44 protein-coding genes and 1 pseudogene are annotated in these 52,110 nt (G+C 68.0%); 25 read left to right on the top strand and 20 right to left on the bottom strand.

Annotated elements, in window-relative coordinates:
- Positions 1 to 66: 66 nt before the first annotated feature.
- Positions 67 to 1,608: a PLP-dependent aminotransferase family protein gene (locus B4E96_RS11370; RefSeq protein WP_286957627.1), complete on the bottom strand. Its 1,542-nt coding sequence runs from the start codon at positions 1,606 to 1,608 to the stop codon at positions 67 to 69.
- A 181-nt stretch (positions 1,609 to 1,789) separates the two neighbouring features.
- Positions 1,790 to 2,908, bottom strand: a complete 1,119-nt coding sequence (gene ald / locus B4E96_RS11365) for an alanine dehydrogenase (protein WP_286957626.1) — start codon at positions 2,906 to 2,908, stop codon at positions 1,790 to 1,792.
- Positions 2,909 to 3,231: 323 nt separating this feature from the next.
- Here ald and B4E96_RS11360 point away from each other — a divergent pair, with 323 nt between their 5' ends.
- The 3 genes from B4E96_RS11360 (at position 3,232) to pta (ending at position 7,744) form a co-directional block, all read left to right on the top strand.
- Positions 3,232 to 4,635: an aspartate aminotransferase family protein gene (locus B4E96_RS11360; RefSeq protein WP_286957624.1), complete on the top strand. Its 1,404-nt coding sequence runs from the start codon at positions 3,232 to 3,234 to the stop codon at positions 4,633 to 4,635.
- Between the two features lie 279 nt (positions 4,636 to 4,914).
- Complete coding sequence (locus tag B4E96_RS11355; RefSeq protein ID WP_286957623.1) at positions 4,915 to 6,522, top strand: APC family permease; 1,608 nt, start codon at positions 4,915 to 4,917, stop codon at positions 6,520 to 6,522.
- 139 nt (positions 6,523 to 6,661) lie between these two features.
- The gene (gene pta / locus B4E96_RS11350) at positions 6,662 to 7,744 is read left to right on the top strand and encodes a phosphate acetyltransferase (protein WP_349680658.1); all 1,083 of its coding nucleotides are present in this window, start codon (positions 6,662 to 6,664) and stop codon (positions 7,742 to 7,744) included.
- A gap of 4 nt (positions 7,745 to 7,748) precedes the next feature.
- Here the strand turns inward: pta and B4E96_RS11345 are convergent, their stop codons facing one another.
- Entirely contained in the window at positions 7,749 to 7,991 is a 243-nt protein-coding gene (locus B4E96_RS11345; RefSeq protein ID WP_286957622.1) for a type II toxin-antitoxin system Phd/YefM family antitoxin, read from the bottom strand.
- Between the two features lie 213 nt (positions 7,992 to 8,204).
- Between B4E96_RS11345 and B4E96_RS11340 the strand changes: the two genes are divergently transcribed.
- Positions 8,205 to 9,884 (top strand): FAD/NAD(P)-binding protein, encoded by a 1,680-nt coding sequence (locus B4E96_RS11340; RefSeq protein WP_349680660.1) that lies wholly within the window; start codon positions 8,205 to 8,207, stop codon positions 9,882 to 9,884.
- A 124-nt stretch (positions 9,885 to 10,008) separates the two neighbouring features.
- A complete protein-coding gene (gene cls / locus B4E96_RS11335) occupies positions 10,009 to 11,496 on the top strand; it encodes a cardiolipin synthase (RefSeq protein WP_286957621.1) in 1,488 nt (495 codons plus the stop codon).
- Positions 11,497 to 11,862: 366 nt separating this feature from the next.
- On the opposite strand, the gene B4E96_RS11330 is transcribed toward cls, so the two are convergent.
- Both B4E96_RS11330 and B4E96_RS11325 read right to left on the bottom strand, forming a co-directional pair.
- The gene (locus tag B4E96_RS11330; protein ID WP_170273676.1) at positions 11,863 to 12,324 is read right to left on the bottom strand and encodes a YtxH domain-containing protein; all 462 of its coding nucleotides are present in this window, start codon (positions 12,322 to 12,324) and stop codon (positions 11,863 to 11,865) included.
- A 156-nt stretch (positions 12,325 to 12,480) separates the two neighbouring features.
- Positions 12,481 to 13,503 carry a YihY/virulence factor BrkB family protein gene (locus tag B4E96_RS11325; RefSeq protein WP_286957620.1) on the bottom strand — a complete coding sequence of 341 codons (1,023 nt, stop codon included), beginning with the start codon at positions 13,501 to 13,503 and terminating at the stop codon, positions 12,481 to 12,483.
- Between the two features lie 54 nt (positions 13,504 to 13,557).
- Between B4E96_RS11325 and B4E96_RS11320 the strand changes: the two genes are divergently transcribed.
- Positions 13,558 to 14,982 (top strand): FGGY family carbohydrate kinase, encoded by a 1,425-nt coding sequence (locus tag B4E96_RS11320; protein ID WP_286957619.1) that lies wholly within the window; start codon positions 13,558 to 13,560, stop codon positions 14,980 to 14,982.
- Positions 14,983 to 15,074: 92 nt separating this feature from the next.
- Here the strand turns inward: B4E96_RS11320 and B4E96_RS11315 are convergent, their stop codons facing one another.
- From B4E96_RS11315 to B4E96_RS11300, 4 genes are all read right to left on the bottom strand, one after another.
- Positions 15,075 to 16,025 carry an electron transfer flavoprotein subunit alpha/FixB family protein gene (locus B4E96_RS11315; protein ID WP_170273673.1) on the bottom strand — a complete coding sequence of 317 codons (951 nt, stop codon included), beginning with the start codon at positions 16,023 to 16,025 and terminating at the stop codon, positions 15,075 to 15,077.
- Between the two features lie 37 nt (positions 16,026 to 16,062).
- A complete protein-coding gene (locus tag B4E96_RS11310; protein WP_102163073.1) occupies positions 16,063 to 16,857 on the bottom strand; it encodes an electron transfer flavoprotein subunit beta/FixA family protein in 795 nt (264 codons plus the stop codon).
- A 404-nt stretch (positions 16,858 to 17,261) separates the two neighbouring features.
- Entirely contained in the window at positions 17,262 to 18,485 is a 1,224-nt protein-coding gene (locus B4E96_RS11305) for an acetyl-CoA C-acetyltransferase (RefSeq protein WP_286957617.1), read from the bottom strand.
- Between the two features lie 73 nt (positions 18,486 to 18,558).
- On the bottom strand, positions 18,559 to 18,984 hold the full coding sequence (locus tag B4E96_RS11300) for a hypothetical protein (RefSeq protein ID WP_102163075.1): 426 nt from the start codon (positions 18,982 to 18,984) through the stop codon (positions 18,559 to 18,561).
- 166 nt (positions 18,985 to 19,150) lie between these two features.
- Here B4E96_RS11300 and B4E96_RS11295 point away from each other — a divergent pair, with 166 nt between their 5' ends.
- Complete coding sequence (locus B4E96_RS11295) at positions 19,151 to 20,362, top strand: CaiB/BaiF CoA transferase family protein (protein WP_286957616.1); 1,212 nt, start codon at positions 19,151 to 19,153, stop codon at positions 20,360 to 20,362.
- Between the two features lie 257 nt (positions 20,363 to 20,619).
- Here B4E96_RS11295 and B4E96_RS11290 read toward each other — a convergent pair whose 3' ends face one another.
- Positions 20,620 to 21,612, bottom strand: a complete 993-nt coding sequence (locus tag B4E96_RS11290) for a PRC and DUF2382 domain-containing protein (protein WP_286957615.1) — start codon at positions 21,610 to 21,612, stop codon at positions 20,620 to 20,622.
- Between the two features lie 231 nt (positions 21,613 to 21,843).
- On the opposite strand from B4E96_RS11290, the gene B4E96_RS11285 reads away from it, so the two are divergent.
- Positions 21,844 to 22,698: a phosphatase PAP2 family protein gene (locus B4E96_RS11285; protein WP_286957614.1), complete on the top strand. Its 855-nt coding sequence runs from the start codon at positions 21,844 to 21,846 to the stop codon at positions 22,696 to 22,698.
- A 64-nt stretch (positions 22,699 to 22,762) separates the two neighbouring features.
- A complete protein-coding gene (locus B4E96_RS11280) occupies positions 22,763 to 23,788 on the top strand; it encodes a hypothetical protein (RefSeq protein WP_286957612.1) in 1,026 nt (341 codons plus the stop codon).
- Here B4E96_RS11280 and B4E96_RS11275 read toward each other — a convergent pair.
- The 5 genes from B4E96_RS11275 to B4E96_RS11255 form a co-directional block, all read right to left on the bottom strand.
- A complete protein-coding gene (locus tag B4E96_RS11275) occupies positions 23,748 to 24,503 on the bottom strand; it encodes an ABC transporter ATP-binding protein (protein ID WP_259855768.1) in 756 nt (251 codons plus the stop codon). The two genes, B4E96_RS11280 and B4E96_RS11275, sit on opposite strands and share 41 nt — an antisense overlap.
- A complete protein-coding gene (locus B4E96_RS11270; RefSeq protein WP_286957609.1) occupies positions 24,500 to 25,750 on the bottom strand; it encodes an iron chelate uptake ABC transporter family permease subunit in 1,251 nt (416 codons plus the stop codon). Before B4E96_RS11270 ends, B4E96_RS11275 begins: the two co-directional genes overlap by 4 nt.
- Positions 25,743 to 26,843, bottom strand: coding sequence for an ABC transporter permease (locus B4E96_RS11265; protein WP_286957608.1), 1,101 nt, complete (start codon positions 26,841 to 26,843; stop codon positions 25,743 to 25,745). The genes B4E96_RS11270 and B4E96_RS11265 overlap by 8 nt, the downstream gene beginning before the upstream one ends.
- A gap of 68 nt (positions 26,844 to 26,911) precedes the next feature.
- On the bottom strand, positions 26,912 to 27,889 hold the full coding sequence (locus B4E96_RS11260; RefSeq protein ID WP_286957646.1) for a siderophore ABC transporter substrate-binding protein: 978 nt from the start codon (positions 27,887 to 27,889) through the stop codon (positions 26,912 to 26,914).
- Between the two features lie 336 nt (positions 27,890 to 28,225).
- Complete coding sequence (locus tag B4E96_RS11255; protein WP_286957607.1) at positions 28,226 to 28,981, bottom strand: SDR family oxidoreductase; 756 nt, start codon at positions 28,979 to 28,981, stop codon at positions 28,226 to 28,228.
- Positions 28,982 to 29,174: 193 nt separating this feature from the next.
- Here B4E96_RS11255 and B4E96_RS11250 point away from each other — a divergent pair, with 193 nt between their 5' ends.
- From B4E96_RS11250 to B4E96_RS11215, 8 genes are all read left to right on the top strand, one after another.
- Positions 29,175 to 30,278, top strand: a complete 1,104-nt coding sequence (locus tag B4E96_RS11250) for a TetR family transcriptional regulator (protein ID WP_286957606.1) — start codon at positions 29,175 to 29,177, stop codon at positions 30,276 to 30,278.
- Positions 30,275 to 31,861 (top strand): ABC transporter substrate-binding protein, encoded by a 1,587-nt coding sequence (locus B4E96_RS11245; protein ID WP_286957605.1) that lies wholly within the window; start codon positions 30,275 to 30,277, stop codon positions 31,859 to 31,861. Before B4E96_RS11250 ends, B4E96_RS11245 begins: the two co-directional genes overlap by 4 nt.
- Positions 31,858 to 32,817, top strand: a complete 960-nt coding sequence (locus B4E96_RS11240; protein ID WP_204514222.1) for an ABC transporter permease — start codon at positions 31,858 to 31,860, stop codon at positions 32,815 to 32,817. Before B4E96_RS11245 ends, B4E96_RS11240 begins: the two co-directional genes overlap by 4 nt.
- Positions 32,817 to 33,791 carry an ABC transporter permease gene (locus B4E96_RS11235; protein ID WP_286957603.1) on the top strand — a complete coding sequence of 325 codons (975 nt, stop codon included), beginning with the start codon at positions 32,817 to 32,819 and terminating at the stop codon, positions 33,789 to 33,791. The genes B4E96_RS11240 and B4E96_RS11235 overlap by 1 nt, the downstream gene beginning before the upstream one ends.
- Positions 33,788 to 35,653 (top strand): ABC transporter ATP-binding protein, encoded by a 1,866-nt coding sequence (locus tag B4E96_RS11230; RefSeq protein ID WP_286957601.1) that lies wholly within the window; start codon positions 33,788 to 33,790, stop codon positions 35,651 to 35,653. Before B4E96_RS11235 ends, B4E96_RS11230 begins: the two co-directional genes overlap by 4 nt.
- Complete coding sequence (locus tag B4E96_RS11225) at positions 35,637 to 36,764, top strand: serine hydrolase domain-containing protein (protein ID WP_286957600.1); 1,128 nt, start codon at positions 35,637 to 35,639, stop codon at positions 36,762 to 36,764. The genes B4E96_RS11230 and B4E96_RS11225 overlap by 17 nt, the downstream gene beginning before the upstream one ends.
- A gap of 87 nt (positions 36,765 to 36,851) precedes the next feature.
- Positions 36,852 to 37,070: a hypothetical protein gene (locus B4E96_RS11220; protein WP_219722646.1), complete on the top strand. Its 219-nt coding sequence runs from the start codon at positions 36,852 to 36,854 to the stop codon at positions 37,068 to 37,070.
- On the top strand, positions 37,061 to 37,480 hold the full coding sequence (locus tag B4E96_RS11215) for a PIN domain nuclease (protein ID WP_259798702.1): 420 nt from the start codon (positions 37,061 to 37,063) through the stop codon (positions 37,478 to 37,480). The genes B4E96_RS11220 and B4E96_RS11215 overlap by 10 nt, the downstream gene beginning before the upstream one ends.
- A 105-nt stretch (positions 37,481 to 37,585) precedes the next feature.
- On the opposite strand, the gene B4E96_RS11210 is transcribed toward B4E96_RS11215, so the two are convergent.
- The 3 genes from B4E96_RS11210 to B4E96_RS11200 all read right to left on the bottom strand — a co-directional run bounded on the left by B4E96_RS11210 (position 37,586) and on the right by B4E96_RS11200 (position 40,709).
- Positions 37,586 to 38,833 (bottom strand): MFS transporter, encoded by a 1,248-nt coding sequence (locus B4E96_RS11210; RefSeq protein WP_259798700.1) that lies wholly within the window; start codon positions 38,831 to 38,833, stop codon positions 37,586 to 37,588.
- A gap of 168 nt (positions 38,834 to 39,001) precedes the next feature.
- Positions 39,002 to 39,817, bottom strand: coding sequence for a MerR family transcriptional regulator (locus B4E96_RS11205; RefSeq protein ID WP_259798697.1), 816 nt, complete (start codon positions 39,815 to 39,817; stop codon positions 39,002 to 39,004).
- 334 nt (positions 39,818 to 40,151) lie between these two features.
- Positions 40,152 to 40,709, bottom strand: a complete 558-nt coding sequence (locus B4E96_RS11200; protein ID WP_286957599.1) for a GNAT family N-acetyltransferase — start codon at positions 40,707 to 40,709, stop codon at positions 40,152 to 40,154.
- A gap of 46 nt (positions 40,710 to 40,755) precedes the next feature.
- Here B4E96_RS11200 and B4E96_RS11195 point away from each other — a divergent pair, with 46 nt between their 5' ends.
- The 5 genes and pseudogenes from B4E96_RS11195 to B4E96_RS11180 all read left to right on the top strand — a co-directional run bounded on the left by B4E96_RS11195 (position 40,756) and on the right by B4E96_RS11180 (position 44,146).
- Complete coding sequence (locus B4E96_RS11195) at positions 40,756 to 41,637, top strand: DUF5926 family protein (RefSeq protein WP_286957598.1); 882 nt, start codon at positions 40,756 to 40,758, stop codon at positions 41,635 to 41,637.
- 60 nt (positions 41,638 to 41,697) lie between these two features.
- A complete protein-coding gene (locus tag B4E96_RS11190) occupies positions 41,698 to 42,453 on the top strand; it encodes a glycosyltransferase family 2 protein (RefSeq protein ID WP_286957597.1) in 756 nt (251 codons plus the stop codon).
- Between the two features lie 31 nt (positions 42,454 to 42,484).
- Positions 42,485 to 43,408, top strand: coding sequence for a prephenate dehydratase (pheA, locus tag B4E96_RS11185; RefSeq protein WP_286957645.1), 924 nt, complete (start codon positions 42,485 to 42,487; stop codon positions 43,406 to 43,408).
- Between the two features lie 137 nt (positions 43,409 to 43,545).
- A pseudogene (locus tag B4E96_RS13410) lies at positions 43,546 to 43,785 on the top strand (hypothetical protein); the annotation flags it as partial.
- Positions 43,751 to 44,146 carry a DUF6458 family protein gene (locus tag B4E96_RS11180; RefSeq protein ID WP_286957596.1) on the top strand — a complete coding sequence of 132 codons (396 nt, stop codon included), beginning with the start codon at positions 43,751 to 43,753 and terminating at the stop codon, positions 44,144 to 44,146. The pseudogene B4E96_RS13410 and the gene B4E96_RS11180, both read left to right, overlap by 35 nt.
- 55 nt (positions 44,147 to 44,201) lie before the next feature.
- Here B4E96_RS11180 and B4E96_RS11175 read toward each other — a convergent pair whose 3' ends face one another.
- Complete coding sequence (locus tag B4E96_RS11175; protein WP_286957594.1) at positions 44,202 to 45,158, bottom strand: NAD-dependent epimerase/dehydratase family protein; 957 nt, start codon at positions 45,156 to 45,158, stop codon at positions 44,202 to 44,204.
- Positions 45,159 to 45,389: 231 nt separating this feature from the next.
- Here B4E96_RS11175 and B4E96_RS11170 point away from each other — a divergent pair, with 231 nt between their 5' ends.
- The gene (locus tag B4E96_RS11170; RefSeq protein ID WP_286957592.1) at positions 45,390 to 46,883 is read left to right on the top strand and encodes a hypothetical protein; all 1,494 of its coding nucleotides are present in this window, start codon (positions 45,390 to 45,392) and stop codon (positions 46,881 to 46,883) included.
- 105 nt (positions 46,884 to 46,988) lie between these two features.
- On the opposite strand, the gene B4E96_RS11165 is transcribed toward B4E96_RS11170, so the two are convergent.
- Positions 46,989 to 47,816: an enoyl-CoA hydratase gene (locus B4E96_RS11165; RefSeq protein ID WP_286957591.1), complete on the bottom strand. Its 828-nt coding sequence runs from the start codon at positions 47,814 to 47,816 to the stop codon at positions 46,989 to 46,991.
- Between the two features lie 93 nt (positions 47,817 to 47,909).
- On the opposite strand from B4E96_RS11165, the gene B4E96_RS11160 reads away from it, so the two are divergent.
- Complete coding sequence (locus B4E96_RS11160; RefSeq protein WP_259835648.1) at positions 47,910 to 48,452, top strand: helix-turn-helix domain-containing protein; 543 nt, start codon at positions 47,910 to 47,912, stop codon at positions 48,450 to 48,452.
- Positions 48,453 to 49,330: 878 nt separating this feature from the next.
- Positions 49,331 to 51,997: an ATP-dependent chaperone ClpB gene (gene clpB, locus B4E96_RS11155; protein ID WP_286957589.1), complete on the top strand. Its 2,667-nt coding sequence runs from the start codon at positions 49,331 to 49,333 to the stop codon at positions 51,995 to 51,997.
- Positions 51,998 to 52,110 lie beyond the last annotated feature (113 nt).

The following is a 52,110-nucleotide window of genomic DNA, read 5'->3' as shown; positions in this document are numbered from 1 at the left end:
GAAACTCTTTTCTAACTTTCCGCGCGATACCGTCAGGCCGCCGCGCACAGAGCCCCCGCCAACCCCCTACACAACCTCCCGCGCAACCTCCGCCAGCATCTCCAGCCCGGGCCGGATCGCCCGGGTCGGGATCGCGGCGTAGCCCAGCCGCAGGGTCGCCCACGGGTAGCGTTCGATCCCGCCCGGATGCCCCGGCACCTCGCGTGAGCCGAACCCGTGCTCAGCGGTCGCGGCGAAGAAGTAGTCACCCGGCTCCACGAGCACCCCGCGCTGGCAGGCCGCCTCCTGCAGTACGCGCGTATCGAGCTCGGCCGGGCCCTCGAACCACAGGCTCATCCCACCTGAGGGGAACGCACAGCGCGACTCGAACGGCAGCAGCTCGGCCACGCCGTCGCACATGAGCCGGAACTTCCCTCGCATCCGCTCCCGATTGAGTCGCAGCGTGCGGTGGTAGTCGCCGGAGTCGAGGAACAGCGCCATCGCCCGCTGCAGCACCCCCGGCGCATGCCGGACCGTGTACCGAGTCGAGTGGCGCAGCGCGGCGATGAGCTCGGCGGGCCCGACGAGGAACCCCAGCCGCAGGCCCGGGGCGAGGAACTTCGAGAACGACCCCAGGTGCACCACGTCGCCGCTCGGGTCGATCGCCTTGAGCGAGGGGGAGGGCTGGCCGGAGTAGCGGAACTCGGCATCGTAGTCGTCTTCGACGACGACCGTGCCCGAGGCGGCGGCCGCCTCGAGTGCGGCCTGCCGCCGCTCCATCGACATCGTCACGTTCGTCGGATGGTGGTGACTCGGGGTGAGGAACACCGCCTGCACCCCGGTGAGATCGGCGGGCACGATCGCACCGTCGGCGTCGACGGGCATCTCACCGACGCACGCCTGGTGGCGGGTCATGATGTGTCGGAGGTCGAGGTAGCCGGGGTCCTCCATGAGGACCCGGTCGCCGGGTTTCAGCAGCGCCTCGGCGATGAGGTCGAGGCCGTGCTGGGTGCCCAGCGTGATCATGATCTCCTCAGGCCGCACATGCACCCCGCGCGAGGGCAGCAGCCGGGTGCGGATCATCTCGACGAGCATGTCGTCATCACAGCCGGCGGAGTCCTGCAGCGCATGGGCAAGGTGCGGCTGGAACAGCGCCTCGCGCAGACACCGGGTCCACGAGCGCGCCGGGAACTGGGCCAGCTCGATCTGCCCGGGCAGGAACGGGTAAGGGTACTCGCTCCAGTCTGGCGGCTTGATGAGCTCCGGCAGGCTGGCATCCCCGGCCGGGGCCAGGCGGGCGGCCCAGTCGATCCGGGTGACCGGCGCCTCGGGCTCAGTGTCCGTCGCTGAGGCGGTGAAAGCCGCGAGTTGGCCGGGGGTCAGGTCGGGGTTGACGAAGATCCCCCGCCGCTCCTGGCTGATGAGCAGGCCCTGGGCAAGCAGCTCCTGGTAGGCGAGGTTGATGGTGTTGCGCGAGACTTCGAGCTCGGTGGCGAGCTCGCGGGAGCTGGGCAGGCGGCGCTTGGCGTCGAAGACGCTGGCGGCGATGCCGGCCACGATCGCCTCCTGCACCTGCCGGTACAGGGCGATGGGCGAGGACGGGTCGATGCGGATGAGCGTTTCGGCCATCGGTCCCTCCTGTGTCGGTCGTCAACGGTGACGCCCCGCCGCAGGAGGCGTGCCGAAGCGGGCAGACCGGTGCGGCGGCGTGGCTGATAGTCTATGCCAGCCGCGCCGCCGCGGCATCGCCTGACTGCAGGCTGGACGGCGCCTCGCGCACGAGGGCGCGGTCGCCGTGCGGGACGCGGCCTCACATGCCGAGGGCCTGCTCCGGGGTGACCGACTCGATGCCGAGGTCCTTGCCGACCGGCGGGGAGGTGAGCTTGCCCTGGTAGGTCGACAGGCCAGCCCGCAGCGCGTCGCTGCGCTTGGCGGCCTCGGCGACACCGTGATCGGCGATGAGGGTGGCGTATGGGCTGGTGACGTTATTCAGCGCCACGGTCGAGGTGTGGGCGACCGCGCCGGGCATGTTGGTCACACAGTAGAAGATCGAGTCATGGACGGTGAACGTCGGATCCGCATGCGTTGTGGGCTTCGAGTCCTCGAAGCAGCCGCCCTGGTCGATGGCGATGTCGACGAGCACGGAGCCGGGCTTCATCCGCTTGACCATGTCATTGGTCACCAGCTTCGGGGCGCGGGAGCCGGGAATGAGCACACAGCCGATGACAAGATCAGCCTCGAGGACTTCCTGCTCCAGGGTGAACGCGGTGGAGGCGACGGTGCGGATGCGACCCTGGTACATCCGGTCGGCTGCCCGCAGCTTGTCGATGTCCTTGTCCAGCAGCACGACATCGGCCCACAGGCCGACGGCCACTGCGACTGCGTTCATGCCCGAGACCCCCGCACCGATGACCACGACTCGGGTGGGCCGGACCCCGGAGACCCCGCCGATGAGCTTGCCCGGCCCGCCGGCCGGGCTCATGAGCGCCTGCGTGCCGACCAGCGGTGCCAGCCGCCCGGCGACCTCGGACATGGGGAACAGCAGCGGCAGTGCACCATTGGGGGAGCGGACGAGCTCATAGGCGATCGAATCGACCTGCTTGTCCAACAGCGCCTGCGTGCACTCCTCGCTGGCGGCCAAGTGCAGGAAAGTGAACAGCGCTTGGCCCGGTCGCATCCGGTGGAACTCCTCAGCCACCGGCTCCTTGACCTTGAGGACGAGCTCAGCGGCCTCCCACACCTCGTCGGCGGTGGTGAGGATCGCCGCCCCGGCTGCACGGAAGTCCTCATCGGTCATCGCCGAGCCGGCTCCGGCACCGGATTCGACGACGACCTCATGGCCGCGGCTGACGAGCTCGTGGACGCCGGCAGGCGTTGAGCCGACCCGGTGCTCGTTGTTCTTCAGTTCCTTCGGGACGCCGATGCGCATGGGCAGGCCCTCCTCGTGATCGGCGGCTGCGACGCTGCAGCCGCATCGGTGGTGATGAGCAGTGAGGTGATCAGCAGTGATCGCTCTCTGCTAGGCATCGTCTGCCCAGCCCGGGCCGGGCGCCAGCACCAGATTGTGCCCGGGTGAGGGGTCCACGCTGGATCCCCGAAGTCGTCGGCATCTGGCACTGCCGTGCTGTGACGCCGGTCTCTAGGCTCGAGGGACAGATGGGCACGGTCAGCGCCGACTTAGCCCGCGCCCCAGTGCCACCCGCAGAAGCCGCGGCACACCTGCCGCACCTGCCCAGCAGCTAAGGAGACATCATGACGACTATGGACACGTCGACCACCACCTCGGCGACGGGAGCCGACACCGGCCGCCTGCGCGACAGCGCCCGCCGCCACCTCTTCCAGCACTTCACCCGCCGCGACCAGCGCGACGCCGACTTCCCCGTCTTCACCCGCGCTGACGGCTGCCACCTGTACTCGACCGACGGCAAGCGCTACCTCGACGGGCTCGCCGGCCTGTTCTGCGTCAACATGGGCCACGGCCGCACCGACATCGCCGACGCCGGCGCGAAGCAGATCCACCAGCTCGCCTACGCCTCGAACTGGGGCATGGTCCACGAGCCGGCTGTCGCCGCTGCTGAGCTGATCGCCGAGCTCGCCCCCGGCGACCTGGGCACCACCTTCTTCGTCAACTCCGGCTCCGAGGCCGTCGAGACGGCGATCAAGTTCGCCCGCCAGTACCACCGCAGCCAGGGCCAGCCGCAGCGGACGAAGTTCATCTCCCGCGAGATGGCCTACCACGGCGTGACGATGGGCGCCCTGTCGGTCACCCAGCTGCCGAAGATCAAGGCCCCGTTCGAGCCGCTGCTCGACGGCGTGCGCTCGGTGCCCAACACGCTCGGCTACACCGGCGACTGCGGCCCGGCTGAGGAGCTCGACATCATCCAGGCCTACGAGAAGGTCATCCAGGAGGAGGGCCCGGAGACGATCGCGGCGATCTTCGCCGAGCCGGTCCAGAACGGCCGCGGCGCACTCGTCGCCCCGGACGGCTACTGGAAGGCCCTGCGCGCGATCTGCGACAAGTACGGCATCCTGCTCGTCTCCGATGAGGTCATCTGCTCCTTCGGCCGCCTCGGCTACTGGTTCGGTGAGGGCCTGACCGGTGTCGTGCCCGACATCATCACCTTCGCCAAGGGCTCGACCTCGGGCTACGCTCCGCTGGGCGGCATGATCGTCCGTGAGGAGCTCGTCGACCAGCTCTACGCCTCCGAGCAGGGCGGCGTCTTCACCCACGGTGCAACCTGGGGCGGCCACCCTGTCGCCACCGCCGTGGCGCACGCGAACATCTCGGCGATGCGCGATGAGGATGTGCTCGGCAACGTCCAGCGCCGCGGGCCGGGCCTGCGCGCCGACATCGACAAGCTCGCTGAAGCCCACCGCTGCGTCAAGGACGTCCGTGGCACCGGCTACTTCTACGCTATCGAGCTCATGGCCGACCGCGCCTCCGGCCGCGATCTCACCGACGAGGAGTCGCTCAAGGTGCTGCGCGAGACCCTGCCGGCCTCCTTCGAGCGCACCGGCGTGATCCTGCGCGGCGACGACCGCGGCGCGACGATGCTCATGGTCTCCCCGCCGCTGGTCGCCGGCGACGAGGAGCTTTCGGAGCTCGTCCACGGCATCGATGGCATGCTCAGCGATGTCGAGGCCGCGATCCGCTGATCGACAGCGATCGCACTGGGGGAGGGGTGCATCAATGCCCCTCCCCCTGTGCGTACCCGCGGGCTGTGCCGCAGCCCGGGCTGGGACCGCCGCCGAGGCGGTGGCGTGGACCCAGCGAATGGTCGCCGTCTGGCACTGAGGCCCGGCGACAGGCGTCGGTAATGTAGCCGATGCAGTGATGCACATCACATAGGTGATGAGGGTGCGAGCCGGCAGGTAGGAAAGCAGCCGAGACGCGCATCCGACATCACCCCATGGATACGGAAGGAGGTCGCCTGCATGACTGCCCGCGACCCGAATATGAGCACCACCCGAGCGACCGGCCCCGGCGCCTCCGCTGCAACGACGCACGAACAGACCCCGGCCGCCGGCGCTGACACCGCCGCCAACCCCGCAGGCCCCGCCGAGACCGGCGAGATCACCCGCCTGCAGAAGAACCTCAAACCGCACTGGGTGTGGGCGATCGCCCTCGGCTCAGCTGTCGGCTGGGGCGCCTTCGTGCTGCCGACGGACTGGATGGCCGCAGCCGGCCCGATGGGTGCGCTGCTCGGCCTGGCGATCGGCGGTGCGCTCATGATCCTCGTCGGCGTCAGCTACGGCTTCCTCGCCCGCACCTTCCCCGTCTCCGGCGGCGCCTTCGCCTACACCCTCGTCGGGTTCGGGCGCACGCACGCCTTCATCTGCGCATGGTTCATGACCCTGGGCTACACCTCGATCGTCGCCCTCAACGCCTCCGCGCTCGCCCTGCTCGGCAGGCGGGTGTTCCCGCAGATCGCCGAACTCGGCTACCTCTACAATGTCGCCGGCTGGGACGTGTACTTCGGTGAGGTCATGATCGCCACCGTCGCCCTCGTCGTCTTCGCGTTCATCAACATCACCGGCGCCAGCTTCTCCGGCCGCGCGCAGTTCATCTTCTGCGTCATCATGGTCTCGGCCGTCATCATCGTCCTCATCGGCGTCATCGTCTCCCCGGCCGGCCAGCTGTCGAACGCCCAGCCGGTCTTCCACCCCGAGATCAACCCGCTGGCCGGCATCATGGCCATCGTCGCGATCGCCCCGTGGGCCTACATCGGCTTCGACAACATCCCGCAGGCGGCAGAGGAGTTCGACTTCCCGGCCAAGAAGGCCTTCAGCCTCATCGTCTGGTCGCTGCTGGCTGCCACCGGCCTGTACTGCGCGATGATCCTCGCGACTGCCTCGGCCTACCCGTGGCAGGACCTCATGGGCACCGACCGCGTGTGGGCGACCGCTGACGCAATCATGGCCTCGATGGGCGTCTTCGGCCTCGTGCTGCTCGTCGTCGCCGCCTCGATGGGCATCTTCACCGGCCTCAACGGCTTCTTCGTCTCCGGTTCGCGCGTGCTGCTGGCGATGGGCCGCGCCGAGATGATCCCGGCTGTGTTCTCCCGCGTGCACCGCAAGCACGGCACCCCGCACATCGGCATCTTCTTCGTCATGGCCTTCTGCCTCGTCGCACCTTGGTTCGGGCGCACCGCGCTCAGCTGGATCGTCGACATGGCCTCGATCGGCTTCACCTTCGCGTTCCTCTACACCTGCGCGTGCGCCTTCAAGCTCTTCCGCTGGTCGCACCAGGAGGACCACGCCGATGTCGAAGGCGCCCGGTCGACCCCGCGCAAGATCATGGCCGCCGCCGGCGTCGTCGTCGCGATCGCCTTCTGCCTGCTGCTGCTCGTGCCCGGCTCGCCGGCCCAGCTGTCGCTGCCGTCGATGATCGCGATGGGCATCTGGATCCTCGTCGGCGTCGTGTTCTACCTCCTGCGCCGCAGCCACAACCGCACGCTCAGCGACGACTACGTCGACGAGGCCGTGCTCGGTGGCCCGCGTCCGGAGTTCCTGCGCCGCCCGTCCAGCACGACGGCCAGCTGAGCCACCCGGCCAGCTGAGCCACCCGCCCACAACCGCAACACAGCACACCACCACAACCGCACGGCACGACCGGCCGGGGCCATCCCGGCCGGTCGGTGCCCCGAGTGCGCCCGAAAACACCCGAAGGGAGCCGGCCATTATGACCACCGCACCACCCCAGCCGACCGTCACCACGGCCTCGGCCCCAGAGACCAGCCCAGCCGCCTCGCCTGGTGACTTCCCCGAACGGTTCCTCGCCGGTCTCATCGATCTGGCAGCCGCTGACCGCAAGCACATCATTCTGCCCGAAGGCGACGATGCGCGCGTGCTCACCGCTGCCGCACGGATCGCCGAGCGCGACTTCTGCGACCTCACGATCCTCGGTGAGCGCGAGGCGATCGCGGCACTGGCCGGCGAACACGACATCGCCCTCGACCTCGACCGCGTGCGCACCCTCGACCTGTCAGCGGCAGAGAACCAGGAGCTGGCAGGCGAACTGGCCTCCGGTTACTACGCGGCCCGCAAGCACAAGGGCATCAGCGAAGCCGAGGCCGCCGAACGCGTGGCCGCCCCGGCCTATGCCGCGACGATGCTCGTCGAACTCGGCCACGCCGACGGGTTCGTCTCCGGTGCCCGGCACACGACCGCCGAGACGATCCGCCCGGCACTCGAGGTCATCGGCACCCGCGAAGGGGTCGCCTCAGTGTCCTCGGTGTTCCTCATGCTCTTCGGCCACGGCGCGCTCGTGTTCGGCGACTGCGCCGTCAACCCGCAGCCCGGCCCGGATCAGCTGGCTGAGATCGCCGCCGAATCGGCGGCCACCGCACGCAGCTTCGGCCTCGAGCCCAAGGTGGCGATGCTCAGCTACGCGACCGGCGCCTCGGGCGCGGGCGAGGCCGTCGACGCCGTGAGCGAGGCGACCGCTGCAGTGCGCCGGGCCCACCCGGACCTGCCGGTCGTCGGGCCGATCCAGTACGACGCCGCCGTCCACCCCGACATCGCCGCGCAGAAGCTGCCCGGCGACGAGGTCGCCGGCCAGGCCAATGTGCTCATCTTCCCCAGCCTGGAAGCCGGCAACATCACCTACAAGGCCGTCCAGCAGTCCTCCGGTGCCGTCGCTGTCGGCCCGGTCCTGCAGGGGTTGGCCAAGGCGGTCAACGACCTCTCGCGCGGCTGCACGGTCGAGGACATCGTCACGACCGTCGCCGTCACCGCCGTCCAAGCCCAGCACGCCGCAGGGTAAGGCGTCAGAATCCAGGGTCCCGCGGTGTGGAGTCAGGCCGCTGGAAGTCGATGGTAGCGTGGTCGTCCATGCTCATTGCGGCAAGGAACGACTCACTGCTCTGCCGCGTCAGACGCCGGTAGTCGTCAATGCTGAGCAGGACGTAAGCCGGCCTGCCGTCATCGGTCACCGTGACCGGCTCGAGTCCTGTAGCACGCATCGCAGCGCGGACGTCTGCGCTGAAATCCTGATCCGAGATCGCGGCCACGGTTTCCTCCTTCCACACGTCTGGCTTCAATTCTCCATCGGGTGCCGGCGGCATGGAAGCCCAGTCCGCATCCGGCTTCTGCGGGCCGATGCGCGCGCACCTGCGTCCTCAGCGTCGCCACCCGTTCGTCTCACGCTCATGTCTTTGTCAGCCGACGCCTGTAGCCTGAGGAGTGTAGCAGCTCGTTCACCAGCTGACACTTGAGCGCCCGGTCTGCGCCGGCCGGAGCGCCGCAACGCAGATTGCGAGAGCCCCGTTAACTCCACAGCACTGAGAGTCGCGATCGTCGGGGGAGGCCCCAGGGGCCTCTACGCCCTGGAAAGCCTGTCGGCAGCTGTGCGCGACCACCCAGCTGCCGGCCAGCGGCACCTCCATGTCGACATCTACGAACAGGACACCCCAGGTGCCGGGCGCATCTGGCGCACCGACCAGCCCAGCTGCTTCGTCCTCAACGTCACCTCGGCGATCGTCAGCGTCTGGCCGGCCTCCCGCGCCGCCGCCAGCAAGGCCCGCAAGTCCTTCTCCGCCTGGGCTGAGGTCCACGCCCCCGAACACCGCCTCGACCCGTTCCCGCCGCGCGCGGCCGTCGGCGCCTACCTCGCCTGGGCGTTCGAGACCGTCATCGCCGAGCTGCCCGAAACGATGACCGTCACCGTCGTGCCCGCACGGGTGCGCCGCCTGTGCCGTGCCGGTGACGGCTGGCACGTCCACGCCGGGCCCGAGGTACGGGAACCGTATGACGAGGTGCTGCTGGCCACCGGCCACGCCCGCCGCCACAGCCGGGCGCTGACCACCCGCGAGGTCCACGATGAGACCCGCACGCTCAGCCACGACGACTACTCGACCGTCGCCCGCATCTCACCCGGTCAGCGGGTGCTCACCAGCGGGGCGGCGCTGACGTTCATCGACTTCGCGCTCATGGTCACCGAGAACCGCTGCGGGCACTTCGAGCGCAACGTCGTCACCGGCGACCTCATCTACCGCGCCTGCGGAGCAGAGCCGGTGCTGCTGCCGACCTGCCTGTCCGGCCGCTTCTACAACGCCAAACCGCCGAGCATCTACATCCCCGCCGACGGCGGCCAGCAGCAGGCCGACCTCGACGAGCTCACCGGCCACCACGCCGCCGCACTCGCCGAGGACGCGAGCCCCCGCGATGTCGCTGCCGCGCTGCGCCACCTGGCTGCCGACATCCTCATCGGCCGGGCCGGTGCCTGGCAGGAGCCTGCCAGCGCCGAGGTGGTCGCTGCGGTCGACCAGACCGCCGAGTCCGGCTGGGGTCCGGGTCTGGCGACCTCGGCGAAGGCCGCCTTGGAGCGTTCGGTGCTCATCGCCCGCGGGCTGCAAGCCCCCGATGCCGAGTGCGCCCTAGGCCAGGCCTGGACGGGCCTGCTGCCCCGCATCCGCCAGGTGCTGTCCTTCCGCGCCCACGATCCACAGCAGTGGGAGGAGTTCCTGGCGCTGAGCACGAAGCTCATGCGCTTTGCCGAGGGCCCGCCGCTGGTGAACGCCGAGAAGCTGCTCGCCCTCATCCGCGCCGGGGTCATCGACCTGGAGATGATGAGCCCGGGCCCGGGGGAGAAGGACGCGCACATGTTCGGCCACCCGGACCTGCATGTGCTCGCCGTGCTTGCCCCGCCGGGTGCCGTGCATGCCCGCACCGAGGTCATCGACTCGCTCATCGCCGAGGGGATCGTCGCCAAGCCGGCCGTCCAGCGCGGCATCCAGGTCACCGGTTCCCTCCAGCTTGTCGGCGCCGACGGCCAGCCGGTGCCCGGGCTCTCGGCGATCGGCCGGGCGACAGAGGACTGGACGATCGGCAACGACTCCCTCAACCGGGCCGTCCTGCCCGAACCCGAGGTGTGGGCCGCCCGGATCGTCGCCAGCCTGGGCTGAGGCGGCCACCGCCTCGGGAACGGGACCGCCGCCTCGGATCCGGAGCCGCTGCCCCGGGAGGGGAGCACCGCCTCGGGAGCGGATGCGCCAGCGCGGCCGCAGCGGCGGCCAGTAGGATGGAGCGGTGAACTTCTTCACCTTCATCCCCGTCGAACCGGGATGGCCGTTGTGGGTGATCATCGCGCTCATCACCGTCGACTTCGTCATCCGCGTCGTTGCGTTGGGTGCAGTCCCCTACCGCCGCAAACCGTCGGTGGCCCTCGGCTGGCTGCTGGCGATCTTCCTCATCCCCTATATCGGGCTGCTGGCATTCTGGATGTTCGGATCCTCGAAGCTGCCGCGCAAGCGCCGGGAGATGCAGACGGAGATCAACCGGCTCATCAAGCATGAGACCGGCGGCCAGTCGATCCTCGGCCGCGACGACCACCTGCCCGAGCCGCTGGCCACGGCCGCGCAGCTGAACTACTCGCTCGGTGCCCTGCCGATGGTCCACGGCAATGAGTTCACCCTCGAAGGCGACAACCACCAGTGCATGCTCGATATGGCCCGCGAGGTCGACCAGGCCCAGAAGTACGTGCACTTCGAGTTCTACATCGTCGCCATCGACGACGCCTCCCGCCCGCTGCTCGATGCGCTGCTGCGCGCCCATGCGCGCGGGGTGACGGTGCGTATTCTCATCGACCATGTCGGCTCGCTCGGCTACCCCGGCTACTCCGATCTCGTCAAGGAGCTCGACGCCTCGGGAGTGCCGTGGCGGCGCAGCCTGCCGCTGCGGCCGTGGAAGGGCGAATACCAGCGCCCGGACCTGCGCAATCACCGCAAGATCCTCGTCATCGACGGTGAGATCGCCTACACCGGCAGCCAGAACGTCATCCACCGCTCGTACAACAAGCGCACGAACCTGCGCAAGGGATTCCAGTGGAAGGACCTGTCGGTGCGCTGCACCGGCCCGGTCGTCGCCGAGCTCAACGCCGTGTTCGCCTCCGACTGGTACTCCGAGACTGAGGTCATCCTGTTCGAGGAGTTCGACACCGAACTCGACCCGGTCTACGAGGGCGGGGCGATGGCTCAGGTGGTGCCCAGCGGCCCGGGCTTCGACCTGGAGAACAACCTGCGGCTGTTCAACCACCTCATCTACAACGCCAATGAGCAGATCGTCATCTGCTCGCCGTACTTCGTGCCCGATGAGTCGCTCATGCACGCACTTGTCACCGAGGCCCACTCCGGGGTCGACGTGCGCATCTACGTCGGGGCCACCAGCGATCACTGGGTGACGCAGAAGGCACAGGAGTCCTACTACGCCGACCTGCTCGACGCCGGCGTGCAGATCTTCCAGTACCACGAGCCGACCGTGCTGCACTCGAAGTTCCTGCTCATCGACGACGAGGTCACGATCATCGGCTCGTCGAACATGGACGCGAGGTCCTTTGCGATGAACCTCGAAGTCTCGCTGTTCCTCGTCGACCGCGGCTTTACGCAGGCGATGTACGACCTGGAGGCCGCCGACTACCGGGCCAACAGCGTCAAGGTCGACCGGCAGGAGTGGATGGAGCGCTCGACGGGCCAGAAGTACCTGGAGAACGTCTGCCGGCTGACGAGCTCGCTGCTGTGAGGGGCGGGTGCGAGCTGGGGCTGGGGGCAGGGCCGGCTCTAGACGCCAGCTTTCTGGCAGTGTGTGCGTTCAGTGCAATATCGAGACGTCTGATTTTTGCAGTCAGCGACTATCAAACCCCCGATTCATAGTCGTTGAGTGCAATATCGACGAGCGCGGATTTTGCACTGAACGCGCTCGGCGCGGTGAGGCCAGCTTCTGCCGGGCCCAGCCGCCCGCCATTGGGCCGGCCCCAGAGAGTAGCCGACTCGGGCAACGACCGGCCCTTGTCGGCAGCCACCCAGCCAGCGCCCACCCCAGGCAACGCAAATGCGCGCCGGCATCTGCCGGCGCGCATTCACTACAGCTGGAGTGTCGAGTCAGGAATCAGCGCTTCGGGTTGCCGCCCTCAGACAGCGGATCCTGCGACGGATCGGCGACAGCGTCGTTGAGAACGACCGGATCCTCGACAGCGCCGGCGTTCTTCGCATCCTTCTCAGCCTGCGACGAAGCCTTGTCGGCTGCTTTCTGGGCATCCTTCTCAGCCTTCTTCTGCTGCACATTCGACTTCACGTCGTCGGCCTTGGCCTGTGCGGCACCCGCAGCCGAGGTGGCGGCGGACTGGACCTTGCCGGCAACCTCAGGAGCCTTGTCCTTGACCATCTCGGCGACCTCGGGGGCCTTCTCCTTGACGGTGTCGGTTGCCTGCTGGACGCCCTCCTGGACGCGTGGGTTCTGCCAGAATTCTTCGACCTGGGTCTTGAGGCGCTCGTAGCTCTGGCGGCCGGCGCGCGAACCGAGAACGAAACCGATGCCAATTCCAACGAGCAGAGTCAGACGCTTCTTCATAATCCCCTCCTGTGGGAGTCGATTCCAGCAAGCCACATTGTCTCCCGCGCGGGCGGGTATGACTGGCTGAGGCTGTTACCCACATCATATACCGGCAGGCCGTGCTGTCACGATGCGATTTCCCAGGTGGGATGAGCTGTCCTCACCTGCGGGCGGTCACGGCAGGGGCCGCGGCGCCTCGGGGTCGGCTACCGGCTCGTCATCGGTCTCTCCGCGACTGCGCCACAGGGCATGGGCCTTGCGGCGCATGCGGGCCTGGATCCGGGCATCGGAGACGATCCGGCGGGTGTCGCGCGGGGGCACCTGGAGGACGTCATCGGCGCGGATCCCGTCGCGCAGCTGGCGGGCGCGTTCGACCTCGGCGTCGAAGTGCACGCCGAACAGCAGCGCCATATTCGACAGCCACACCCAGAACAGCGCGATGAGCACGCCGGCCAGCGAACCGTAGGTCGACTCGAACCCGCCGAACACGACCGCGTAGAGGTAGATGCCAACGCTCAAGAGCACCCAGGCGACCAGCGCGATGAGCGCACCGAGGGACGACAGGGTGACGTGTGCGCGCTTGACGTTGCTCGTGGCGATGTAGAGCAGCGTGGTGATGAGCAGGACGAACAGGGCCGCCAGCGGCAGCCGCACCCACGCCCACACAGCGACGAACTGCTCACCGAGGCCGAAGGGCAGGATGATGCTCGGCGAGCTCACCAGGCTGAGCACCGCAGCGACGGTGAGCAGGATGACGACGATGGTGACGAGGAAGGTCTGCAGGCGCTGCTTCCAGGCCGGCCGGCCCTCGGTCATCGCGTAGATCTCGTTGACGGCATGGCCGAAGGCGTTGACGAACTTCGAGGCCGACCACATCGCCACGAGGATGCCGATGACGAAGAACGGCCCACCGGCCGGTGACTTCGCCAGATCCTGCAGCGGCTCCTCCAGCTGCGTAACGTTCTCACCGGCCCCGGCCTGCTGCGCCCAGTTCAGCACCTTCGACACGGTGTCCGGGCCTTCGCCGAAGACGTTGAGGATCGACAGGATCGCGGTGAGTGCTGGCAGCAGGGCGAGCAGGAAGTAGAACGACAGCGTTGCCGCCGTATCGGTGCGCCGGCTGCGGGCGAACGACATGATCGTCCGCTCCCACACATAGCGCCACGCCGCTGGAGACAGGTTCTTCTTCCGGGTCACACTCCGAGTCTACGGCAGGGCGCCCTGACCTGCGCAGCAGCTACAGTGACGACCATGCACGTCCTCTGCCTCGACCTCGGCACCAGCACCCTCAAGGCCGCGCTCATCGACACGACCGGCCGCACGCTCGCCTCCGCGCAGACTGCGATCGACACCCGCCACTGCGGTGAGGATGGGCAGCTGACCGGGGCGATCGAGCAGTCGCCGGCCCAGTGGTGGCAGGCCGTCGCCGATGCGGTGGGCGCCTTGCGCACGGATGGTCACCTGGATGCAGACGGGAGCCTGCCGGCTGCCATTGCGCTCACCGGCCAGATGCAGGACCTCGTGCCCATCACCTCCAGCCCGGCAGGGGCGGAGGGGCTTCGGGTCATCCTCTACTCCGACACCCGCGCCACCGCTGAACTCGCCGAGCTGCGCGCAGCCGATTCCGACTGGGAAGCCAGGCTGCTGACCACACCGGGCCCGGACTGCCTGCCGGCCAAGATCGCCTGGCTCACCGGCCACCACCCAGAAGCTCACATCGACGCGCTGGCTCTCAGCGCGGCCGGGTTCCTCGGATGGAAGCTCACCGGGCGCCTCACCTGCGACCGGCTGAGCGCCTCGACCACGTCGCTCTACGACGCGGCAGCCGATGCCTGGATGCTGCCGCGCCCAATCACCGAATCCCCCGCAGCGGCCTGGCGCCTGCCCGCGCTCGTCGACCCAGGCACCATCGGCACGCTGACCCCGGCAGCCGCCGGACACCTCGGGTTCGGCCCGGAGGCGGCCTGCATCCCGGTCGTCACCGGTCTCGGCGATGCCGGGGCTGCAAGCGACGGGATCATCGGCAGCACACCCGGTGCCGCCTACGCCTACCTCGGCACCTCCGGCTGGATCGCCCACATCGACCCGCAGACCCCGCGCCCGCTTGCAGGCTCCACCTCGGACTTCCACCGGCTCGTCCACCCGGCCGGGACGCTGGCGATCGCCGCGATGGTCAACGCCGGCTCCACCCTGACCTGGGGCAGGCGCGTGCTGCTCGGCATCAGCGCCGGAGACGAGCACACGCCTGCTGCCCACGCCGCTGCCGAGGCGGCGCTGACCGAGGCGCTCGCAGCCGGCCGGTGGCAGGATCTCACCTGCGATCCCGCGCTCGCCGGTGAGCGCACCCCGGCACTCGGGACCGCGGTCTCGACCGGGGCGCTGACCGGCATCCAGCCGGCCACCACCGCAGCCGACCTCTACGCAGGCCTGGCCGCCGGCATCGCCGCCAACCTCGGACGGCTCTGCGCTGCCCTCGGCACCGACCCTCACGCTCCGCTGCCAGTCACCGGCGGACTGACCGTTTCACCCGGGATCCGGCAGATCCTCGCAACCGTCCTCGACCGGCCGATCGTGCCGGTCGCCGAGGCCGATGCCGGGCTGCGCTCGTGTGAGCGGGTGGCATGGGAGGCGCTTGGCATCGAGCACACGATCACCCCGCTCGGTGCCACTGCCTGACTGGCCAAGGGCATGCCAAAGGGCAGGTGCCGCGCGGCACCTGCCCTTTCGCATGTGAGCCTGCAGCCAGCCGAGGCCGGCGGCAGGTCACATCACTTGCGTGCGTTGATCGCGTCGGTGGCCTGCGGCAGCACCGAGAAGAGGTCGCCGACCACGCCGAAGTCGGCGAGTTCGAAGATCGGAGCCTCTTCGTCCTTGTTGATCGCGACGATGTTCTTCGAGGTTTGCATGCCGGCCCGGTGCTGGATCGCACCAGAGATGCCGCAGGCGACGTAGAGCTGCGGCGAGACCGTCTTACCGGTCTGGCCGACCTGCGCCGAGTGCGGGTACCAATCGGCATCGACGGCGGCACGCGAGGCGCCGACGGCAGCGCCGAGAGCATCGGCCAGGGCCTCGACCGGGGCGAAGTCGCCGCCGGTGCCGCGACCACCGGAGACCACCGTGGCGGCCTCGGTCAGCTGCGGACGGCCGGAGGCCGGCTTCTCCTCAGTGGCGGTGATGCGGGCGGTCTTGGCGGCATCGCTCGGGGCGAAGCTGACCGACTCGACAGCAGCCGCGCCCTGGGAAGGCTCAGCGGCAACCGAGTTCGGCTTGATCGCGACGATCGGGGTGCCGCGGGTGACCTTCGACTCGACGGTGTAGCCGCCGGCGAACACCGACTGGGTGGCGACGAAGCCCTCAGCCACGCCGACGGCGTCGGTCAGGATGCCCGAACCGGTCTTGATGGCTGCCAGGCCTGCGATCTCCTTGCCTTCAGCACTGGCCGGGACGAGGACACCAGCCGGCTGACGGGTGGAGATGAGCTCGGCGAGCAGCTCGGCCTTCGGGCCGACGAGGAACTCATCGTATGCCGGGTCCGAGGCGACGAGCACCTTCTCGGCGCCGTATTCGCCGAGCTTGGCGGCAGCGGCCTCGCCCTTGGCGGCATCGCCGATGAACAGTGCAGTCGGCTCACCGAGTGCCTTGGCGGCGGTGAGGAGTTCGAAGGTGGACTTGCGCACGTCGCCGTCCACATGGTCTACGAGAACGAGAACTTCAGACATAAGTGTGTATTCGCTTCCTCTGCGTTCAGATAGTGGATCAGACGAGCTTCTTCGAGGCCAGCCACTCGACGAGCTGGTTGCCGCCCTCGCCTTCGTCGGTGATGACCTCACCGGCGGTGCGCGGCGGACGCTCGGTCAGCGTGACGACTTCGGTGGTGGCACCAGCAGTGCCGACCTCGCCGGCGTCGAGGCCGAGCTCTTCGATGTCGTACTCGTCCAGCGGCTTGCGCTTGGCGGCCATGATGCCCTTGAACGACGGGTAGCGCGGCTCGTTGATCTGGTCGGTCACCGACACGAGAGCCGGCAGCGGCACCTCGACGTACTGCGAGGCGGTGTCACCGTCGCGGCGGATCTTGGCGACTCCGCCGGAGACCTCCAGGTGCGAGGCCTGGGTGGCAGCCGGGCGGCCGAGCAGCTCGGCGACCATGACCGGCACGACCGACATCGCGCCGTCAGTCGAGGACAGGCCGGTGATGATGAGGTCGACCGGGCCCTCTTCCTCTTCGACGACCTTGACGGCGGCGGCCAGAGTCTTGGCGGTGCCGACAGCGCAGGAGGCTTCGAGGCTGTCGTCGCAGATGTGGACGCCCTTGTTCGCGCCCATCTGGAGGGACTTGCGCACAGCGTCGACGGCATCGTCGGGTCCGACGGTCAGGGCGATGACCTCCGTGCCCTTCTTGTCACCGTCAGCGATCTTGAGAGCTTCTTCAACAGCGTATTCGTCGAGCTCCGACAGCAGGCCGTCGACCGAGCGGTCGACGGTGTTGTCCGACTCGAAGGTACGGTCACCGGCAGCATCCGGGACGTACTTGACAAAAGTGACAATCCGCATGTGGGTAGTTCATCCTTCCTGAGAACCGAGGATCACCCTCGAAACAGGGCGTCGTTTCTCTAACGTTACCAAGTGGCGTCCGTCTCACTTCACAGCGGTGGGGCTGTTCGCCGGGGCCTGGTCCGACTCCCCTGCCCAGTGACGTGGGCCACTGTTGAGGGTGAGCCTATCCGAGTCTGGGATGTGGCGTGCAGTCGGGTGCGAACGCGGCGACTTATCGCTCGTTCAGTGCCAGTATCTCATGTCACATTCGCCGCACCCAAACCTGCCCCTGCCCACTGGCCGGACAGCACGGTCACCTGCTGTGACGCCCGTTCCCGAGGTGGTGGTCGCCGGTCCCGAGGCGCCGGTCACCGGTCCCGAGGACGTGGTCGCCCACGTGCGTGTGCCCAGTCGGCAGTCGGTCAGGCTTCGATGCGTTCGACGATCGCGGCCAGTCCCTGCCCGCCGCCGATGCACATGGTCTCCAATCCGTAGCGGGCCTGCCGGCGGTCCATCTCCCGCAGCAGAGTCGCCAGAATCCTCGCACCGGTCGCCCCGACCGGGTGGCCGAGTGAGATGCCGGAGCCGTTGACATTGACGCGCTCGAGGTCGCCCCTTCCGAAGCCCCATTCGCGGGTGCAGGCCAGCGCCTGGGCGGCGAAGGCCTCATTCAGCTCGATGAGATCAATATCGGCAAGTGTCAGCCCGGCCCGCTCGAGAGCCTGCGCGGTCGCCGGCACCGGGCCGATGCCCATCGTAGCCGGATCCACCCCGGCCACTGCCCACGACACGATCTTGGCCAGCGGTTTGAGCCCGAGCTTCTCGGCCTTCGAGGCAGTGGTGACAAGACAGGCGGCGGCGCCGTCGTTCTGTCCGGAGGCGTTGCCGGCAGTCACGGTCGCGGCCTCATCGAGCTTCGCGCGGATCGGGGTGAGCTTCGCGAGCTTCTCGACACTGGCGTCCGGGCGGATGTGCTCATCGGTGGTGACCTCGTAGGCTGCGGTCTTGCGGGTCGCCGGCATCTGGATCGGCACGATCTCATCGGCAAACCGTCCGGCCTCGGTCGCCGCGGCTGCCCGCCGGTGGGATTCGACGGCGAACGCGTCCTGCTCCTCACGGCTGATCTCATAGATGCGGCGCAGATTCTCCGCCGTTTCGATCATCCCGCCGGGCACCGGGTGGTCCTTGCCGCCTGCGGTCACGCGCCCACGGGCGAGGCTGTCCTTGAGATCGATGCCGGGCCCGCGCACACCCCACCGGATCTCCTCGTTGAAGTACGGCGCGCGGCTCATCGACTCGGCCCCGCCGGCGATGACGACCTCAGCACCACCAGCGGCGATCATGCCCATCGCGTCGATGACCGCCTGCAGGCCGGAACCGCAGCGCCGGTCGAGCTGCCGTCCCGGCACGCTCGTCGGCAGTCCGGCATCGAGCGCAACGACGCGGCCGAGGGCGGGCGCTTCCATATGCGGGAAGCACTGGCCGAACACGACATCGTCGATGACGCTGGGGTCGATGCCGGTGCGCTCGACGAGCGCGACGACGACCTGCCGGCCGAGCTCCTGCGGAGGGGTGGTCTTGAACTGGCCGCCGTAGCCTCCGACGGGGGAGCGCAGCGGTTCGCAGATGACGATGGGCTCGGACACAGGTTCTCCTTCGACGGTGACATGGCTCATAGTAGTCCCCGCCGCGGACACCGGGCCCGAGGCGGTTGATGCCTCAGTCGGTCTCGGCGCTTTCCGGAGTGTCTGGGGGAGTGTAGAACCAGCGCTTGAGCAGGAACAGCACGAGCAGCCCGAGGATGACGGCGAGGATGCCGGTGAGGGCTGCATCGAGCGGATCGAATCCGGCCACGGTCATGCCGGGCAGCCCATAGCCGATGACGATGAGACACACGAGGCCGAAACCCAGACTCTGACTGCCGATGAACGGCAGGGCCGCCAGCCTGTCACCTCGGGACCGGAACACAACCGCCACGACGGCCGCCGCCACAGCAGCGCCGGCCAGCCACAGCCACCAGGAGGCAGTAACGTCGTCGCCGCGCAATAGGCGTTTGACCACCTCGGCGCCGGCCCCGCACGCGGCGGCGATGCAGACGCTGAGCAGCACCGTCATGAGCTTCGACGGCTGGACGGCAGCGGGCATGCGGGTCGCTCGCTTCCGATCAGGCAGGCGGGGGTGTGGTGGCAGGCTGACAGCCGCGGCCGTGAACCGCCTGCCGGGCGCCAGCATAGACTTGCTACCGTGGCTGTGAGCAACAGCACGGCGAGGGCCGCGGACGCACAGCAGCCGCGGCAGGAGGGCGAGGGGCATGAGCGCACCGCATGAGGACAACCGCAGCATTGACCAGGCGATGACGCGCACCGGAACCGGACCGCTGGCCGGCATCGTCGTCGCCGACTTCTCCCGCGTGCTCGCAGGCCCCTACGCCACCATGATGCTCGCCGACCTCGGCGCGACCGTCATCAAGGTCGAAAGCCCCGGCGGCGACGACACCCGTGCCTGGAAGCCGCCGATCCGCGAAGACGACGCCACCTACTACCTGTCGGCCAACCGCAACAAGTTCGACGTCGTCCTCGACTTCAAGGACCCCGACGATCTCGCGCTCGCCCACGAACTCGCCCGCCGCGCCGATGTGCTCGTCGAGAACTTCAAACCCGGCGGACTTGCGAAGTACGGACTCGACTACGACGCCGTCGTGCAGACCAACCCGGCGGTCATCTACGCCTCGGTCACCGGCTTCGGCCCGCAGAACCCGCAGCCCGGCTACGACCTCCTCGTCCAGGGACTCTCGGGCTTCATGAGCCTCACCGGCGAAGCCGACGGCAAACCGTACCGGGCCGGCGTCGCGATCTTCGACGTCATCACCGGCCTGCACACCACTATCGGCATCCTCGCGGCGCTGCGGCATCGCAGCCAGACCGGGGAGGGTCAGAAGGTCGACACGAACCTGCTGTCCTCAGCCCTCTCAGGCCTGGCGAACCAGACGAGCGCCTATGTCGCCGGCGGTGTCGTGCCGCACCGCATGGGCAACGAGCACCCGAGCCTGTACCCGTACCAGCCGATGCCCACCGGCGATGGTGAGCTCATCGTCGCCGTCGGCAACAACCGGCAGTTCGAGATCCTGTGCACCGTCATCGACCGCCGCGAGCTGCTCGACGACCCGCGGTTTGCCCACAACGCTGACCGCAACCACAACCGGCGTGAGCTCGAGCCGCTTCTCATCGAAGCGCTGTCAGCGAAGTCCGCGCAGGAATGGTTCACGCTGCTCAGTGACGCCGGTCTGCCGTGCGCGCCGATCAACACGATCGAACAGGGCGTCCAGCTCGCCGCCGAGCTCGGTCTCGAACCCGTCGTCAACGCCGGCTCCGGCGACCGCGTCATCCCGACGGTGAAGAACCCGATCACGCTTTCGGCCACCCCGGTCAGCTACGACCTCGCCCCGCCGGCCCTCGGCGCCGACTCCGAGGCCATCCGCGCCTGGCTGCAGCATCCAGCCGACCGGCAGGCAGACTCTCAGTAACACGCTCACCGGCCCACCGCCTCGGGCACGGACCGTTCCCGAGGCGGTGGGCCGGTGGCCTACTCGCACGCATGGGCGGGGCGGCCGGTTTGGTGTCGCGGACGTGACAGTGTGCGCACATGACAGCGGCACCCTGCCGGGATCCGATGCAGGTGCACCGTCACCTGGAAGGGTGCCGTGTTCTGATCGCTCACCCGATCGCTGACTGCTCAGCCGGCCGGGCGGTCGGGGTGGTGCTGAAGCTCAGCAGGTACAGCTCAGCGCAGCGGGCGTCCGTCCGCGTCGGGACCCGGGCCGTCAACCCCGCGTCCGTCCACGCCGCGTCCATCGACGCCGCGTCCGGCAGCATCGCGGCCTTCAGCGCCGTCAATGTCGATCTGCTCCTTGCGGACCTCACCGCCGACGGTCTCCTTGTCCTCGACGACGCGCTTGCCGACGTTGACCTTCTCCGTTGCCACGGTCTCCTTGTCGACAACCGGGCGCTCCTCGCGCAACGTCACCGTCTCATCGACAGCACCGCGATCGGCGTCGATTCCGCCGCCCTTGCGGGCTTCGGGGGAGTTCGGGTCGATCGACTCGCGCTCGACGACGAGCTCCTCGCGCTGCACCGGAACCTCAACCTGCTGGTTCTCGGTGACGACGTGCTTGCGCAGGCGCACCTTGCCGGTCTCGACCTGCTCCTTGCCGACGTTGAGGCGCTCCTCATGGGCGACGACCTGCTGCTGGTCACCAGCAGCAGCACGGTCGTGGTCGCGCACGCCGTCACGATCGAGATCGTGCTTGCCGTGGCGATCATGGTCGCGGTCGTGTCCGGCTGCACCGGCGACTCCACCGGCAGCGCCGGCCACACCGGCGTCACGGACGCCGTCGCGGTCGGCATCATGCTTGCCGTGGCGGTCGTGGTCGCGCACGCCATCGCGGTCGCGGTCACGGCCGGTGCCGGAATCGAGCTGGTAGTAGCGGAAGATCTCTTCCTCTTCCTCCGGCGTCAGGCTGCCGTCAGCGGCGATGTTCGGTGCGTCCTTGACGAAGGACTTCTCGAACGGAGCGACGAGGTTGTCGCCGTCACGCGAGACGCTCTGGTAGGGAACGAAAGTCTCGTTCATGCCGAAGAGACCGGTGTTGACGGTCACGAATGCTGGTTCATTGGTCTGGTCATCGAGGTAGACCTCCCCGATGCTGCCGATTTTGCTTCCGGTCTGATCGTAGAGATCGGATCCGCGAAGTCGGTCGATGTCGATGTTTTCCATGCTGAACTCCTGTGTTGTGACGTTTCACCGTCGAGGAACCCTTCCCCAACGGGTGGTGCCTATCAGCACTGAAGTGCTGTATCCGGAGTGACATCGGATGAGTTCACGCTAACACCTCACTCACCTCGGCAACAGTCCTTGTTCGTTAGCGCTCCCTCAGACTTTTAACCGGCAGGTCTCCCTGCGGCGGGCCGCGAGGCACTGTGCATCGTATTCAGCAAGAATGGAACGGTGATTGACAAGTACACGAGCACCGATCGGCTGCGTGGTTCCGACGACCCGCTCATCCGCGAGGCGCCCGAATTCGTGCAGCGCCATGAACGCCTGCTGCCGGGCTGGAAGCTGCTCGGGAAGATCGGCCAGGTCCTCGGCCGCTGGTTCGGCCCCTACACCGCGCTCATCCTCTTCACCAGCATCGGCCTGGGCATCATGCTCGGCTGCGTGGCCATCGCCGAAGAGATCTACGAAAGCCTCGACAACCCGCGTGACGGCATCACCGCCATCGACCGGCCGATCCTGCACAGGATGCAGGAGCTGCGCACACCGGCACTCAACCGCGCGGTCACCGTCTTCACCAACCTCGGCGACATCGTCGGGATGACCGTCATCGCGTTCATCATCACCGGCATCCTCACGATCGTCTACCGGCGCCGCACACCGCTGCTGCTCATGCTCATCACCGCCCTGGGCTCGGTCGCGTTCACGGTGCTCGGCAAGAACCTCATCGGCCGTCCGCGCCCAGCGCATGCCGATGCGGTTCCGCCGTATGAAGGCGGGTTCTCCTTTCCCAGCGGCCACTCGCTCAACTCCCTGGCGCTGTACGGCATGATCGCCTACCTGGTGCTCATCCTCATCCGCCAGTGGTGGCTGAAGATCCTCATCGTCCTCGGCTGCCTGGCCTTCGCCGCCTGCATGGGGCTCAGCCGCATCTATCTCGGCCAGCACTGGACGACCGATGTGCTCACCGCCTGGCTCGTCGCGATCGCCTGGATCACCGTCGTCATCACCGGCCACCGCATCTTCCTCGCCGTCGCAGCCGCCCGCAGTCGCCGGCAGCCTGGTGCCGACGGCCGCGCCGCTGGCTGAGATGCCCGTGCTCGCCTCTCACCGCTGCCGAGGCGGTGTCTGGATGGCATGAGACGCTGAGAGTATGACATCTTCCCGCCAGCAGACACCCCCACCTGTTGTGCGCGCCGCCGGTCTCCGGGCGCGATCCCACACGCTGCTCGTTGCCGCTCTGGCAGCCGCCGGGGTGGTCTTCGCTGCTCTGTCGCTCATCGAGGCCATCTTTCGCAGCGGCCTGCCGGAGGCGGCCGCGCTCATCAGCAGCCTCATCTTCGAGCTGCTGCCTCCGCTCATGGCAGCGGGCGCGGTGGCGCTGCTGTCTCGGCGCACCGAGTGGGAGTGGATCGCAGCGGCTGTCATCACCGTCTATGCGGTCATCTGGACGGCCATGCTCGTGTTGGAGAGCCCGCTCTGGTCAGGGGGCTTCACCCTGGCTGGCCTGGGCAACTACTACTATCCGCTCGTCTTCGGTCTGCCCCCGCTGCTCATCGCCATCGCGCTCTGGGTGCTCGGCCTCGCGATCCGGGCGTTCCTCTCCGGCCGGCACACCAACCGCACCACGGAGCCTGCAGCCGGTGACGATGATGAGCCCGAAGTGACGGCAGGTTCCGACACCAGCAGCATCGAGGCAGCCAGCGCAGACGGCCCCCGTGATGACGACCCGGCTGAGGCTGACAGTGCGGCGTCCGTGCGGCTGCTCGGCACGAGCATGCTCATCGGCGCGCTCGCCTACAGCGTGGTGTGCGCAGGCTCGCTCCTGGCCGCTGACAGAACGGAGACGAAGACGGTGATGATGTGCGTGTTCGCCATCGCACTGCCGGGGATCCTCGCGGCCATCCTGCTGTGGACGCTCAAGCCGGCGACCGCCCAGCCGGGTCTGGCGGCGCTGCTGTCGATGCTGGTGTTCGCGGTCCCGGGTGTCGTCGCCGGCAGGCTGTTCGACGCCTCGGTATTCATGCTGCCGTTGAGCCTGGCGGGGTGTGCCCTCGGGCTTGTGACGTGGTGGGTGCTCTCAGCGGTGCTGCGAGTGCCGCATCCGGCGCTGCCGCAGCCACCGCCTCGGGCACGGTTCAGTAGTACACGGCAAGCGGACCGCGCGGGCCGTCGATGACGTCGACGGGGGTGTCGAAGACATCGGAGAGCACTTCGGGGCGCATGATCTCAGCCGGGGTGCCGAAGTAGCAGACCTGCCCGTCTTTGACCGCGCAGATCCGCTTGGCGTAGTGGGCGGCGAAGTTGATGTCGTGCAGCACGATGACGACGGTGCGGCCGAGCTCCTCGGCGGCGCGTTCGAGGTGCTGCATCATCTGCACCGAATGGCGCATGTCGAGGTTGTTCAGCGGCTCATCGAGGAGCACATAGTCGGTGTCCTGCGCCAGGACCATCGCGACGTAGGCGCGCTGCCGCTGCCCGCCGGAGAGTTCATCGAGGTACCGGCCCTCCAGCGGCCCGAGGCCCAAGAAGTCGATCGAGCGGGTGATGATCGCATCATCGGCGGCGGTCAGCCGGCCCTGCGAGTAGGGGAACCGGCCGAAGCCCACAAGCTGGCGGACGGTGAGCCGGGTGACGAAGTGGTTCTCCTGCCGCAGGATCGAGACGATCTTCGCCAGATCTTTCGACTTCGTCGTCGCGACGTCGTAGCCGGCGATCTCGATCGCGCCCTCGTCCATGCCCATGAGCCGGCCGATCATCGTCAGCAGCGTCGACTTGCCGGCTCCGTTGGGCCCGACGAGGGCGGTGACGCCGCCGGCGGGGATCTGCAGGTCGACCGGGCCGATCGAGACCTCGGCCGAGTAACTCTTGCGGACAGCGGAGAGGGTGATCACAGGCGGCCCTTTCGCAGGACGTAGAGCAGGAAGAACGAACCGCCGACGACCTCGATGATGATGCCCACGGCCCCCTCGGCATAGAACAGGTGCTTGAGCGCGAAGTACGCCCCGGCCAGCACCGCCACACCCGTGATCCAGGCGAGCGGGAACACATACCGGTGGTCGTGAGTGTCGGCGAGCTGGTAAGCCAGCATCGCGACGAGGAACCCGAAGAACGTCATCGGCCCGATGAGGGCGGTCGAGATCGCCATGAGCACGGAGACGAGCAGCAGCACGATGATGTTGTAGGCCCGCTGGTTGAGCCCGAGGTTAACGGCCGTGTCATGGCCGAGGGCGAGCACGTTGAGCTTGGGTGCCAGCAGCCAGAGTGCGCCACCGGCTACAGCGACGATGGGGGCGGCGATCCACAGATGGCTGGCCTCGGCGTTGGAGATCGAGCCGATGAGCCGAGCGGTGAGCAGATCGAACTCACCAGGGGTCATGAGCCGCTGCATGAACGTCGACAGCGAGCCGAGCCCAGCACCCAGGATGATGCCGATGAGCAGCATGATCTGCATGTTCGCGTAGCGGCCCGAGAGCAGCCAGCCGTAGAGGAACGCAGCGAAGACGACCATGGTCCCGACGGTGGTGAGGAACATGCTCGTCGACCCGGCCGCGACGATGCCGGCTGTGCCGAAGAAGAACACCATCGAGGTGTGGATGAGCGTGTACAGCGACTCGAAGCCCATGATCGAGGGCGTGATGATCCGGTTGTGGGTCACCGTCTGGAAGGCCACGGTCGCCATCGCCTGGCAGAAGGCGACGATGATGATGATGGCGATGTTCGTCGAGCGCAGGTTGGCGATGAGCCAGAAGCCCTCGGAGCCGACCGGCATCGGGTTGTCCCAGGCCAGCAGCGCGAAGCAGGCGGCCAGGGCGAAGACGCCCATCCCGGCCAGGATCGCGAAGTAGCGCACCCGAGCAGCCCGCGTCGGCAGGGCGCCCTGGTGGCGGGTGTCTGGCGCCGGTGCTGGCGTATGAGTGCGTGCGCTGGTGGTCCGGGCTGCAGCACCCGAGGCGGCGGTGGCGGTCTCGTCTGCCGTGCCCGAGGCGGTGCCGGCGGTGGCCTGGGTGCCGGTGGTGGGGGTGGCGCCGGCGGTGGGGGTGGCGCCGCTGACGTCGGGCAGGGTGGACGGGCCGAGCTGGCCGGCTTGGCGGGCCAGCGAGGCCGGGTCGGTGTAGGTCGCTTCGTACAGGTCAGCCATTCCGGCGCCTCCGCAGCAGCAGGGTGATGAAGACCGCTGCACCGACGACAGCGAGGATGAGCGAGACGGGGATCTCGAAGGGGGCGACAATCGTGCGGCCGATGATGTCGCAGACGGTGACGATCGCAATGCCGAGCAGGCACACCCACGGCAGGTTCGAGCGCAGGTCGTCGCCGCGGAACAGGGAGACGATGTTGGGCACGATGAGGCCGATGAACGGCAGGTTGCCGACGACGACGGTGACGATGCCGGTGGCGATCGCGATGAGCCCGGTGCCCAGCAGCAGCACCTGGTTGTAGTTCAGGCCGACGTTCGTGGCGATCTCCTGGCCGAGGCCGGCGACGGTGAACCGGTCGGCGACGATGAATACCGCGATGACGACGATGAGCACGAACCACAGCGGTTCGTACTGGCCGCGCAGCACCGCGGTGAAGGAGCCGGCGAACCAGATGCCGACGGTCTGCAGCAGGTCGTTCTGCAGGGCCAGGAAGGTCGAGACCGCGCCGACGACGGCGCCGAGCATGAGCCCGATGATCGGCACGATGAGCGAGGACTTCAGTGTCACCCGGCGCAGGAAGGCGAAGAAGATGAGGGTGCCGATGAATGCGGTGATGATCGCCACACTCATGGTGACGATGAGCGGAGCGCCGGGGAAGGCGATGAAGGCCAGCAGCAGACCCAGGCCCGCCCATTCGGTGGTGCCGGTCGTCGTCGGCTCGACGAACCGGTTCTGCGTCAGCAGCTGCATGACGAGACCGGACATTGCCATCGCCGCTCCGGCGAGCACCAAGGCGATGGTGCGCGGGACGCGGGTGATGGCGAACATCTCCGAGCCGTCTTCGGCGCCGAAGATGTCGTAGACGCCGATGAACAGCGAGGAGGCGACCAGCGCTGCGGTGAGAAGCACGCCGATGAGCAGCGGCCACGAGAACAGGCGCGACGATGCACTTGTGCCGGCCACCGCCTCGGGCGCGGCCGCCGCAGGCGCCCCGGCGGATCCAGGTGCCCCGGCGGACGTGCCGGCGGATCCGAGCACGTCGGCAGCGGCACCGTGAGCTGGTGCGTGTGCCTGGTGGCGTTCGTGGATGCTCATCGTCTCAATCGGTTGGGATCAGGTGGACCGCCGGCGGCGCGGAGCAGGCCCGCACCGCCGGCGCGGTGTCACTGGGAGTTCTCCATTGCGTCGGCGAGGTCGTTGAAGAAGGTGGTGTACGTCTGGATGCCCTCGGCAAGGTAGGTGTCCTTGGGCATGTAGACGATGTTGCCGTTCTTCACGGCGTTAACGTTCTTGAGCGCCTGGGACTCCTCGATGATGCTCTGGGCAGGCTTCGCATCGTCTTCGACTGCGGTGTCGCGGTCCATCACGAGCAGCCAGTCCGGATTCGAGTCGGCGATCGCCTCCACGGAGATATCGTCACCGGTGTGGTCATCCGATGCGCCCTCCGGAGCCTCGATCGAGGGGGTCAGGTCGAGGATGTCGAACACCGGGCCGAGCGTGCGGCCGACCTTCGGTGCGGAGTAGTTGATGTCGCCGCCGGAGGTGATGACGCCCATGACCTTGTCGTCGGAGTTGTAGGCCTCCTTCACCCGCTCGATCGAGGCATCGAAGTCCTCGTTGAGCTGCTTGGCCTCCTCCTGCTTGCCGAACACCTCGCCGAGCACCTCGGTCTGGCGCTTGAGCTCAGCGTCGAGGGGCTGGTCGTCGCGCGGATCGAGGTTGAGGATCGTGGCATCCGGGGCCAGCTTGGCGAGATCCTCCTGGTACTGGGCGAAGCGCTGACCGTTGATGATGAGATCCGGCTGGGCTTCGACGACGGCTTCGAGGTTGGGCTCGCGGTGGTTGCCGAGGTCGATGACATCCTCGTTCTGGGTGTAGGAGACGCTCTCGGGCATGAGGGCCACGGCGCCGGCCTTGAGCTCCACGCCCCAGTCATCAAGAGTCTGGAAGGTGCGGTTGTCGGTGGCGACGACGCTCGTGGGCGGCGTGGCGATCTCGTGGGTGCCGTTGTTGTCTTCGACGGTCACGGTCGCGGAGTTCTCAGGGGTTTCCTCCGCCGAGGTGCCGGTGCCTGAACCGCAGGCGCTGAGGGTGAGTGCGACGGCTGAGAGAGCAGCGACGGCGCTCAGGCGGCGATGCATGATCCGCATCAGGTAGGGCTCCTTTCGAGTGCGCGCAGCCAGTGGACTTCACCGGTGACGCGCGGGGACGTAGTGGTGTGGCTCCAGCAGCCGGGAACTCCCGACTGCTTAGGTGAGCCACACTAAGGCTACGCTCACCCATTTACGAAACGGAAACGTGTCCAAAGTTCGTTAGGCTAATGTTACCTAACTCCCCCGGCGGTTCGCATGCTTGCAGGGCGCTTTGTGACGCGAAGCACATCAGGCTGATCGCCGGCAGCGCGAACGCCCGGCTGAGGCGGACTCGACCGGGCGTTCGCAGGAAGGGTCAGCAGGCAGCTGGCTGAGGGGTCTGGGTCAGACGCCGCCGCACAGTGTCATGCCGCCGTCGAGGGTCAGGATCTGGCCGGTGATCCAGCCGGCCTCGTCGGAGAGCAGGAAGGCTGCGGCTGCTGCGATGTCCTCAGGAGTGCCGAGCCGCTTGAGCGGATAGGCCGCGGCCACACCCTCCTCATCATGGGCGTAGAGCTTCTCGGCAAACCGGGTCTTGACGACGGCCGGGGCTACGCCGTTGACGCGGATGTTCGGGCCGAGCTCCATGGCCAGCTGGCGGGTGATGTGCACGAGCATCGCCTTGGACGATCCGTAGAAGCCGATGCCCTCGGGCTGGCCGAGGCCTGCGACCGAGGCAACGTTGAGCACCGCGCCGCCACGCTCGGCCAGCGATGCAGCGTAGACCTTCTGGGTCCAGGAGAGTGCGGAGATGTCGTTGACCTCGAAGATCTTGCGGGCGGCATCGAGGTCGAGGTCGATCATCGGGCCGTAGACGGGATTGATGCCGGTGTTGTTGACGAGGATGTCGACCGGGCCGAAGGCCTCGGTCGTCTTGGCGATCGCCTCATCCTGGTGCTCGGGGCGATCGGCTTTGCCGGCGACGCAGATCGCCTTGTCCGGCCCGCCGAGCTTCTCGGCTGCCTCGGCGAGTGCCTCCTCACCGCGGGCGGTGATGCACACCCGTGCTCCTTCGGCGACGAGGCGTTCGGCGATGCCGAAGCCGATGCCGCGCGATGCGCCCGTGACGATCGCAGTCTTCCCCGTGAAACGCTGGCTCATGGTGCCTCCCGGCAGATCGCTTGAATACTTGCTGAACGATTGTTTACTAACTTTACCTGCTCGGCGGTGCGCGTCAACAGCCTCTCGGCATCCGGTCAGCGGGAGAAGGCGCGTATGGGCTGTGACCTGCGTTTCAAACCGGTTGGCGACCGGCAACGTAGCGATTCTCGCAACTTCACTGTACGGTGAGGCCATGACTGCCGCGACACTGCCTGCCTCGGCGGCCACCGCATCGGTGGCTGCACGTGTTGCGCGCGTCCTGCGCGACAGTGAGTTCAGCCAGGTCGAGGCGGCCCGGCACATCAGTCTGGACAAGACGAAGCTGTCGAAGTCTCTCTCCGGTGCCCGGCGTTTCCGCATTGAGGAGCTTTCGGCCATTGCTGAGCTCACCGGTGTCTCCCTCGACTGGCTCAGCAGGGGAGTGACCACCAGCGCCGCCGGAGTCGAACCGACCGTCGCCAGCACACCTGGCGCGGACGCGCCCGCCGCACAGCGGGCCAGCGCCCCCGCCGCCTCGGAGACGCGGGCACCCAGCCCAGCCACCGCCTCGGGCCCGGTGGACAGCGCAGCCGAGACGAGCCGGCCGGGCGGAGCGAAAGCGCAGCGGATGCGCGCCAGGATCGCTGAGGCGGCCTGGCAGCTGTTCTCCGAATGGGGCTACCACCGGGTGCGGATGATCGACATCGCCCGCCAAGCCGGGATCAGCGCAGCCGGCCTGCACTACTACCACGCCTCCAAGAGAGAGGTCTTCGACGCAGCCCTCCAGCACTCCGCCCAGCGGCTGGCCGCCGAACGCGCCGTCCTCCTGCAGGCCCGCGCCCCGGCCGCCTGCGCACCAGCCGAGCACCGCGCACTGCTGCAGTCACTCATCGAGATGAAGATCCCACGCGGTTTCGCAGCGCGCATCACCGACGCCGACGCGGCCACCCCCTTGGCCGGGGACTGGTCGATCTGGCTGCAGAACTACGCCGAGATCGCCGTGGGCGCCGGCTCCCGCAACCAGGCGGCCGGGCTTGCCGCTGACTGGGACGCGATCCTCACCGCCTGCCTGGCCGCCGGACAAGCAGGCGGTGCCTTCGAGCTGACCGACCCAGCCGAGGCGGCCGGCCAGCTGACGATCTTCCTCGACGGACTCGTGCTGCGCACCCTCGCCGGGGCTGTTGACCACCCGCACACGCTCATCGACCGCTACCTCACCGACACCATCCTGACTCCCGGCCTGCTGGAAAGCGACGCGCACACCGCGCCCGCTCCTTCGGCGCGGGCGGCGAGGACGAAAGGAGAGCCCGCATCATGACAGCACCACCCCCACCCGCACCGCCGCGGGGGCTGACCAGGCGGGCGGTTCTCGGCGGCGCCGGCATGGGCATGGGCCTCATGCTCGCCGGCTGCGCCACCGGCACCCAGCCGGCCGTCGGGCCAGCCGCCGAGGTCACAGGGCCGCCGAAGAAGGGCGGGACGATGCGGCTCGGCTTCGTCGGCGGCGGCGCTGCCGACACCCTCGACGGCGCTGTCGCCACCAACCTCGGCGACGTTGCCCGGGCGGTCAACATGTACGACTCGCTGCTTACCCGCGACGACGACTACAACCTCGTGCCGATGCTCGCCACCGAGGTCACCTCCAATGACGATGCGACTGTGTGGACGGTGCGCCTGCGCGAGGGCGTGACCTTCTCCGACGGCCGGCCGCTGACGCCTGCCGATGTGCGCGCCAGCATCGAACGCATCGTCGACCCCGACGATCCGAAGAACGGCGCCGCCTCCCTGGCTGCCGTCGAAGAAGTGCGCGAGATCGACGACCATACCGTCGAGATCCACCTCAGCACCCCCGATGCCGCGCTCGACGACATCCTCAGCCAGTACGCGAACATCATCGTGCCCGCCGACTTCGACCCGCAGAATCCTGTGGGCACCGGGCCATTCATGCTCGAGAGCTTCACACCGGCACAGTCGACGATCCTGCGCGCCAACCCTCACTACTGGGGCGACGAAGGGCCGTACCTCGACGAGGTGCAGCTGCTGAACTTCAACGACACAGATGCACTCATCAATGCGCTGCTGTCCACCCAGGTCGACGCCGTGGCCCAGATCCCGGCGGCATTGGCCGAAGTCATCAGCGCCGATGCGCGCATGCAGGTGCTCAACTCCGAGACCGGCATGTGGCTGCCGTTCACCATGCGCGTCGACGTCGAGCCCTTCGACGACGAACGCGTCCGGCAGGCCTTCCGGCTGGCGATCGACCGCGAGGAGATGGTCGAGCAGGTGCTCTCCGGCTTCGGCCGCGTCGCCAACGACATGTACTCGCCCTACGACCCCGCCTACCCGGAGTTCCCGCAGCGCCAGCAGGACATCGAGGGAGCCAAACGGCTGCTCGCCGAGGCCGGCCATCCCGACGGGCTCGAGGTCGAGCTCGTCACCGCGCCGATCCAGGCTGGCGTCGTCGAAGCCGCACAGGTGTTCGCTGAGCAGGCCAGCGAGGCTGGCATCACCATCAACATCAAGCGGATGGACCTGACCTCGTACTGGGGTGACTATCTCAACTATCCGTTCTCGCAGTCGTTCTGGTACACCCGCAACTTCCTCGGACAGACGAACTCCGGCACCATGCCCGATGCGCCGTTCAACGAAACGCACTGGGACGACGAGGAGTTCAAGGAAGTCATCGCCGCCGCCCGGCGGGAGACCGACACCGCCAAGCGCAGCGCACTCGTCGAGCAGGCCCAGCGGATCCTCTATGACCGTGGCGGCCTCATCATCTGGGGCTTCGCCAACCAGGTCGACGCCTACCAGTCGTACCTCGGCGGCATCGTCGAGAACGCCACCGGCCTGCCGCTCTCCGGCTTCAACCTGCACCGCGTGTGGATCGGAGACGTCGCATGATCGTCAGACTCATCCTCCAACGGCTGGCGATCAGCATCGTCATCCTGCTTGCCGTCTCCCTCATCATCTTCTTCGCCACTGTGCTGCTGCCCGGGGACCCGGCCCGCGCGATCCTCGGCCAGCAGGCCACCCCGGAGCGGATTGCTGCGATCAACGAGCAGATGAATCTCAACGAGCCGCCGCTGACCCGCTACTTCCTGTGGCTGGGAGGGTTGTTCGTCGGCGATCTCGGCACCTCGGTGGCCACCGGCCAGCCGGTCAGTCAGCTGCTGAGCGACCGGGTCGGCTCCTCGGTGCTGCTCATGGTCGCCGCTGCGCTCATCAGCATCCCGGCCGGTGTCATCCTCGGCATCGTCTCCGCACTGCGCCGCGGCAAGGCCGTCGACAACACCGTCACCGGCCTGTCCCTCGTGCTTGCCGCGCTGCCGGAGTTCGTCGTCGGCATCGCGCTCGTCGCGTTCTTCTCCACGACCGTCTTCACCATCCTGCCGGCGGTGACGATGCGGCCGCCAGGCAGCCAGGTGTGGGACTTCCCCAGCCAGCTCATCCTGCCGATTGCGGTGCTCGTCCTCGTCGTCACTCCCTACATCGCGCGCATGATGCGCGCGACGATGCTCGAAGTCCTCGACTCCGGCTACGTCGAGATGGCCCGCCTCAAAGGGGTGCCCGAACGCCGCGTCATCTTCCGGCACGCTCTGCCGCACGCGATCGGCCCGGTTGCACAGGTGATCGCCATCCAGCTGGCCTGGATGGCCGGCGGTGTCGTCGTCGTCGAGTTCCTCTTCCGCTTCCCCGGGCTCGGGCAGGCGCTCATCGACGCCGTCGACTACCGCGATGTGCAGGTCGTGCAGGCGGTGACGATGATCGTCGCCCTCATCTACGTCATCGTCAACCTGCTCGCCGACATCGTCGGCATCCTCACAAACCCCAAGCTGCGCACTGGAGGTGACGCCTGATGACCACCACCCCGCCTCCGCACACCGGCGCGGCCGACCGCGACAGCTCCGCCGTCGAACAGCGCGCCGACCTCGACCCGACGACCACTGCCTCGGCGGCCCCGAGCCTGGCGACCAAGGACGCCCACACCGGCCAACGCAACACCGTGCTCACCCGGTTCTGGGCGCAGAAGCAGGCGAAGATCGGCGTCATCATCACCGCCGCAGTCGTGCTGCTGGCCTTCCTCGGCCCGCTCTTCGTGCCCTGGGCGACGGGATACACGACGACGGAATTCGTCGCCCGCCCCTTCCAGCCCGACGGGATCGCCGGATCCGACAACCTCGGACGCGATGTCTTCACCCGGTTCATCGGCGGCGGCCTGACGCTCCTCCTCTACGCGCTGCTCGCCACCCTCATCGGCCTGGTGCTCGGCGTGCTCTTCGGGATGACCGCGGCCTACACCGGCGGCTGGCTCGACTCGCTCATCATGCGCAGCAACGATGTGCTGCTGGCGATTCCGCAGCTCGTCTTCGCGCTGCTGGCGATCACCGTGCTCGGGCCTCGGGGCTGGGTGCTCATCACCGTCATCGGCATCACCCACGCCCCGCGCATCGCACGCGTGGCCCGCTCGGCCACTCTCGGGGTCATCAACGAGGACTACATCCGGGCGGCCGAAATGTACGCGATGCCGCGTCTGCGGCTGCTGACCCGCGAGATCATGCCCAACATCACCGGCCCGATGGCCGTTGAGGCCGGCCTGCGCCTGACATATTCGATCGGTGCGATCGCTTCGCTGTCCTTCCTGGGTCTGGGCATGCAGCCGCCGACCGCCGACTGGGGCCTGATGATCAACGAGAACCGCATCGCACTGTCCGTCCAGCCCTGGGGTGTGCTTCTGCCGGTGGCAGCGATCGCACTGCTGACCATCGGCACGAACCTCATCGCCGACTCGATCGCACGGGCCTCGGCGTCATCGAACGTAGGTGAGCAATGACCAGCTTCGACACGACTTCCACCGGCAGCATCGCCACGGTCAGCCCGTCTGCGCGCCGCTCCTCAGCCTGGCATACTCGGGCACAGGAGGGCGGCAACGTCCTGGAGATCGACGATCTGCACATCACCGCCACCGCCTCGGGAGCCGACGTCATCTCCGATGTCGACCTCGACCTCAAACCCTCGGAGATCCTTGCGCTGGTCGGCGAATCCGGCTCCGGCAAGACGACCGTCGGGCTGGCGGTGCTCGGGCACTTCCGCACCGGGCTCATGCATGCCGGCGGCACGGTGTGGCTCTATCCCTCCGACGCCGATGAACCGGCGGAGATGACCGCCCTGCCCGATGCCACGCTGCGCCAGTTGCGCGGGGCCCGCGTTTCCTATATTCCGCAGGACCCGGCGCTCTCCCTCAACCCCGGCATGCGGGTCGGCGAGCAGATCAGCGAGGTCCTCGACATCCACGGCTTCGGCTCCTCCGCCGAGGAGCGCACCGAGCGGGTCCGCCAGGTGCTGCGCGAGGTCGGCCTGCCCGATGACGAGGCCTACCAGCGGCGCTGGCCGCACCAGCTCTCAGGCGGGCAGCAGCAGCGCATCGGGATTGCGATGGCCTTTGCGATGTATCCCGATGTGCTCGTCCTCGACGAACCGACCACCGGCCTCGACGTCGCCACCCAGGCGCAGGTGCTGGACACCATCCGCGAGATGACCGTGCGCAACAAGGTCGCCGGCCTCTACATCACCCACGACCTGGCCGTCGTGGCCGAGATCGCCGACCGAATCGCGGTCATGCTGCGCGGACGCATCGTCGAACAGGGCGGCTGTGCCGATGTGCTCGAGCGCCCGCAGCACGATTACACGAAGACGCTGCTGGCTGCCGTGCCCGACCTGGCCGGACGCAACCGGATCGGCGACTTCGAACGCGCCGACGTGCCAGAAGATGAGAAGGCGGCAGCCGAGGCGAGAGCCGAGGCGGCTGCGAAGCCCCAGAAGACCCACCTGCTCACCACGGCTGCTTCCCGCGCGAGCGCCGCTGCCGAGGCGGTCACCGCCTCGGGTTCGGAAACCGGCACCGCGAGCGAGGTGAGCGACCGGCAGCCGACCGCACCGGCCAGCGACGCGGTGCTGCAGGTGCGCGGGCTGGGCCTGGCGTATGGGCCGAAGACGATCCTCAAGTCCATCGACCTCGACCTGCAGGCCGGGGAGTGCACCCTCCTGCTGGGTGAATCCGGTTCCGGCAAGACGACGTTGGCGCGCTCGATCGCAGGCCTCAACGACGGCTACACCGGCGATGTCATCTACCGCGGCGAGACGATCGCACGCTCGACGCGGCAGCGCAGCATCGGCCAGCGCACCGACATCCAGTACATCTTCCAGTCGCCGTTCTCCTCACTCAATCCCCGGCGCACGATCGGCGAATCGCTGGCCGTGCCGCTGGAGATGGCCGGCGGGCTCAGCGCGGCCCAACGCCGCGAGCAGGTCAAGGACGCCCTCGATGCTGTGCGGCTCGGCCGGCAGTTCCACGACCGGCGCCCCGGCGACCTGTCCGGAGGCGAGCGGCAGCGTGCGGCGATCGCCCGGGCACTGGTGAACATGCCCAGCGTCCTCATCTGCGATGAGATCACCTCCGCCCTCGACGTGTCCGTGCAGGCGAGCATCATCTCGCTGCTGCGCACCCTGCAGGACGAGCGCGGTCTGGCGATGCTCTTCGTCACCCACAACATCGCCCTCGCCCGGCACATCGCCTCCCGTGTGGCGGTGCTCAACGGCGGGCGGATCGTCGATGACGGCCCGGTCGATATGGTGCTGGAGAACCCGCAGCACACGTACACACAGGAGTTGCTGACCAATGTCCCCAGCCTCTGAGTCCGGCTCTGTCGCCGAGGTCTTCGACCGGCACGTGCGCGCAAGCGGCGGCGGCATGGCGTTCGCCGTGTGCCGCGACGGCGAGCTCATCTGCAGCCTGGCCGGCGGGCACACCTGCCGTGGCGGGGCTGCCGCGCCCGAGGTGTGGACGCCGGAGACGATGGCTGTGCTGTTCTCCGGGACGAAGGGCCTGGCCGCAGCCGTCGTCGGGATGCTCGTCGATGACGGGCTCATCGACGTCGAGGCACCCGTCGCCCGGTACTGGCCGGAGTTCGCGGCTGCCGGCAAGGACGAAGTGCCGGTGTGCCAGCTTTTGAATCACACGGTCGGGCTGCCCTATGTCGACCCGGATCCTGTCGGTGACGGCGACCAGTACGACAACCGGCTCATGGCCAGCCGGCTCGCAGCCCAGCAGCCTTTGTGGTCACCAGGCACCAAGGTCGCCTACCATGCGATCACCTATGGCTATCTGCTCTCCGAGCTCGTGTGGCGGGTCACCGGCGCTGATGTCGGCGAGCTCATCGCCGAACGCATCGCCGGCCCGCACGGCCTCGACATCCACCTCGGGCTGCCTGCGGAGCTGGAGGACCGGGTTGCGCCGATCCACCAGGCGGCCGGCTATCGGGTCTCGACGTTCCTCGACGACGACCCCGAGCGCCGGGCGATCGTCGACCGGATGTACGCTGGCCTGCTGCTTTCCGGGGACAGCCCGTTCAACACCCGCGAATACCACGCCGCGCAGCAGGCCGCTGGCGGCGGCATCGCCACAGCGGAGTCGATGGCGCGGTTCTACGCGCTGCTGCTGAAAGACGGCCCGATCCTCTCCCGGCAGACCCGTGAGCTGTTCACCCGCACCTGGTCGGAGGGCATCGATGCGATCAACGACCGGCCGCTGCGCTTCGGCCTCGGGTTCGAGCTCGCCGACCCGATCGGCACCTACGGGCCGGTTGAGGCGGCCTTCGGGCATTCCGGGGCCGGCGGGGGACTGCACGGCGCATGGCCCGAGCACGGGATCGCGTTCTCGTTCCTCACCAATGAGATGCAGTCTGAAGATGTCGACACCCGGGTCAAGGAGCTGCTCGCAGCGCTGCATGCGGAGGTCACCGGCTGAGCCGTCGGGATCTCCGGCTTCCGAGTCTCTGACCGTGCAGCAGCTCGGTCATATCATGATGTCACCAGACGTCAAGGAGGTGCTGTGATGAATGTGCTGATTCGTGGACTCAGCGATGAGGCTGTCGCTCGAATCGACAGGAGTGCTGAAGAGCTGGGCCTTTCGCGCAATGAATACCTCCGGCGCAGGCTTGAGGGTGATGACTCCCGCCCGGCGGTCAAACTCACTGACGAGCATTGGAAGCGGTCGGCCGAGGTTCTTGCCGACCTCGCCGATCCCGACATCATGGCCGACGCATGGCGATGACGAGCTGGCTCATCGACAAGTCCGCGTTCGTGCGGCTGCAGCTGGGGCAGGCGTCAGATTCTGGGATCTGGAACGCGCGGATCGAGCGCGGTCTCGTCCGGATATCGACGATCACCCGGCTCGAGGTCGGTTTCTCGGTGCGTGCCGGGGAAGCCGGGCGGATGATCTTCGCAGAGCCTCCGCTGTCGCTGATGCCGATCGAGTACCTGACGCCTGCGATGGAGGATCGTGCCTGGGAGGTGCAGATGCTGCTGGCAGACCATGGCCAGCATCGTGCGCCGTCCATCCCAGAACTTCTCATCGCCGCAACTGCCGAGAAGCTGGGCCTGACTGTGCTGGCCGTGGACAAGGACTTCGACCTGATCGCAGACATGACGGGACAGCCAGTGGAGACGCTCACGCTGCGTTGACGGCGATGGACCAGAGCCTGGGGCCCCTCGTCTCCGACGCCAGAATGCAGCGGCACGCGGCACACGCGTGCGAACAACCTGGCCATCGTGAGCGGCCGTCGCTGCTCACCCCTCGACGTCGATGACCTGACGGGCGCGTGACTGGCGGTAGGTGGTGATCGCGATCGTCGTGACGACCAGCCCGACGACGGTCAGCCCGACACCGGTGAGTGCTGGTGCGCGGAAGCCGAGTCCGGCGTCGATGACGATGCCGCCGGCGAACGCGCCGAGCGCGTTGGCGAAGTTGAATGCCGCATGGTTCATCGCCGCAGTCAACGAGGGCGCGTCGTGGGATTCGCGCATGAGCCTGGCCTGCAGGGCAGTGACGAACAGCGAGCTGAAGATGCCGATGACCGACACACAGCCGATCGCCACGGCCGGCACGTGTGCGAACAGCCCGAAGGTCAACAGCACGATGCCCAGGCCGACGAGCCCGATGACAGCCGAGCGCTCGATCGACCGATCGACGAGCGGGCCTGCGACGAAGGTGCCGACGGTCATGCCGACGCCGAAGCATACGAGCACCCACGGGATCGCCGAGGCGGGCAGCCCGGTGAGCTCGGTCAGGGTCGGGGCGATGTAGGTGTAGAGGGCGAACATGCCGCCGAATCCCACCGATCCGGCGATGAGCGTGAGGATCACCTGCGGGCGCTTCATGGTGCGCAGCTCACCGCGGATCGACGGCGCGGCAGCCGGCGCGGTCTGCGGGACGAGGAAGAACACGGCCACCAGAGTCAGCAGTCCGATGAACGCGACGAGCGCGTAGGCGACCCGCCAGCCGAACTCCGTGCCCAGCGCGGCAGCGGCGGGGACACCGATGATGTTCGCGATCGTCAGGCCCAGCATCACCCGGGCCATTGCGGTGCCCTTGCGGTGCGCTGGTGCCAGGGTGGCGGCGACGACGGCGCCGACGCCGAGGAATGCCCCGTGCGGGAGGCCGGTGATGAATCGGGAGACGAGCATGAGGTTCATCGTCGGGGCCAGGGTCGAGCCGACGCTGCCGATGATGAAGACGACCATGAGGCTCAGCAGCAGCCAGCGGCGGTCCATCTTGGCCGCCAACGCAGTGATGACCGGTGCGCCGATGACGACTCCGAGCGCATACAGCGACACCGCATGCCCAGCTGTGGTGATCGAGGCGTCCAAGCCCTCGGCGATCTGCGGCAGCAGGCCCATGGTGGCGAACTCGGCGGTGCCGATGCCGAAAGCGCCGATCGCCAGCGCGAACACTGCGAGCCTGGCAGTCCGGGTGCCCACCGCCTCGGGAGCGGTCGTCGCAGATGCGAGCGCACGCTCAGACGGCGCTGCGGGCATGGGATCTCCTGTCTGCTCATCGAGTGGTGACGCATGCGCCAACCGGCGCGCAGGCCAGCCTATTCCCGATGCGGCAGAACTTCTGCCCCGGCAACGGCAGGGTCACAGGCCGCAGACGGGGAGCAGATGAGGCCAGCGGGTGCAGTGCGGTGCGCCCCGGCTGCCGACTCAGCGTCGCGAGACGGGGATCGAGAGTTCGAGCATCGGCGGGTCGAGGTCGTAGCGCACCTGCTGGCGCATCGCCTGGTCGGCCACCTCCAGGCCGCGTGCGGCGATCGCATCGAACAGCGCGAGTGCTGCCGGGTGCATCGTGTCCTCCGGCAGGTCGAGCGGCTCGGACAGATCCCATTCGGCGACCAGCTCGGTGCGCTCGGGCAACTGCCCGACCTCCGTGCGCTCACCGCCCCACCCGGCGGGCAGCGGATGGTCGACTGCCCAGCAGAAGGCCACCTCCATCGAGGCGCGCGGACCCTCGCGCATGCCCGTCCACATCGCACCGCTGGGCGGATGCCCGGCGGCGACGAGCTCCCGATAGAGCTCCCCGAACGCCGCAGAGGCGGTCTCGTCGCTGAGCTGTTCGACATCGGCTTCAGATGCGAGCCGGAGGATCCGCCCGGCATAGGGCAGCGGCGGGCAGCGCCGCTCGGTCACCGGCACCGGCTGCGCGAAGCAGTCGAGCATCGTGTGCGCCTGTGCGATCGCGGCGTCCTGGGCGGCGCGTTCGGCAGCCAACTGCTCTTCATGCGCGCGCAGCACCGCCACCGGGTCACCGCCGTCCAGCACCGCCCGGACCTGGGCCAGCGGCACCCCTGCCCGGCGCAGTTGGTGGATGACCGCCCCGTCGCGCACCTGCTCCTCGGCGTAGAGCCGGTAGCCGGAGACGGGGTCGGTCTCTGCCGGGACGAGCAGCCCGGTCTCGTCGTAGTGCCGCAGCGCCTTGACGCTGAGGCTCGTCGTCTGTGCGAATTCACCGATCTTCAACATGATTCCAGTCTCCAGTCTCCTGTGACAGGAGGGTCAACTCCGGCGCGGCACAAGGCTCAGAACCTGCCGGGATGGACCGCGCGCCTTCACGACGCCCTCAATCTCTGCGAGAGCAGGGACCATGAGTACGAGTGGCGCTCCGACCCGGACAGACACGGCCGGCCGCAAAGCACGCGACTTCTCATCTGATTTCATTTGCGGCCGTTTCGGTGAAGATCGGAACAGTCGAGGCGAGTGACACCAGAAACGGCGAGACGGTCTGTCGCGGATCCTGCGGGTCCGCGCAACCGCGTTCGGCAGGGACTGCTCTCGAAACGCTCAAGCGCTCTGCGTTCTACTTCACTTCCTTCAGACACCAGCATCGGTCGCCGATCTCACCGAAGACGTCGGTGTCGATGCCGCCGAGGTCGATCGGCAGCTCCGAGCCCGGGGTGAGCACCCGGAACCCGGCCCGGTGCGCGAACGTCGCCCGCGCCTCGGAAGCGGCGGCCACGAGCAGGCAGCGAGTCGGCAGCCCGGCGGCCGAGAGCACTTGCGGGGCCATGCCCGCCAGCACCGTGGCAAGCCCCTGCGAGCGGAACTCCTCGGCGGTGGCCAGCGCCCGGATGAGCAGCGCCTGGCCGTTGTCGAAGCTCACCGCGGTGACGGCGAGCACGGCGGCGATCTGCCCGTCGGGGGACCGGGCGATGAGCCCGGAGTCCTGGGGCAGGAACGCGAAGTCCGCGCCCGAGGCTCCGGTCGCCTCGGCAGCCCGCAGCACCTCGGCAGCGGGGCCGTGATCATCGGCAGTGAGCAGGTCGAAGCTGAAGCCGGCGTCGACGAGCCGCTGGGCGTAGCGCAGATGGCGCTGGGCGACGGCGGAATCGTGGAGTCCGGAGTGGAGGAGGGCCATGAGACCCACGATATCCGCACCGGCTGCGGGCGATACACTGACCGGCATGGGAAAGAAGTCCAAGAAGTCCAAGGAAGAGCTCATCGCCAAGCGCCTGGCCAAGCAGCAGGCCGCCGGCTTCGTCAAACGCCCCTTTGAGGGCCTGCCGTTCGAAGCCGACCTCGTGTGCCTGCGCGAACTCGTGCCCGCCGCGACCGCGACTGCGAAGCTGAACGAGGAGCACGGCGGCGGCGAGATCGTCATCGCCTCGCTGCTGCCGGCGGCCTGGCAGGCACTGCACCGTCAGGATGGTGTCATCATGGCCGGCATGCAGGTCCCGGTCGCCTCCCCGGATCCCTCCCGCGACATCGCCGCAGCGATCCTCAAGGTCAAGGACTCCGAACCCGGCACCTACGCCGAAGCCAACGCCAACCCCGGCTCCGGCCCGCGACTGCAGGATATCCTCGACACGTCTGCTCCCTTCACCGTCAGCGTGCAGGAGACCTTCGACTACTGGCTCGCCGATGACCCCGAGCACCGCGATGAGGATCTCGCCGGTGCGCTCGAACAGGCCAACGAGTCGATCAGCCCGACGGAGAAGCTCGTCTCCGCCGACTCCGCCTACTGGACCGAGATGGGCGGGCACATCTACCTGCGTTGGGCGCAGAAGCAGGACGAGGACACCGTCATGAACGGCCTGGCCCGCCTGCACGCCCGCGGCGAGAACACCGTCTCCGGTCTCGGCCGCTACCTCGGATGCTTCCGCGCCCACGGCATCGTCATCCCCGTCTGGGAAATGCCCGATGGCACCCAGCCCGATGCGGTCGAAGAGCCGCTGGGCGCATTCGCTGCGCAGTTCGATGCCGCGATGGGCGAGACCGGAAACCTCGACTACGACGAACGCCGCGCCAAGGCCGGCGTCGTCTCCCGCCAGCTCACTATCCGCTGACCCGGCTCAGCCGAGCCCAGCACCCGCTGCACCACCGTCTGCGTCAGGAGGCAGGATCCGATGTCTGCACCCCCAGCTGTTGCCGCGATCATCCCGGCCAAGGATGAAGCCCAGCGGATCGCCGCGACCGTGGCCGCCACCCGGCAGATCCCCGGTGTCGACCTCGTCATCGTCGTCGACGACGGCTCATCCGACGACACCGCGAACCTGGCCCGCCAGGCCGGGGCGCAGGTGCTCGTGCACCGGAAGAACCGCGGCAAGGCCGCAGCGATGATGACCGGCGCGTTCGCCGTGCGCAACCGCGAGATCACCGATGCGCCCACCGGGCAGCGCCCCGAACACCGGGCGCTGCTGTTCATCGACGCCGACCTGGAGGACTCCGCCGTCGCCACCGCGCCTCTGACCGCACCGGTGCTCGCCGGCGAGGCCGATATGACGATCGCGATCCTGCCGCCGCAGAAGCGCTCCGGCGGCGGATTCGGCTTCGTCGTCGGCCTGGCGAAGAAGGGCATCGCCGAACTCACCGGCTTCGAGGCCACCCAGCCGCTGTCGGGGATGCGATGCCTGAGCCGCGAGGCCTTCGAAGCCGCCCTGCCGTTCGCCGCCGGCTGGGGCGTCGAAACCGCCATGACGATCGACGTCCTCGACGCCGGGCTGCGCGTGACGGAGGTCGAATGCGACCTCCACCACCGGGTCACCGGCCGAGACCTCAAAGCCCAGCTGCACCGGGCCGCTCAGTACCGCGACGTCGCCCGGGCGCTGACGGTGCGCCGACTGCGCCGGGCCCGCCACCGCCTCGGGCGCGGCACCCGCTGACCCGCCCCGAAAGGAGACCACAACTGTGACCCTGTCCTTCGGCTACCTCGGACCCGAGGCGACCTTCACCGAGGCCGCACTCATCCAGCTGCTCACCGCCCACGACCGGATGGATGCCGCTCGCCGGCCCATGCGCAGCGCCGACGCCGCCCTGGCCGCCGTGGCCGCCGGTGAGCTGACCGGCGCGGTCGTGCCGATCGAGAACTCACTCGAAGGCGGTGTGCCAGCGACGCTTGACGCGCTCACCCAGCACGGACAGCTGCAGATCGTGGCCGAAACCGTCGTGCGCGTGCGCTTCGTGCTCGCCGCCGAGCCCGGCACCGAGCTCTCGGCGGTCACTGCGTTCTCCACCCACCCGCACGCCGAAGCCCAGACGCGGGCCTGGCTGTCAGAGCACCTGCCCGAAGCCCACTACATCCCTGCTGCCTCGACTGCGGCCGCCGCTCGCGGCCTCGCCAAGTCAGACGCCGGCTACCAGGCCGCGATCTGCCCGGCCCTGGCCGCCGATCGCTACGGGCTCACCGTCCTCGCCGATGACATCGGCGACCGCGACGACGCCGACACCCGGTTCGTGCTCGTCTCCACACCTCGGGAGCTGCCCGCACCGACAGGCGCTGACAAAACCACCGTCGTCGCAGCGCTCGCCTCGGACCGGGCCGGTGCGCTGCTGGAGCTGCTCGAGCAGTTCTCCACCCGCGGCGTCAACCTCTCGCGCATCGAATCCCGGCCCACCGGCGACGGGCTGGGCCTCTACCAGTTCTCCATCGATGCCCAGGGGCATGTGGCCGAACCGCGGATGGCCGAGGCGCTCACCGGGGTGCACCGGATCGCCCGCCGCCTGCAGTTCCTCGGCTCCTACCCCTCAGCTGATGGTGAGAAAGTCATCGTCGACCCGGACATGACCGCCCAGGCCTTCACTGCCGCCCACGAGTGGCTGGCAGAGATCCGGGGCTGAGGTGACGCTGGGGGTCGGCTCCGAGACCGGACGGCTGCGCGAGGTCATCGTGCATCGGCCCGATATCGAACTGGAGCGGCTGACCCGAGCAATATTTCCGCGCTGCTCTTCGACGACGTGCCCTTGCCGAGGCCGCCCGCAGCGAACACGACGGCTTCACCGCAGCCCTGCGCGATGCCGGGGTGAGCGTCCCCCTCGTCAGCGAGCTGCTCGCCGAAAACCTCACAGTGCCCGAAGCGGGGGCGGCGGCGCTCGAGGCGGTCGTCGATGAGCGTGCCTGCGGCACCGTCGCAGCCGCATCGCTGTCCGACACTCCCAGGCGATCAACACCCACACTCCCAGGTGACCAGCGCCGACGCTCCCAGCCGGGCGGCTGACCCCGGCGCAACCGGCACCTCGGGAGTTGCAGATGCATCCGAAACCGCCCGCATCACCGGTGCCTGCACGACGCTGATCGCCGATTGGCGCGTGGTCGTTGTCTCCAGCGGGCACTTCGTCAATACTGAAACTGACCGAGTCGGGCGCGACCAGCGCTCCGGCGCGACAGAAACGGAACACCCCATGGGATTCGGAGTCGGAGTCTTCCTCATCCTCGTCGGCGCGATCCTGGCCTTCGCTGTCCGTGATGCCTGGAGCTTCATGGACCTGACGATGGTCGGCTACATCTGCATCGGCGTCGGAGTTCTTGCGCTGCTGCTGGCCTTCATCACCATGGCCAACCGACGCCGGCAGCTCTAGGCCGCACCCTCAGCGCCACAGACACTGAGGGGTCTGCCCATACTGGGCGGGCCCCTCAGTCGCGTCGGGGCACCTGCCCGGCGGCCGCCCCCAACCGGCGCAGCCCCTGCACCCCGTCGATGCCGAGCATCCGGTGCATCCGCGACAGACTGTACGTCCGCTCCCGGGCCAGATTCCGCATCGCGTGCCTGGTATACGGTGGGCGGCGCTTCTTCCGCCGCGCCTTGCGCTCAGCGAACCACGCCTTGACGAGCGAAAGGTCGGCAGCGATCGAGTCGAGTTCGAGCGACGGGTGGCCGAACCGGCCGAGGTAGGTGGTGAGCGCCTCGTGCACGATGTAGGGCTGCGGGTCGCCGATGTTCATCGGCCCGTAGGCCTGCGGCTTCGTCAGCGCGGCATCGACGGCTGCAGTGAGTGTGTCGATGTGCGTCATCGTCATCGTGTGCTTCCCGCCGTCAGGCAGCCGGAGGACACCCTCGTCCGCCGCACGCGCCAGCACCGGCCACAGCGTCGTGTCGTCTGGCCCGTACACGGCATTGGGTCGCAGCACGAGCGCTTCGGGCCGCACCCGGGCGATGACCCGTTCGGCCTCGGCACGACTGCGCTCGTAAGCGCACAGGTAAAGGTGCGGATCGACCGGCCCGCCCTCCTCGTAAAGCTGGCGGTGAGCATCGGCCGGTGGGTAGACGGCGGTGCTGGACAGGCAGATCATCCGCGGCTTGCCGAACGCGTCGAGCACATGGCGGGTGCCGGTGACGTTGACGGCCTGCAGCTCGTCCTCGGCTGCCCAGTCATCGTCGATGACCGCGGCGTGGACGACGGCATCGGTGAAGCGCAGCCGGTTCTGCAGCTGCGTGGGAATCTCCTCACGGATGTCCCACTCGTGGTGCTCAACCCCGCTGATCTGCGGATCGGCAAGCCCGACGCTCGTGACCCGGCGACCGGATTCGACCAGCCTGCGGGCGATCGCCTGACCGACGTAACCGGCAGCACCCGTGACGACGACTCTCACTTCGACTCCTCTCCTTGCGATCAGGCTAATGCGCCCGCCCGGGCGGCGGCATCATTGCCCGCGCCGTGTCTGCTGTGACTCCCCTGAGCACGCCCCGTTCCCGAGGCCCTGGTCGCCGCTTCCGAGGCGGCTTCCCCGTTCCCGAGGTGCTGGTCGCGGTATGCACGAGGTGTGCCCGAACGGGAACATCGCTGTGACCGGCCGCCGGCTGCTCGTCTGTAGCCTGAAGATATGAGCAGCACACCACACTCCGCCCACCGGCCGCGACGACTCCGGATCGTCGGGGCGCTGCTGTGCCTGCTGCTCACCGGCGGCGCGCTGAGCGCCTGCACGAAGCCTGCGAAACCGCTGCCGGAGTCGACCTACGCGGACCTCGTCTCTGAGGTCGAGGGGTTGGCCGGCGTCACTGCGGTGACGCGGGCGAGCACTGATGTCACCGTCACCGTCGAGGCAGACACTGATCCTGATGCCCTCGATGACACTGCGGAAGCACTGCTCGCACGTGTCAACGACTACCGCTACCCGCAGGGGCCGCCGGAGGTGAGGGTGGAATCCGGCCGGTTCACCGGAACTGTCGGGCACACCGTCCGCAATACCACCGCCAGCGTCCCGCAGCCAGGACCGCTGAATCTCTCCCAGCTGCCCTTCCTCACCAGCCTGCCCGATGTCGCTGACGGGGAGATCGGCGAGAACATGAACGCCAGTGTCACACTCACCTTCGGCACCGACATGCGCACCTGGCTCACCGACACCACCACCGGTCAGCGGAAGCTCGTCCTCGGAGTGCGCCGCGCCGCAGCAGCTGACGAGGTCGATCTCGTCGAACACGCCCCCGGCTCCTCCGGCGGGGACGAAGGCGATGAAGATCCGAGCATCACCGCCCGCGTCGACATGTCCGAACCCGGCGTCCAGGACGCCATCACCCGGTTCTACGACACCGCAGAACAGGCCGGCAGTCTGCCCTTCACCGTCAAGTGGACCCACTCCCTCGAACGCCCCAACGCGACCGTGCTCGTCGAACACGATGCCGACATCCCAGACGTCCTCGACGCCTTCACCGCCGAATATGGGGCCGGCGAGCTCTCCGACCTCACCGCTGTCTCCGCTGAGGGGCTGAGTGCGGGGTTCGGCGACGGCCGAGCAGACGCTGGCGCGTACTTCCGGGCCTGGGATCTGCTGGCCGAGAGCGGCATCAGCGTCGAGCACATCGCACTCAACCGCCAGTCCATGAACGTCGTGACCCCAACCAGCACCGAGCTGCGCGATCTTGCTGCCCTGATCGCCGGCAACCAGTGGCCGCTGCCCGGCGCGGTGAGGCTCACCGTCAGCAACTCCGATCACCCAGACGACAGCGGCACTTTCCCCGTCGCAGCGTGGCCAGCCCATGCCGACCTGCTCGCAGCGTTATGGGATACCGGCTTCACTTCAGTGCGCATGTCGACGTCCGTCGGCGGAACGGGCGCGGACTTTCGTCTCGACGTCCGCCCCACCGACGGCCAGGACCTGAGGAGCGCAGCCAGCCAAGACGCCCTCATCGAGGTGCTGCGCGACACCGGATGGGACGGCAGGGCGCTCATCACGCTGTCCACCGGTGGCCACCCCGTCTTCACCGCCACCGAACGCGGGACGGCCACGGGAGCCCGCATGTCCCTGCACGGCGTCGATCCGAAGCCCTCAGGCTGGGCGAAGGAGTTCCTCGACCGCTTCGACGCCACCGCCGGCTGACGCGACTCGGCTGTATGGGCTCCGTTGCCTGACCCGACTCGGCTGACCCAACTCGGCCGACTCGGTCCGGCCGTGCCGGCCGGGCCGTCCGTCCAGGGCCCTGGATCAGGTGTCGTCTGTGCAGTGCCGCCACTGCGGCTGGCGCTTGGTCAGAAACGCATCGATGCCCTCCTGCGCATCGGGCATGACGGCATTGGCCGCCATCGTCTCCGACATCTGCGCATACGCAGAAGGCGTGTCGAGGTGAATCTGCTGGTAGAACGCCTCCTTGCCGATCGCCACCGTGGCAGCCGACGCCTCGGCGACCGTCTGCGCCACCTGCGAAGCGGCAGCAGCCAGCTCGTCATCGGCGACGACGTGGGAGACGAGTCCGAAGGCAAGCGCCTGCTCGGCATCGAGCAGGTCACCGGTCATGAGCATCCGCATCGCCGTCTTGCGCGGCACCGCCCGCGACAGCGCGACCATCGGCGTCGAGCAGAACAGCCCGATGCGCACACCCGGGGTGCCGAACCGGGCTGATTCGGCAGCGACTGCGAGATCGCAGGTGGCCACCAGCTGGCAGCCGGCCGCCGTGGCAACACCCTGGACAGCGGCGATGACCGGCTGCGGGATCGACTGGATGAGCAGCATGAGCTGCGAGCAGCGCTCGAAGATCTCCTGCTGCCGGGCATGGTCGGCCCCGCGGATCTCCTTGAGATCGTGGCCGGAGCAGAACACGTGCCCGGCAGTCGAGAGCACAACAGCGTGCACATCGGTGCGCTCGCCGATCTCGGTGAGCGCGTCGATGAGCGCACCCATGACCGGCATCGACAGGGCGTTGCGGGTCGGTGCGGCATCGATCATGACGAGGGCGACCGCGCCCTCGACGGTGACAGTGACAGGTGCATCAATGGTGGCCGGTCCCGAGGCGGTGGTGGCAGATTCGTTCGTCATGGCACCAGTGTGACACCCGCCACGGACGCCTGCGCTTGTGGCGCTCTGGCGTCTGGTCAAAGATGCGGTTCTGCATCCGAAAGTATGGTCGATATGGCTGATTTGACCGTTTTGGGCGATTATATAGGCATGATCAATACCAAGAACCGGGGTGCGCGAGACGAGCATGTCGTCGAACCTCCTGAGGATCTCCACGACATGCTCGAATTGGCGCGCTTCCTGGAGAATCAGCCTGCTCCAGCTGTGCTTCTGGGTCCGGACGGTGAACAGATCCCGTTGCCACTCCCTGCGTACGAGGTGCTCCGCAGGGTCGTGAGCGCGATGGAACGAGGAGCATCCGTCAGTATTGAGCCGATCGACAAGCAGCTGACAACACAGCAGGCCGCCGATCTGCTAGGCGTAAGCCGGAATACCTTGGTTCGTCTACTGGAAGAGCATGAGTTGCCGTTCGAGCGATTCGGGCAGTCGCGGCACCGTAGGCTTCGGTTGCACGATGTTCTGGCGTATCGGGAACGCAAGCGCGCGGAACGCCGCAGCCGGCTGGACGAGCTGACTCGGCAAGCCGAAGAGGACGGTCTATACGATGTCGAGCCCGCGGCCTATCGGGAGGCGCTGGCTGAGGCACGGAAGTCGTGACTGATGTCGCGCTTCACAGTCTTCCTTGACGCATGCGTGTTGGTGCCGATTGCGCCGTGTGACACCTTGCTGCGTATCGCTGATGCGGGGACCTTTCGTCCCTTGTGGTCGGCCAAGGTTGTCGACGAGGCGCTAAAGGCGTTAGCGCGAATTCAGCCAGAGGTGGACGAGAGTAGATTCCTCAGCCGATTTCGTTCGATGGACTATGCGTTCGAGGACGCCCTCGTCGAAGGATGGGAGCCCATTGAGTGAGCTGTCGAGTTACCCGACCCTGATGACCGGCACGTAGTCGCGGCTGCCCTCCGCGGTCGCGCTGATGCAATTATCACCGAGAACACCAAGGACTTCCCTGAAAGGGTTCTAGAACCTCTCGGGTTGGAAGCGATTCGGCTCGATGACTTCTTGCTGGACCAACTTGACCTGAGTCCGGGTGCGATCTGCCGAGTTGTGAAAGACCAAGCGGCTGCAATGAGGCGGCCGCCGGTCACCGTGGAGACCTTGCTCGCGAAGCTGTCGCGAAGTGGTGCGCCCCGTTTTGCCCGTGCTGTGTCAGATGTGCTGGTGGGTCAGACCAACTCCGACTGACTGTCCGATGGTCCCGACATTTTGCGCATGTGGGCCCGTCGGAAACCGATCTGCTGTGGCCTGAAGGGCGGTGCCCGTTGAGCTGATCGGGCCTTTGGCGAGCGCCTCACTCGTGCGACCACCGGCGTTGAGATGGGACTTTCGCAGCCTTCCTCACGGGTGGCGGATGCGCATCAAACCTCTCGAAAACCAGGGTTGAGTGGAATAGACTCAATTTTGACGGCGTTGTGCTGATCAGAAGATTCACATTCACGCTCATCCGCGTCGGCATGCCGGCGCCGAAAGGAACTCCGATGGAAGCCAAGTTCACCACCAAATCGCAGGAGGTGCTCTCCGCGGCGGTCAAGGATGCCGTCACCCGCGGCAACTCGCAGGTCGAGCCGGCCCACCTGCTCGCGGCCCTGCTCAGCCAGCCTGAGAGCATCGCCGCCGCCCTGCTCGAACACATGGGCGCCGACCCGGCCGCCATCCGGGCAGGGGCCGAGCGGACCGTCGCCGGCCTGCCGTCGGTCTCGGGCTCGTCGGTCTCCCAGCCGCAGCTGTCCCGCCAGGCCCTGCAGCTCATCAACAACGCCGAACAGGAGATGCAGGCCCTCGGTGACCAGTTCGTCTCCACCGAGCACCTGCTCATCGCCGCCGCCGCAGACACCGCCGAGGTCGGTCGGCTGCTGACCAGTCAGTCCGTCACCCGCGACGGCCTGCTCGCCGCCCTGCCCGAGGTGCGCGGCGGCAGGAAGGTCACCAGCGAAAACCCAGAGGACACCTTCCAGTCCCTGGAGAAGTTCGGCGTCGACCTCACCGCCCAGGCCCGCGAGGGCAAGCTCGATCCGGTCATCGGCCGTGATTCGGAGATCCGCCGGGTCGTGCAGGTGCTCTCGCGCCGCACGAAGAACAACCCGGTGCTCATCGGCGAACCCGGCGTCGGCAAGACCGCCGTCGTCGAAGGCCTCGCACAGCGCATCGTCGCCGGCGACGTGCCCGAATCGCTGCGCAACAAGAGCCTCATCAGCCTCGACCTCTCCGCGATGGTCGCAGGTGCGAAGTACCGCGGCGAGTTCGAGGAGCGCCTCAAGGCCGTGCTCGAGGAGATCAAGTCCTCCGACGGCCAGGTCATCACCTTCATCGACGAGCTGCACACGCTCGTCGGCGCTGGTGCCTCCGGTGACTCCTCGATGGATGCCGGCAACATGCTCAAACCGATGCTCGCCCGCGGTGAGCTGCGCATGGTCGGCGCGACGACCCTCGATGAGTACCGCGAGAACATCGAAAAGGATCCCGCGCTCGAACGCCGCTTCCAGCAGGTGTTCGTCGGCGAGCCGAGCGTCGAGGACACAGTCGCGATCCTGCGCGGGCTCAAGGAGCGCTACGAAGCCCACCACAAGGTCACGATCGCCGATGCCGCACTCGTGGCCGCGGCCAGCCTGTCGAACCGCTACATCGCCGACCGTCAGCTGCCCGACAAGGCCATCGACCTCGTCGATGAGGCCGCCAGCCGGCTGCGCATGGAGATCGACTCCGCGCCCGTTGAGATCGACGAGCTCTCCCGCGCCGTCGACCGGCTGAAGATGGAGGAGATGGCCCTGGCCAAGGAATCCGACCCGGCCTCGGTCGAGCGCCTGGCCGCCCTGCGCGAGGACCTGGCTGACAAGCAGGAGGAGCTCGCCGGTCTCAACGCCGCATGGGAGAAACAGCGCGCGGACATCAACCGCGTCGGTGAGCTGCGCGAGAAGCTCGACGAGCTGCGCTCGCAGGCCGAGATCGCCCGCCGCGACGTCGACCTGGAAAAGGCCTCGCGCCTGCTCTACGGCGAGATCCCGGCCGTGGAGAAGCAGATCGCCGAAGCCGAGGCGGCTGAGTCCAGGGCCGGTGCGCAGACGATGGTCGGCGACCAGGTCACCGAGAACGACATCGCCGAGGTCGTCGCCGCCTGGACCGGCATTCCCGCCGGCCGGCTGCTCGAAGGCGAGCGCGAGAAGCTCCTGCATGCTGAGGAGCACATCGGCCGCCGGCTCATCGGACAGCAGTCTGCGGTGCGCTCGGTCGCCGATGCGATCCGCCGTTCGCGTGCCGGGGTTTCGGATCCGAACCGGCCGACCGGTTCGTTCCTGTTCCTCGGCCCCACCGGCGTGGGCAAAACGGAGCTGGCGAAGGCGCTTGCCGACTTCCTCTTCGATGACGAGCGCGCGCTCGTGCGCATCGATATGAGCGAGTACGGCGAGAAGCACTCGGTCTCTCGGCTCATCGGCGCACCTCCGGGCTATGTCGGATACGAATCCGGTGGCCAGCTGACCGAGGCGGTGCGCCGCCGCCCGTATTCGGTGGTGCTGCTCGACGAGGTGGAGAAGGCCCACGCGGATGTCTTCGACATCCTGCTGCAGGTCCTCGACGACGGTCGCCTGACCGACGGCCAGGGCCGGACCGTGGACTTCCGCAACACGATCCTCATCCTCACCTCGAACCTGGGCTCGCAGTTCCTGGTCGACCAGACGCTCGACGTCGAACAGCAGCACAAACAGGTGATGGGTGTGGTGCATTCGGCGTTCAAGCCCGAGTTCCTCAACCGGCTCGATGACATCGTCATCTTCGATGCCCTCAGCCAGGACGAGCTCGCCCGGATCGTCGACCTGCAGATCGCTGCCATGCAGGCCCGGCTCACCGAGCGCCGGATCAACCTGGAGATCACTCCGGCGGCCGCCGAGTGGCTCGCCCGGGAGGGTTACGACCCGGCCTACGGCGCTCGCCCGCTGCGCCGGCTCGTGCAGCGCGAGATCGGCGACCGGCTGGCCCGCGAGATCCTCGCCGGTGCTGTGCGCGACGGCGACACCGTGCGCGTCGATCGCCCGGACACCAGCGCCGAGGCGGGCGCTGGGGAGGGTCTGACCCTCAACTCGGTCACGGGAGGCGAGGCTGACGATGACGGGGATGATCCCGAGATCATCGACGGCGAGGTCATCGACTGACCCTGAATGCCGACAGCGGCGGGCTGGTTCTCACCAGCCCGCCGCTTGGTGTGAAAGTGATTCTGCGGAGCGGCCGGGATTCGCACTTAAGGGGCTCTTCGTAATTGAGGGTG

Source organism: Brevibacterium sp. UBA7493 (assembly GCF_002479565.1).
Classification (GTDB): Bacteria; Actinomycetota; Actinomycetes; order Actinomycetales; family Brevibacteriaceae; genus Brevibacterium; species Brevibacterium luteolum.
The sequence above is the reverse complement of the archived record's forward strand: the minus strand, read 5'-3'. Positions and strand labels throughout refer to the sequence as shown.

Excerpts from the sequence above, each read along its gene's own strand:
- B4E96_RS11320 (WP_286957619.1), top strand. The coding sequence starts at position 13,558 with ATGCACGTCCTCTGCCTCGACCTCGGCACCAGCACCCTCAAGGCCGCG.
- B4E96_RS11235 (WP_286957603.1), top strand. The coding sequence starts at position 32,817 with ATGACCACCACCCCGCCTCCGCACACCGGCGCGGCCGACCGCGACAGC.
- B4E96_RS11280 (WP_286957612.1), top strand. The coding sequence starts at position 22,763 with ATGACATCTTCCCGCCAGCAGACACCCCCACCTGTTGTGCGCGCCGCC.
- B4E96_RS11220 (WP_219722646.1), top strand. The coding sequence starts at position 36,852 with ATGAATGTGCTGATTCGTGGACTCAGCGATGAGGCTGTCGCTCGAATC.
- B4E96_RS11165 (WP_286957591.1), bottom strand. The coding sequence starts at position 47,816 with ATGACGAACGAATCTGCCACCACCGCCTCGGGACCGGCCACCATTGAT.
- B4E96_RS11290 (WP_286957615.1), bottom strand. The coding sequence starts at position 21,612 with ATGGAAAACATCGACATCGACCGACTTCGCGGATCCGATCTCTACGAT.
- pta (WP_349680658.1), top strand. The coding sequence starts at position 6,662 with ATGACCACCGCACCACCCCAGCCGACCGTCACCACGGCCTCGGCCCCA.
- B4E96_RS11190 (WP_286957597.1), top strand. The coding sequence starts at position 41,698 with ATGTCTGCACCCCCAGCTGTTGCCGCGATCATCCCGGCCAAGGATGAA.
- B4E96_RS11355 (WP_286957623.1), top strand. The coding sequence starts at position 4,915 with ATGACTGCCCGCGACCCGAATATGAGCACCACCCGAGCGACCGGCCCC.
- B4E96_RS11225 (WP_286957600.1), top strand. The coding sequence starts at position 35,637 with ATGTCCCCAGCCTCTGAGTCCGGCTCTGTCGCCGAGGTCTTCGACCGG.
- B4E96_RS11250 (WP_286957606.1), top strand. The coding sequence starts at position 29,175 with ATGACTGCCGCGACACTGCCTGCCTCGGCGGCCACCGCATCGGTGGCT.
- B4E96_RS11270 (WP_286957609.1), bottom strand. The coding sequence starts at position 25,750 with ATGGCTGACCTGTACGAAGCGACCTACACCGACCCGGCCTCGCTGGCC.
- B4E96_RS11255 (WP_286957607.1), bottom strand. The coding sequence starts at position 28,981 with ATGAGCCAGCGTTTCACGGGGAAGACTGCGATCGTCACGGGCGCATCG.
- B4E96_RS11205 (WP_259798697.1), bottom strand. The coding sequence starts at position 39,817 with ATGTTGAAGATCGGTGAATTCGCACAGACGACGAGCCTCAGCGTCAAG.
- B4E96_RS11195 (WP_286957598.1), top strand. The coding sequence starts at position 40,756 with ATGGGAAAGAAGTCCAAGAAGTCCAAGGAAGAGCTCATCGCCAAGCGC.
- B4E96_RS11215 (WP_259798702.1), top strand. The coding sequence starts at position 37,061 with ATGGCGATGACGAGCTGGCTCATCGACAAGTCCGCGTTCGTGCGGCTG.
- B4E96_RS11300 (WP_102163075.1), bottom strand. The coding sequence starts at position 18,984 with ATGCCCGCTGCCGTCCAGCCGTCGAAGCTCATGACGGTGCTGCTCAGC.
- clpB (WP_286957589.1), top strand. The coding sequence starts at position 49,331 with ATGGAAGCCAAGTTCACCACCAAATCGCAGGAGGTGCTCTCCGCGGCG.
- B4E96_RS11330 (WP_170273676.1), bottom strand. The coding sequence starts at position 12,324 with ATGAAGAAGCGTCTGACTCTGCTCGTTGGAATTGGCATCGGTTTCGTT.
- B4E96_RS11230 (WP_286957601.1), top strand. The coding sequence starts at position 33,788 with ATGACCAGCTTCGACACGACTTCCACCGGCAGCATCGCCACGGTCAGC.
- B4E96_RS11260 (WP_286957646.1), bottom strand. The coding sequence starts at position 27,889 with ATGCATCGCCGCCTGAGCGCCGTCGCTGCTCTCTCAGCCGTCGCACTC.
- B4E96_RS11240 (WP_204514222.1), top strand. The coding sequence starts at position 31,858 with ATGATCGTCAGACTCATCCTCCAACGGCTGGCGATCAGCATCGTCATC.
- B4E96_RS11245 (WP_286957605.1), top strand. The coding sequence starts at position 30,275 with ATGACAGCACCACCCCCACCCGCACCGCCGCGGGGGCTGACCAGGCGG.
- B4E96_RS11370 (WP_286957627.1), bottom strand. The coding sequence starts at position 1,608 with ATGGCCGAAACGCTCATCCGCATCGACCCGTCCTCGCCCATCGCCCTG.
- B4E96_RS11160 (WP_259835648.1), top strand. The coding sequence starts at position 47,910 with ATGGCTGATTTGACCGTTTTGGGCGATTATATAGGCATGATCAATACC.
- B4E96_RS11310 (WP_102163073.1), bottom strand. The coding sequence starts at position 16,857 with ATGCGGATTGTCACTTTTGTCAAGTACGTCCCGGATGCTGCCGGTGAC.
- ald (WP_286957626.1), bottom strand. The coding sequence starts at position 2,908 with ATGCGCATCGGCGTCCCGAAGGAACTGAAGAACAACGAGCACCGGGTC.
- B4E96_RS11360 (WP_286957624.1), top strand. The coding sequence starts at position 3,232 with ATGACGACTATGGACACGTCGACCACCACCTCGGCGACGGGAGCCGAC.
- B4E96_RS11315 (WP_170273673.1), bottom strand. The coding sequence starts at position 16,025 with ATGTCTGAAGTTCTCGTTCTCGTAGACCATGTGGACGGCGACGTGCGC.
- B4E96_RS11295 (WP_286957616.1), top strand. The coding sequence starts at position 19,151 with ATGAGCGCACCGCATGAGGACAACCGCAGCATTGACCAGGCGATGACG.
- B4E96_RS11210 (WP_259798700.1), bottom strand. The coding sequence starts at position 38,833 with ATGCCCGCAGCGCCGTCTGAGCGTGCGCTCGCATCTGCGACGACCGCT.
- B4E96_RS11265 (WP_286957608.1), bottom strand. The coding sequence starts at position 26,843 with ATGAGCATCCACGAACGCCACCAGGCACACGCACCAGCTCACGGTGCC.
- B4E96_RS11170 (WP_286957592.1), top strand. The coding sequence starts at position 45,390 with ATGAGCAGCACACCACACTCCGCCCACCGGCCGCGACGACTCCGGATC.
- B4E96_RS11200 (WP_286957599.1), bottom strand. The coding sequence starts at position 40,709 with ATGGCCCTCCTCCACTCCGGACTCCACGATTCCGCCGTCGCCCAGCGC.